The 57,468-nt window shown below is 48.9% G+C and carries 59 protein-coding genes and 2 tRNA genes (1 of these 61 only partly in view); 28 read left to right on the top strand and 33 right to left on the bottom strand.

All coding sequences use genetic code 11. From position 1 onward, the window contains the following. The 3 genes from CDA54_RS14345 to CDA54_RS14335 all read left to right on the top strand — a co-directional run. On the top strand, window positions 1-607 hold the 3' portion of the coding sequence (locus CDA54_RS14345; protein WP_099035715.1) for a TorF family putative porin. It extends 71 nt beyond the left edge of the window; 607 of the gene's 678 nt are visible here — the last part of the coding sequence; the start codon falls outside the window, past its left edge; its stop codon occupies window positions 605-607. Between the two features lie 247 nt (window positions 608-854). Further along, window positions 855-1,157 carry a hypothetical protein gene (locus CDA54_RS14340; RefSeq protein ID WP_099035714.1) on the top strand — a complete coding sequence of 101 codons (303 nt, stop codon included), beginning with the start codon at window positions 855-857 and terminating at the stop codon, window positions 1,155-1,157. Continuing rightward, window positions 1,157-1,363, top strand: a complete 207-nt coding sequence (locus tag CDA54_RS14335; RefSeq protein ID WP_099035713.1) for a DUF2970 domain-containing protein — start codon at window positions 1,157-1,159, stop codon at window positions 1,361-1,363. The genes CDA54_RS14340 and CDA54_RS14335 overlap by 1 nt, the downstream gene beginning before the upstream one ends. A 29-nt stretch (window positions 1,364-1,392) precedes the next feature. On the opposite strand, the gene CDA54_RS14330 is transcribed toward CDA54_RS14335, so the two are convergent. Next, entirely contained in the window at window positions 1,393-2,619 is a 1,227-nt protein-coding gene (locus CDA54_RS14330; protein ID WP_099035712.1) for a hypothetical protein, read from the bottom strand. A gap of 109 nt (window positions 2,620-2,728) precedes the next feature. Between CDA54_RS14330 and CDA54_RS14325 the strand changes: the two genes are divergently transcribed. After that, entirely contained in the window at window positions 2,729-2,923 is a 195-nt protein-coding gene (locus tag CDA54_RS14325) for a hypothetical protein (RefSeq protein WP_099035711.1), read from the top strand. 148 nt (window positions 2,924-3,071) lie between these two features. Here CDA54_RS14325 and CDA54_RS14320 read toward each other — a convergent pair whose 3' ends face one another. The 3 genes from CDA54_RS14320 to CDA54_RS14310 all read right to left on the bottom strand — a co-directional run bounded on the left by CDA54_RS14320 (window position 3,072) and on the right by CDA54_RS14310 (window position 5,731). Continuing rightward, window positions 3,072-3,614, bottom strand: coding sequence for a hypothetical protein (locus tag CDA54_RS14320; protein WP_099035710.1), 543 nt, complete (start codon window positions 3,612-3,614; stop codon window positions 3,072-3,074). Window positions 3,615-3,735: 121 nt separating this feature from the next. Continuing rightward, on the bottom strand, window positions 3,736-4,341 hold the full coding sequence (locus CDA54_RS14315) for a hypothetical protein (RefSeq protein ID WP_143452302.1): 606 nt from the start codon (window positions 4,339-4,341) through the stop codon (window positions 3,736-3,738). Between the two features lie 271 nt (window positions 4,342-4,612). Continuing rightward, window positions 4,613-5,731 carry a hypothetical protein gene (locus CDA54_RS14310; protein ID WP_099035708.1) on the bottom strand — a complete coding sequence of 373 codons (1,119 nt, stop codon included), beginning with the start codon at window positions 5,729-5,731 and terminating at the stop codon, window positions 4,613-4,615. Window positions 5,732-6,180: 449 nt separating this feature from the next. On the opposite strand from CDA54_RS14310, the gene CDA54_RS14305 reads away from it, so the two are divergent. The 5 genes from CDA54_RS14305 (at window position 6,181) to CDA54_RS14285 (ending at window position 11,035) form a co-directional block, all read left to right on the top strand. Next, the gene (locus CDA54_RS14305) at window positions 6,181-8,853 is read left to right on the top strand and encodes a DUF2339 domain-containing protein (protein WP_099035707.1); all 2,673 of its coding nucleotides are present in this window, start codon (window positions 6,181-6,183) and stop codon (window positions 8,851-8,853) included. Between the two features lie 150 nt (window positions 8,854-9,003). Next, entirely contained in the window at window positions 9,004-9,228 is a 225-nt protein-coding gene (locus CDA54_RS14300; RefSeq protein WP_099035706.1) for a hypothetical protein, read from the top strand. 5 nt (window positions 9,229-9,233) lie between these two features. After that, the gene (locus CDA54_RS14295; RefSeq protein ID WP_099035705.1) at window positions 9,234-10,379 is read left to right on the top strand and encodes a DUF6161 domain-containing protein; all 1,146 of its coding nucleotides are present in this window, start codon (window positions 9,234-9,236) and stop codon (window positions 10,377-10,379) included. Window positions 10,380-10,548: 169 nt separating this feature from the next. Continuing rightward, window positions 10,549-10,785: a type II toxin-antitoxin system RelB family antitoxin gene (gene relB, locus CDA54_RS14290; RefSeq protein WP_229748168.1), complete on the top strand. Its 237-nt coding sequence runs from the start codon at window positions 10,549-10,551 to the stop codon at window positions 10,783-10,785. Continuing rightward, window positions 10,769-11,035, top strand: a complete 267-nt coding sequence (locus tag CDA54_RS14285; protein WP_099035704.1) for a type II toxin-antitoxin system RelE family toxin — start codon at window positions 10,769-10,771, stop codon at window positions 11,033-11,035. The genes relB and CDA54_RS14285 overlap by 17 nt, the downstream gene beginning before the upstream one ends. 18 nt (window positions 11,036-11,053) lie before the next feature. On the opposite strand, the gene CDA54_RS14280 is transcribed toward CDA54_RS14285, so the two are convergent. From CDA54_RS14280 to pilM, 11 genes are all read right to left on the bottom strand, one after another. Then, window positions 11,054-11,365, bottom strand: coding sequence for a helix-turn-helix domain-containing protein (locus CDA54_RS14280; RefSeq protein WP_229748169.1), 312 nt, complete (start codon window positions 11,363-11,365; stop codon window positions 11,054-11,056). Window positions 11,366-11,590: 225 nt separating this feature from the next. Further along, window positions 11,591-12,274, bottom strand: coding sequence for a PAQR family membrane homeostasis protein TrhA (gene trhA, locus CDA54_RS14275; protein WP_099035703.1), 684 nt, complete (start codon window positions 12,272-12,274; stop codon window positions 11,591-11,593). 220 nt (window positions 12,275-12,494) lie between these two features. Next, window positions 12,495-13,316 (bottom strand): Dam family site-specific DNA-(adenine-N6)-methyltransferase, encoded by an 822-nt coding sequence (locus CDA54_RS14270; protein ID WP_099035702.1) that lies wholly within the window; start codon window positions 13,314-13,316, stop codon window positions 12,495-12,497. A gap of 44 nt (window positions 13,317-13,360) precedes the next feature. Then, window positions 13,361-14,761, bottom strand: coding sequence for an SPOR domain-containing protein (locus CDA54_RS14265; RefSeq protein ID WP_099035701.1), 1,401 nt, complete (start codon window positions 14,759-14,761; stop codon window positions 13,361-13,363). Between the two features lie 11 nt (window positions 14,762-14,772). Beyond that, the gene (gene aroB, locus CDA54_RS14260; protein ID WP_099035700.1) at window positions 14,773-15,846 is read right to left on the bottom strand and encodes a 3-dehydroquinate synthase; all 1,074 of its coding nucleotides are present in this window, start codon (window positions 15,844-15,846) and stop codon (window positions 14,773-14,775) included. A 30-nt stretch (window positions 15,847-15,876) separates the two neighbouring features. Beyond that, window positions 15,877-16,392: a shikimate kinase AroK gene (gene aroK / locus CDA54_RS14255; protein WP_099035699.1), complete on the bottom strand. Its 516-nt coding sequence runs from the start codon at window positions 16,390-16,392 to the stop codon at window positions 15,877-15,879. A gap of 168 nt (window positions 16,393-16,560) precedes the next feature. After that, a complete protein-coding gene (locus CDA54_RS14250; RefSeq protein WP_099035698.1) occupies window positions 16,561-18,321 on the bottom strand; it encodes a type IV pilus secretin PilQ in 1,761 nt (586 codons plus the stop codon). Next, window positions 18,314-18,847, bottom strand: coding sequence for a pilus assembly protein PilP (locus CDA54_RS14245; RefSeq protein WP_099035697.1), 534 nt, complete (start codon window positions 18,845-18,847; stop codon window positions 18,314-18,316). The genes CDA54_RS14250 and CDA54_RS14245 overlap by 8 nt, the downstream gene beginning before the upstream one ends. Then, a complete protein-coding gene (locus CDA54_RS14240) occupies window positions 18,844-19,455 on the bottom strand; it encodes a type IV pilus inner membrane component PilO (protein WP_099035696.1) in 612 nt (203 codons plus the stop codon). Before CDA54_RS14240 ends, CDA54_RS14245 begins: the two co-directional genes overlap by 4 nt. After that, window positions 19,452-20,030: a PilN domain-containing protein gene (locus tag CDA54_RS14235; protein WP_099035695.1), complete on the bottom strand. Its 579-nt coding sequence runs from the start codon at window positions 20,028-20,030 to the stop codon at window positions 19,452-19,454. Before CDA54_RS14235 ends, CDA54_RS14240 begins: the two co-directional genes overlap by 4 nt. Then, window positions 20,018-21,082: a type IV pilus assembly protein PilM gene (gene pilM / locus CDA54_RS14230; RefSeq protein ID WP_229748170.1), complete on the bottom strand. Its 1,065-nt coding sequence runs from the start codon at window positions 21,080-21,082 to the stop codon at window positions 20,018-20,020. Before pilM ends, CDA54_RS14235 begins: the two co-directional genes overlap by 13 nt. Before the next feature lie 404 nt (window positions 21,083-21,486). On the opposite strand from pilM, the gene CDA54_RS14225 reads away from it, so the two are divergent. Next, entirely contained in the window at window positions 21,487-24,099 is a 2,613-nt protein-coding gene (locus tag CDA54_RS14225; RefSeq protein WP_099035694.1) for a penicillin-binding protein 1A, read from the top strand. Between the two features lie 29 nt (window positions 24,100-24,128). Here the strand turns inward: CDA54_RS14225 and argA are convergent, their stop codons facing one another. The 6 genes from argA to argC are packed head-to-tail and all read right to left on the bottom strand — an operon-like array spanning window position 24,129 to window position 30,817. Continuing rightward, entirely contained in the window at window positions 24,129-25,439 is a 1,311-nt protein-coding gene (gene argA / locus CDA54_RS14220) for an amino-acid N-acetyltransferase (protein ID WP_099035693.1), read from the bottom strand. A gap of 8 nt (window positions 25,440-25,447) precedes the next feature. Next, window positions 25,448-26,836, bottom strand: a complete 1,389-nt coding sequence (gene argH, locus CDA54_RS14215; RefSeq protein WP_099035692.1) for an argininosuccinate lyase — start codon at window positions 26,834-26,836, stop codon at window positions 25,448-25,450. Then, window positions 26,836-28,050, bottom strand: coding sequence for an argininosuccinate synthase (locus tag CDA54_RS14210; protein ID WP_099035691.1), 1,215 nt, complete (start codon window positions 28,048-28,050; stop codon window positions 26,836-26,838). The genes argH and CDA54_RS14210 overlap by 1 nt, the downstream gene beginning before the upstream one ends. 21 nt (window positions 28,051-28,071) lie before the next feature. Continuing rightward, window positions 28,072-28,983 carry an ornithine carbamoyltransferase gene (locus CDA54_RS14205; protein ID WP_099035690.1) on the bottom strand — a complete coding sequence of 304 codons (912 nt, stop codon included), beginning with the start codon at window positions 28,981-28,983 and terminating at the stop codon, window positions 28,072-28,074. After that, window positions 28,980-29,795 (bottom strand): acetylglutamate kinase, encoded by an 816-nt coding sequence (gene argB, locus CDA54_RS14200; RefSeq protein ID WP_099035689.1) that lies wholly within the window; start codon window positions 29,793-29,795, stop codon window positions 28,980-28,982. The genes CDA54_RS14205 and argB overlap by 4 nt, the downstream gene beginning before the upstream one ends. Continuing rightward, window positions 29,783-30,817: an N-acetyl-gamma-glutamyl-phosphate reductase gene (gene argC, locus CDA54_RS14195; protein WP_099035688.1), complete on the bottom strand. Its 1,035-nt coding sequence runs from the start codon at window positions 30,815-30,817 to the stop codon at window positions 29,783-29,785. Before argC ends, argB begins: the two co-directional genes overlap by 13 nt. Window positions 30,818-31,128: 311 nt before the next feature. Here argC and argE point away from each other — a divergent pair, with 311 nt between their 5' ends. From argE to CDA54_RS14175, 4 genes are all read left to right on the top strand, one after another. Next, complete coding sequence (argE, locus tag CDA54_RS14190) at window positions 31,129-32,280, top strand: acetylornithine deacetylase (protein WP_373286102.1); 1,152 nt, start codon at window positions 31,129-31,131, stop codon at window positions 32,278-32,280. 140 nt (window positions 32,281-32,420) lie between these two features. Beyond that, window positions 32,421-33,101, top strand: a complete 681-nt coding sequence (hxpB, locus tag CDA54_RS14185; protein WP_099035687.1) for a hexitol phosphatase HxpB — start codon at window positions 32,421-32,423, stop codon at window positions 33,099-33,101. Window positions 33,102-33,114: 13 nt separating this feature from the next. After that, a complete protein-coding gene (locus CDA54_RS14180; RefSeq protein ID WP_099035686.1) occupies window positions 33,115-33,522 on the top strand; it encodes a methylglyoxal synthase in 408 nt (135 codons plus the stop codon). After that, window positions 33,522-34,508, top strand: coding sequence for an alpha/beta fold hydrolase (locus CDA54_RS14175; RefSeq protein WP_229748171.1), 987 nt, complete (start codon window positions 33,522-33,524; stop codon window positions 34,506-34,508). Before CDA54_RS14180 ends, CDA54_RS14175 begins: the two co-directional genes overlap by 1 nt. On the opposite strand, the gene CDA54_RS14170 is transcribed toward CDA54_RS14175, so the two are convergent. After that, complete coding sequence (locus CDA54_RS14170; protein ID WP_099035684.1) at window positions 34,462-35,349, bottom strand: cation diffusion facilitator family transporter; 888 nt, start codon at window positions 35,347-35,349, stop codon at window positions 34,462-34,464. The genes CDA54_RS14175 and CDA54_RS14170 overlap by 47 nt on opposite strands. Before the next feature lie 86 nt (window positions 35,350-35,435). Between CDA54_RS14170 and trmL the strand changes: the two genes are divergently transcribed. Further along, entirely contained in the window at window positions 35,436-35,900 is a 465-nt protein-coding gene (trmL, locus tag CDA54_RS14165) for a tRNA (uridine(34)/cytosine(34)/5-carboxymethylaminomethyluridine(34)-2'-O)-methyltransferase TrmL (RefSeq protein ID WP_099035683.1), read from the top strand. A 79-nt stretch (window positions 35,901-35,979) separates the two neighbouring features. On the opposite strand, the gene gpsA is transcribed toward trmL, so the two are convergent. From gpsA to CDA54_RS14145, 4 genes are read right to left on the bottom strand one after another with little or no spacing between them, the layout of a single operon-like run. Further along, window positions 35,980-36,984, bottom strand: a complete 1,005-nt coding sequence (gpsA, locus tag CDA54_RS14160; RefSeq protein ID WP_099035682.1) for an NAD(P)H-dependent glycerol-3-phosphate dehydrogenase — start codon at window positions 36,982-36,984, stop codon at window positions 35,980-35,982. Continuing rightward, a complete protein-coding gene (gene secB, locus CDA54_RS14155) occupies window positions 36,984-37,505 on the bottom strand; it encodes a protein-export chaperone SecB (protein WP_099035681.1) in 522 nt (173 codons plus the stop codon). The genes gpsA and secB overlap by 1 nt, the downstream gene beginning before the upstream one ends. A 25-nt stretch (window positions 37,506-37,530) precedes the next feature. After that, the gene (grxC, locus tag CDA54_RS14150; protein ID WP_099035680.1) at window positions 37,531-37,788 is read right to left on the bottom strand and encodes a glutaredoxin 3; all 258 of its coding nucleotides are present in this window, start codon (window positions 37,786-37,788) and stop codon (window positions 37,531-37,533) included. A 43-nt stretch (window positions 37,789-37,831) separates the two neighbouring features. Continuing rightward, entirely contained in the window at window positions 37,832-38,257 is a 426-nt protein-coding gene (locus tag CDA54_RS14145) for a rhodanese-like domain-containing protein (RefSeq protein ID WP_099035679.1), read from the bottom strand. A 398-nt stretch (window positions 38,258-38,655) separates the two neighbouring features. On the opposite strand from CDA54_RS14145, the gene gpmM reads away from it, so the two are divergent. The 4 genes from gpmM to CDA54_RS14125 all read left to right on the top strand — a co-directional run bounded on the left by gpmM (window position 38,656) and on the right by CDA54_RS14125 (window position 42,726). Further along, window positions 38,656-40,191 (top strand): 2,3-bisphosphoglycerate-independent phosphoglycerate mutase, encoded by a 1,536-nt coding sequence (gene gpmM, locus CDA54_RS14140; protein WP_099035678.1) that lies wholly within the window; start codon window positions 38,656-38,658, stop codon window positions 40,189-40,191. A gap of 8 nt (window positions 40,192-40,199) precedes the next feature. Then, window positions 40,200-41,348 (top strand): murein hydrolase activator EnvC family protein, encoded by a 1,149-nt coding sequence (locus tag CDA54_RS14135; RefSeq protein WP_229748172.1) that lies wholly within the window; start codon window positions 40,200-40,202, stop codon window positions 41,346-41,348. Between the two features lie 77 nt (window positions 41,349-41,425). Further along, a complete protein-coding gene (locus CDA54_RS14130; RefSeq protein WP_229748173.1) occupies window positions 41,426-42,175 on the top strand; it encodes a divergent polysaccharide deacetylase family protein in 750 nt (249 codons plus the stop codon). Window positions 42,176-42,336: 161 nt separating this feature from the next. After that, window positions 42,337-42,726, top strand: a complete 390-nt coding sequence (locus CDA54_RS14125; protein WP_099035676.1) for a MerC domain-containing protein — start codon at window positions 42,337-42,339, stop codon at window positions 42,724-42,726. Here the strand turns inward: CDA54_RS14125 and CDA54_RS14120 are convergent, their stop codons facing one another. The 4 genes from CDA54_RS14120 to rsgA form a co-directional block, all read right to left on the bottom strand. Beyond that, entirely contained in the window at window positions 42,727-43,473 is a 747-nt protein-coding gene (locus tag CDA54_RS14120; RefSeq protein ID WP_099035675.1) for a glycerophosphodiester phosphodiesterase, read from the bottom strand. A 12-nt stretch (window positions 43,474-43,485) separates the two neighbouring features. Beyond that, complete coding sequence (locus tag CDA54_RS14115; RefSeq protein WP_099035674.1) at window positions 43,486-44,358, bottom strand: DMT family transporter; 873 nt, start codon at window positions 44,356-44,358, stop codon at window positions 43,486-43,488. A 1-nt stretch (window position 44,359) separates the two neighbouring features. Beyond that, complete coding sequence (gene asd, locus CDA54_RS14110) at window positions 44,360-45,220, bottom strand: archaetidylserine decarboxylase (protein WP_099035673.1); 861 nt, start codon at window positions 45,218-45,220, stop codon at window positions 44,360-44,362. An 804-nt stretch (window positions 45,221-46,024) separates the two neighbouring features. Then, window positions 46,025-47,059 carry a small ribosomal subunit biogenesis GTPase RsgA gene (gene rsgA / locus CDA54_RS14105; RefSeq protein WP_099035672.1) on the bottom strand — a complete coding sequence of 345 codons (1,035 nt, stop codon included), beginning with the start codon at window positions 47,057-47,059 and terminating at the stop codon, window positions 46,025-46,027. 87 nt (window positions 47,060-47,146) lie between these two features. Between rsgA and orn the strand changes: the two genes are divergently transcribed. From orn to CDA54_RS14085, 4 genes are all read left to right on the top strand, one after another. Continuing rightward, window positions 47,147-47,692 carry an oligoribonuclease gene (gene orn / locus CDA54_RS14100; protein WP_099035671.1) on the top strand — a complete coding sequence of 182 codons (546 nt, stop codon included), beginning with the start codon at window positions 47,147-47,149 and terminating at the stop codon, window positions 47,690-47,692. A 112-nt stretch (window positions 47,693-47,804) separates the two neighbouring features. Continuing rightward, a tRNA-Gly gene (locus tag CDA54_RS14095) sits at window positions 47,805-47,880 on the top strand. Window positions 47,881-47,910: 30 nt separating this feature from the next. Continuing rightward, window positions 47,911-47,986, top strand: a tRNA-Gly gene (locus CDA54_RS14090). Window positions 47,987-48,075: 89 nt separating this feature from the next. Further along, window positions 48,076-48,777: a transposase gene (locus tag CDA54_RS14085; RefSeq protein ID WP_099035670.1), complete on the top strand. Its 702-nt coding sequence runs from the start codon at window positions 48,076-48,078 to the stop codon at window positions 48,775-48,777. Window positions 48,778-48,811: 34 nt separating this feature from the next. On the opposite strand, the gene CDA54_RS14080 is transcribed toward CDA54_RS14085, so the two are convergent. Next, window positions 48,812-49,423, bottom strand: a complete 612-nt coding sequence (locus CDA54_RS14080) for an acyltransferase (protein ID WP_099035669.1) — start codon at window positions 49,421-49,423, stop codon at window positions 48,812-48,814. A gap of 140 nt (window positions 49,424-49,563) precedes the next feature. Between CDA54_RS14080 and CDA54_RS14075 the strand changes: the two genes are divergently transcribed. The 5 genes from CDA54_RS14075 to CDA54_RS14055 all read left to right on the top strand — a co-directional run bounded on the left by CDA54_RS14075 (window position 49,564) and on the right by CDA54_RS14055 (window position 53,722). Beyond that, a complete protein-coding gene (locus CDA54_RS14075) occupies window positions 49,564-50,604 on the top strand; it encodes an acyltransferase (RefSeq protein ID WP_180237229.1) in 1,041 nt (346 codons plus the stop codon). Between the two features lie 245 nt (window positions 50,605-50,849). Continuing rightward, window positions 50,850-51,929 carry an OmpA family protein gene (locus CDA54_RS14070; protein WP_099035667.1) on the top strand — a complete coding sequence of 360 codons (1,080 nt, stop codon included), beginning with the start codon at window positions 50,850-50,852 and terminating at the stop codon, window positions 51,927-51,929. Between the two features lie 186 nt (window positions 51,930-52,115). Continuing rightward, entirely contained in the window at window positions 52,116-52,550 is a 435-nt protein-coding gene (locus CDA54_RS14065) for a type II toxin-antitoxin system Phd/YefM family antitoxin (protein ID WP_099035666.1), read from the top strand. Between the two features lie 2 nt (window positions 52,551-52,552). Further along, window positions 52,553-53,389: a hypothetical protein gene (locus CDA54_RS14060; protein ID WP_099035665.1), complete on the top strand. Its 837-nt coding sequence runs from the start codon at window positions 52,553-52,555 to the stop codon at window positions 53,387-53,389. A gap of 33 nt (window positions 53,390-53,422) precedes the next feature. Beyond that, window positions 53,423-53,722 (top strand): hypothetical protein, encoded by a 300-nt coding sequence (locus CDA54_RS14055; protein WP_143452301.1) that lies wholly within the window; start codon window positions 53,423-53,425, stop codon window positions 53,720-53,722. 78 nt (window positions 53,723-53,800) lie between these two features. Here CDA54_RS14055 and CDA54_RS14050 read toward each other — a convergent pair whose 3' ends face one another. Then, entirely contained in the window at window positions 53,801-55,954 is a 2,154-nt protein-coding gene (locus CDA54_RS14050; RefSeq protein ID WP_099035663.1) for a polysaccharide lyase family 8 super-sandwich domain-containing protein, read from the bottom strand. 4 nt (window positions 55,955-55,958) lie between these two features. Then, complete coding sequence (gene tviB / locus CDA54_RS14045) at window positions 55,959-57,218, bottom strand: Vi polysaccharide biosynthesis UDP-N-acetylglucosamine C-6 dehydrogenase TviB (RefSeq protein WP_099035662.1); 1,260 nt, start codon at window positions 57,216-57,218, stop codon at window positions 55,959-55,961. Window positions 57,219-57,468: the final 250 nt, after the last annotated feature.

Below are 57,468 nucleotides of genomic sequence, written 5' to 3'. Positions count from 1 at the left end.
CGAAGTCAGCGCCAACATTGGCGTAACCAGCAACTACCTGTGGCGTGGTGTCACGCAAAGCGCCGATGGCCCCTCTGTTTCCGGTGGCCTGGATTATGAACATGAGAGTGGCCTCTATGCCGGCACCTGGATTGGCTCCGTTGACTGGGGTAACGGCGATGGTGCGGAAACAAACTGGTACTTTGGCTATGCCGGTGAGGCCGGTGACTTTGGCTATGACGTAGGTTATGTATATTACGCCTACCCTGAAGAAGAATACGACGAATCCAACTTTGGTGAAGCCTATGCTAACGGTAGCTTCGGTGGTTTCGGCTTTGGCCTGGCCTACACCCTGAATGCCGATGCTGATGATGACGCACCGTTCGGCCAGGGCGACATCTATTACCATGTCAGTTACGGCTTTGACCTGCCCCAGGAGTACTCACTGGGCCTGACCTACGGCTACTATGATTTTGATATCGACGAGAGTGTCTGGGGTGACTGGAATTACAGCCATGTTCAGGCCGATTTAAGCAAGGGTGATTTTACCTTCAGCATTTCAAAAGCGCAGGAAGAATCCGGCGATGACGACACCAAGTTTGTTGTCAGCTGGGGTACCTCTTTCTGATCCGGATATCAGTATATGATTTGATCACCGCTCTGGTGCTCAAACCCTTTCACGGGCCACCGATTCGGCGTGGCCCGTAATACCAATCCGAATAGATAATTTCACTCTCAGAGTGAGTCAGAAGGGCTTATCTATGCAGATAGGTATTACTCTTGCGATAAAGCCAGCTATTTTACCGACCAGCCCCGTTGTTCAATTATTAATCTTGCGTATAATACCAGTGGTTTAGTAACTATCTGGTGTTCATATGACGGGTAAAATCAGGATGATTGCAGGCATCGCGCTGGCCCTTTCTCTTGTTGTGGGGTGGTCCGCCTATTGCGATAAAAGTGAGTACGGCATTGACTGTGGGAACAGTACTGCCCAGGTAGACACCAGCCTGCCCGTAAGCCATCCGCAGAATCGCTGCGCGAAGGGCGCCCAGCAGGATGTTAGCTGGGCTTCATGGCTTTCCGGCAGCCAGCAAGGTATTCAGTTCCATTTTCTGGATTTGCTCGAATTGCTTTCCAGAAGCTCTGACAGCAACACCGATCATATCCCGGCCAACTGATGTCTGAAGCCAATAGCAAAATGTCCTGGTGGGAAGTGATAAAAAGCGTAGCGGCCAGCATGTTTGGCGTACAGAGCGAGAAAAAGCGCCAGGCAGATTTTTCCTCACATCAGTCCATTTTACCCTTTCTGATCGTGGGCGTAGTTTTCGTCGCCCTGTTTGTGATCAGCCTGATTATATTCGTTAAGTGGCTGATTCCAAGCTGAAAAATAGCGCTTTAACAACACCAGTCCTGCTATAGGAAGCGGTTAATAAAGCGCATAAAAGATTTAGACTTTTTAGCCAGAAATATCAGAAACAAAGGTAGTAATACAATAATTACAGAGAATGAAATCACCCAATGAATATGCTTGTAAGGTTCATCATTTAATATCTGCACTAAATCGAAAAACGCAAAAACCCCGAGTACACCAACCAGCAAAGAGATGGTGTCCATAAAGGACTGAAACTTTCCTTTCGACATTTCGGTTGTCAGATCTACGAAATCTCTCAGCTTGTTGTGCGTTTCTTCAAACTCCCGTTCCAGCCCCCATCCACCAGACGATCTGATATGCCAGGAGAACTCCAGAATGCTCTCGTTATGCCAGATATTCATGTTATTGAATTCATCATAATTCACCGTCAATTCTCTTTGCAACGTGGTGCTTTTATCCAGCAACCCGGGGTAGTCACTTTTGGACGCGGAGCCGATGTCATCAAGCATCAGAGATATTTCACTGCCAATTCTGTTTTTTAAATGCTTAAGCAGATTAAAGAAGGCTAACTGATAGCAATAGTCCTGACTCTGTGCATGCGTGATAAAGTAAGCATAATTGCGATGCACTTCGACCTTGATACCACAACTTAACCGTTGCCCCTGTGAGCTAGCCAGCGAGCGCCAATCCTCATCTTCGAGCAAAAATGTTGTTCCATACATGGAAGGAATAAAGAAGTAGTCTTTAGATAATTTAAAATGACTGTAAACCTTCTCTACTGTTCCAATATCCGGATCATTATATTTACCGGAATCAAGCTCTTTCAATTCAAAGAAGTCGTCAACTGACACCTCTTGTTCTTTTACTTTTGCAAAGAAAAGAAAAAAGCCCAGATTTAAAACGTGGCGGATATTGATGCCTTTCCCCTTTAAAGAGAAAATCTCTTCTCTGGGGATCCAGTTTGTTCTGATTTTCTCAATATCTTTCCCGGTTAAGGGGTCTTTTGCTGCGCATTGGGCGATGATCACCAGATTGTCAGAAGAATGTATCATCACCTGATAGGCCACATCGACGGAGGTTTCACCGAACTCCAGGGCGATTGTGCCTAACGAAAAGGTGAATATACGATTTCGTTTCAGATAACGGTTGTGATCAAAAAGCCCGTCAAGCCGTTCCACTTCATTCAACGTTTTTAGCTGGTCGAGGTGCTTACTGAAGAAGTATTTTGGTAGTGAAAAGGCTCTGGATGAATAAAAGTGTTTGATCATAATCTTTGTGGCCCTGAATAGGAGCTTACTTTTTGAACCTGGCGGAGTTTGATCGGCCCGATCCTGACAATAACAATTTCCTGAAAGTTAATGTACCACTCATAAATTCATGGCAACAGAGGGAGACGCTGAACTGGCATCGCAAAAAGAAAACTTTATGGGCATCCGGGAAAACAAACAGGTCATGCCCGACTTTTATGACGCCGGTGGTTTGGGCGATGACACGGTCGCAGGATGGTCCGACAGAATATTCAAAGGTGCCGTTTATCAGAATGCCTTGCCGTGTTCTGTAATGTTCTCGTGAATATTGGCTGAGACATCAACTGGCCTAATTCTGCGTTGCGCTATTTGTTGTGAGCCTGGCGTTGCGGATTAAGTGGATTGTTGCCTTCTGACCACAATAATACAGTCAGAGATGATTATCTCTGACTGCCCCAGTAATTCACCCACCATCAGCCAACTTTAATAACGAACACACTGACTCTGTAGGCGCTATCGTTAACGACATCGATGATTTCCTGTTCGTACTCAAGGCCGGAGTGCGATAACCATTGTGAGATAGCGCTGGTTAATTCCTCTGACCAGGCTAGCGCAACAACGCAGGCATCTGCCGCGGCATACGTTGCATTTCTGTCTTCAGATAGTTTTCGCACATCGTCCTGTACTTTTTTCCAGCCCCCGTGCGGTATTGTTACATGACCGTCACCCGAGCTTTGAAACAAAGACTCAACCTTTAGCTCTATACACATTACGCCATCAGCATTAGTAATCAGAAAGTCTACAGATAAGTTTCGATCAGTATAGATAGCCTGCTCACGCTGCACCGCCGGGTTACCAGGCAAGGTCTTGTAGACCGCGTCCAGCTCCACCTGAACCCAGCCCTCGGCGCCGCCTTTGGTCAGGCAGGCGGATATAAATTTGTTTGTCGTTCCATGCTGTGAATTAAGGATCAGACTTTGTGTCCAGCCCATGATTTGTTTCGCGGTAATATGCATAACGGTTCCTTTTAAATAATAATAGTGTCAGCACAACAACTGATGTTCGCCAGAGCGTTATTCTCAAACATATCGGGCGTTACCATACGCTGGTTTGAACTTTAACCGGGATATATCAGCGCTACTCTGCGCCCCTATATTCACTGTTAAATAAATACGTATCCTTCTTATACTCGATTGTTTTTCTTGTCAGATCCCACCACTTCTTTTGCCTTTTTTGGGGAATACTGATGCAGTGCTCATGGCTTATATGGGTGAGAATCATAGTGATAAAGGGCACACCAACTAGGTTCTCACAGCATAATGTGAGATGCCCAAGCCGTTCACATTCAGCGTTGACACTTCCCCGCTTTCTGGCCAGACATGCGGTTGCATGCATGCTGGCGTATATCGCGTTCATCTTATGATGAATACCCGCATTGTGCTCACCTCCGAGCAGCACTGAACCCGATTTACGAATAAAGTCTTCATCGTGCTTCACCTCAAACTCTGTTACTTCCTGAGTTAACCACAAAAATTGGGGGTGCTTGGTCAGCATCTGCTCCAGCGCAGAATGATCGTAAATTGAAAAACTACGACCGGTGTCGGGATTCGTGGCGGTAGATATAGCCCGGGTGATCATACAAAGACTGGCCACAGCCTCTGAAAAAAACTTGCTGAGATGATCCGGCAAATGCCTGGATGGATCCTGACTGGTTTTGATCAGAACATTTCCCGTTTCATTCAAAACCACATAGCATCCTACATCCATGTAAGAGCGCTTTTTGTCCCCCACCCAGATAGCATTTAAGCGGGGTCTAAACACAACAATCAAAGCTAGTATTGCGATCACAAACGCGCACAACCAATACTCCTGAGCTGCAACTATCATAATTGAGATACTAATCCGTTAATGGCAGAGTCGCGCTTGGCGTATCTGCTTGAGAAAGCCTTTCTTGCGGGGCTGCCAGAAGCCTCCCCGCCTGAAACTGCCAGTTGATTAAACCATTAACATCGTTTTAGGTAGCAGCGACCACTTTGTATGAACCGTTTGATATCGCCACTGTTTTAGTAACAGTATCTTTGGTGACTACAACTTTTATTGCTGATTCGGTGTCCATCGCTGAGCTCACTGTGAACGTGATTTGATCGTTAGTGAAATCAGGATCTGCGCCGAACGTCGCCGTTGCATCAGTATTTGCCCACTCAAGCTTGACTTCCAGACTACCGTCCACCGGAACCGGCAAAAACTGCCCTTGCAGAACATAGGGGTGATTGGTTTTCAGCGATTGGCCGGATTCTACTGTCTTGTACCCATCGCCTTTGTCTGCCACATTGAAAATTTCAGGTGTTCTTAACAACAAACCGCTGAGCCAACTGATCATTTCCAGATACTTAGGATCGGAGTTAATGGAATCCAGATCCCCCGCATACTCGTGAATAAAGGTGGGTGTGACAAACATATAGGTGTCTTTATGCATATCCAGCGTGATGCTCTCAGAATGACCTTTAATACAAGGGCCGACCTGAAACGCCGTCTCATTTTTTGTCATGTCTGCATAAACTACAATGGCGCTGATTGACGGCATACCCAATAAGTACTCACAGACAAAAACAATGTTGCATACTTTACTGTCGGTATGATCATGTCTTGCCGAGATGGTCAGTCCCTCTTTACCAATTGACGAGATCATCGATGAGGCAAAAGCCAGTGCACCGGTTCCGGTGGCAAGACCAAGCAGAGACTCAATAAGATCTTTACTAAACGTTGCCCCACCGCTTTTGCTGGTATGGGTTACGTCTTCCTCTGTAACGTGTACAAATAACCCTGAACCCTTTATAACACTCTCTAAAGCAGCGTAATTATACAAAGAGTAGGGTTTACCCGTGGCGGGATTCATCGTGGTTGACATCGCCCGGGACATACCCGCGAAAAACACAGATACCTCAGCGAATATTTTCTGCACTTCCTCCGCGATGGGTGTGTTTGAGTCAACCGTTGAAGACATCATAATATTGCCGGTCTGGTTAAAGACATAATATTTAGTGGCTTCAATATTGTGGGGGTTTTTAGGAGGTGGCTGGACTTCAGTAGCTTTTATTTTCTCCGGCGTGGTCGCTTCGTCATTGTCGGACATTATTCTTTCCTTAAAAATGATTTTATAGACATAACAACTTATCCCGGGTCTTTAGAAAAAGACCCGGAAACAGGCTTGCGCGCGTATCGGGGGGCAATATCAAGTGATATCCATATGCAACAGCAAAAGACAGACAAATGGAGAACTTATGCTTTTATTTGCACTGTCAGGGGCAACATATTGTCATTCAGTGCCAACAAAATCCGTTTACGAATAGAGGTATAGTCAGCAAAATCAACAAACGCAAATGCGTTTCTCAGGAAAGATTAACAGCCCCCTGCCATGGCCTGTAATCTTTGCACAACCCGGATATTCTGAACCTTCTGTCACAGGCTGTTATCGGGGACCCTGGGTGATGCCATAGCGGGGCCTTGCGTTATTGACTAATGGATCTGAATACCGCATGTTTGCAGTCATAACAGCAGAGCGACAGGGAACAGGGAAATCTTATGGAGTGGGTATTGTTAGCGGTACTGGCCTGCCTTTTTGTGTTCGTCGGAGCCATTCTGTCTTTTCGGAATAAAGGGAAGATTGCCGATCTGCTCCGTGAGCTTGAACTATTAAGGCAGCAGGTGAATCTTCAGGGAAAACAACTTTCCCGTCTCAGGCAATTACTTTCTGACCACAGCGAATCTGAAATAGCCCCACATACAGACTCCGAATCTGCATCGCCCGGGTCGTCGTCAATGGCGCCAGCTGCCAGTCAGTCTCCTGAACCTTCCATTAAGCCAGCATCTGCCGCCACATCGCCGCGGACCGCTACTGAAGCGCAAACTGACAATGACAAAACACCAGCCAGACAACCAGGCGGGGGTTTTGACTTCGAGCGCTTTATCAAAGGCAACGGCCTGTTATGGCTGGGCGGAATGATACTGGCAATCGGCGGCATTTTTCTGGCCCGTTATGCTGCTGAAGCCGGTATGTTTCCGCCTGTAGTACGGGTCACTATGGGCGGGGTGTTTGGCGTTCTGTTGGTAATGGCCGCCGAGTATCTGTTTCGCAATGCTGAACGCTTCAACATTCACTCTGTTTATGTGTGTGCGGCGCTAGCAAGTGGCGGAGTGATCACCTGTTACGCCATTGTATTGGTGGCGTATGACTACTATGGCTTTATACCGGCACCTTTTGCGTTTGGCTTACTGGCAGCAGTGGCTTTAAGTGCCACTTCATTGTCGCTGAGATTCGGCCCTTTGCTGGCCTGGATTGGTATTGTCGGAGCCTATGCGGTACCGGTGCTGGTCTCTACTGACTCGAATAACGTCACCGCTTTACTGCTGTACACGGTGTTTATCTCTGCCTCTGCCGTGTGGGTCTCCCAGGCTGTAAATCAGCGTTGGCTTTGGTGGCTGAGTTTTGCGGGCCACTTTTTATGGATGTTCATCGGTCTGACCCTGGCCAATGACAGCCACTTTACCCTGTTGCTGGTATTCGGGTTATTGTCTGTGTACCTGTATGTGTTGTCAGATATTCTTGGCTGGGATCTGCGCGCAAAAATGGACAATGCGCTGCCCATCAAAGACCTGCTGATGCCCCGTAAAGAACACCTGGGCGTGATCTTGCCACTTCTGGGGATCAGTTTCTTTCTGGCAGCGTTCGGTTCTGCTCCTCAGGTGGTCATCGCCGCTATGGCGGTATCAGCGGTGCTGTGTTATTCACCTTACCGCCACAGCGCCTTTGACTCCTGGCCGTTTCTGGCACTGATCTTTTTGTTGTATGGTTTCACCCTGTTGCCTGCACCGCTAAGCTACACCGATAACCTGTTTCCTTTCCGTGGTGGCTATTTGTTTATTCAGATAGCGGCCCTGGCCGCTATTGCCTACAGCCTGCTGATGCTGCGTTATACACAGCGACCGGCCTGGCTGTTGCTGTTGGTGCTCGCTCCTGTGAGCTTATTCGGCATCAGTTATGCCTTATCTGCCGATCAGGCCAGCCAGTATCTGTATCCGGTCTGGGCGATGGAACTGGCGCTGCTTGCCATCGCCAGCTCTGTTGCCACAGTGCGTGCTGCCCCGGGGCTTTTTCGCATCACCCTCACCATACTGGCCAATGCCTGTATTACCTTGTGTATGACCATGTTGCTGGATGCCGCGACCTTATCGCTGGCTATCGCCATTCAGATCGCCAGCATGAGTTATTTAAGCCACAAATACCGGGTTGAACTGCCTGCGTGGTTATATAAAGCCGCTCTGACACTCGTTACAATCCGCCTGAGCTTTGCCCCCTGGCTGGATGATTATGCTGGCGAGCAGATTCTGGGCCTGCACTGGACCATCGTCATTTACCCTCTTGTACTGGCAACCCTCTGGTTTGCCCGCCATTACAATCCTTCAGCCTCGTTCAGAACCTGGCTGGAGGGCGCCTTTGTGCATGTACTGGCGCTGTTTGTTAGCACAGAAACCAGTTATCTGCTGGTGGGCCACTATCCGGTCTTTTTCGACTTAAGCTTTAAAGAGGCCGCACTGCTGGCCGTTAACTGGCTGGTGCTTGCTGGCGTTTACCTGCGGCGGGCCGGGAATGCCCTGCGCACAGCGCGTTTTTACCGCTTATTTGCCGGCCTGCTGCTTATTGGTGCCGGTGCATTGCACCTGGATATTTCATTGGCCAGCAACCCCTTTATTGAAGCGGTTCAGACCGGTGAAGGCGTATTTATAAACTGGTTACTGGTACTGTGGGCGTTACCCGCACTGATACTGCTCAGCATGGATCAGTTGGGCCTGACGGCGGCGCGTTTTAAAACTCTGCTTAGGCTGACAGCCGGGCTGTTCACCTTTATGTATATCAACGGCCTCATCCGCGGTGCCTGGCACGACGGCGCACTCAGATTAAATGGTGTGACCGAGCAGGCCGAACTCTATGCCTACTCCATCGTCTGGTTAATTATTGCCACCGCCATGATTTTTATGGGCCATTACTTCAACAAGGTTAAAGTCAGCCATCTGGGTTTTGGTATTCTGGCCATGGTACTGCTCAAAGCCTTTTTGATTGATATGGCGAACCTTGAAGGCTTGTATCGGGCCATATCCTTTATCGGCCTGGGTTTAAGCCTGGTCGCCATCGGCTGGCTGTTCCAGAAACTGAATTATGAAGATAAACAAATCAGGGCAGACAGTGAGACGTCATAAGTTACTACTGAATGGCGGCTTTGAGCTGGTTTCGGACCTTTGCCACCGCTCATAAAAATGAATACGGTTTACTCAATATCTGTGTTGTCGCTCAACTAGGAGAAGATACAGTGTCTATCAATAACAAAGTCTATGGTAAGGGAGAATAAGATGACTGATGAAAGTTTGGAGCCCGAAAGCCAATATATCGATAAGCCGATAGATTTCATTGAGTTACCGCTTCGGGATGGAGGTATGAAGTACCGCTTCAACTCAGCCGAAGAATTGAAATCTTTCATTCATCAGGAATACGAGTTTTGGAGTTGGCTTCAAACTGAAGGCCAACCGTTAGATGAATTTTGTAAACAGCTTTACGCGGGGTTGTCAACGTCGTAAAAAATATGTTCTCCACCATTGTCGCGCAATGGGAAGCCCAGAACCATGAAGCACTAAAACAATCAAAGGGAAATTTAGAAGGATTTTTAACGTTCATCGACTTCCCATTCTTATGCAAGATTACAGGAAAGGCGATTGAAGAAGAAGTGACTGAGTCACCCATGGTTGCAGCAAACATGTTATATCTATGTTGTGCTCCAAAAAAAGGACAATACAACCAAGATACGAATAATTTCGTTCAATGGTATCACGGAATTGGAATGCCGAACGCCAATGGCAGGTCGTCTCCACTATTTTCGGCCTTTCTAAGGTCGGAAGGATACAGGTTCAAAGCAAACCGGATACTGCAAAAGCTTGATCTGTTTGGTGTAGATGCCAACTTGCAGAGCTTGGGGAATAGTTTAGAGATTGCCACTGCTGAAATCCTGAAAGTAAAACATGAATGTGAAGAATCTGCGACGGATTTTGAGTTATGGAAACAATCTGAGAAATCAAAACATGAGCAGTGGAAAGACCAGCAATTACAGGACTTTGAATCATATAGCAGACAACTTCTCCGACGCTATGTGTCAGAAAAGACCAGATACATCAGGCGCACCAATGAAGTGCTACAAACAGGCGAAGAAACTGTTGAAAAAGCCAAAGATGTGTACTTGTCTCAGATAGAGTTGGATGCTTCGGTCACGTATTGGGAAAGCAAAAAAGATGTCCACAAAGGATCCAGGAAGATTTGGCTAATTGCGATGTTTGCACTGGTCGCATTGACTGCTTTTTCCCCATTATTGGTTTCGCTTTTACCGGTGCCGGATTTAACTGAAGACAAACTGCTGCTGAATGCTTTCAATCCGATGACATTGATCACATCTGTTCTCTTGATATCGCTTTTAAGCTTCTGCATTCGATTGTGTTCAAAGCAGTACTCCACCCAACAGCATTTATACCTGGAGGCAGAGGAACGCAAGACGATGCTAAAAACTTACTTAGCATTAATGAATGAAGGAAAATTGGTGGAGCAGGAAGACAGAAAAGTAGCCCTGGATACACTGTTCAGGGCTGCGCAAACAGGCATTGTGGCAGAGAACGGAAGTATCGTCCCATCAGAGACCATAATTAGAATCGTAGAAAAACAGACTGCAGCTACCAAACCTTGAGAAACAAGTAGACAGGTTAATTAGTTGTGTTCTGAATGTGCAACAGAATAAAAGTGTTATTAATCCGATCAAGAGGGTCAGATAAATTCGATAGGTGACTCCTTTTATTGTCTGATAAATACACAACTCTGCTATCGTAAAGGAATAAAATCCGGTATGCTGTACATGTATGACAAGTAATACAGGTGGCGAAATGTTATCCCTCAGACTCTCAAATGAGATAGAAAACCGGCTGGCGCAACTGGCTGAAAGTACCGGTCGCACCAAGTCGTTCTATGCCAAAGAAGCGATCGTGAAGTATCTGGATGAAATGGAAGATACCTACATCGCAATTAACCGGGTAGAGAAACCTGGCAAACGTGTGTCAATGGAAGACGTGGAGGCAGAGCTTGGGTTGGAAGATTGAGTGGGACGAACGCGCTGTAAAGGAGCTGAAGAAGCTCGATAAGCAAGCCCAGAAAGACATCATCCAGTACCTCAAAACCCGTATCGCCACAGAGGAATCCCCCCGTCGCTTCGGCAAAGCCTTGATTGGTGACAAAGCAGGACTGTGGCGCTATCGGGTGAAAGATTACCGCATTATCTGCAACATCGAAGATGACAACCTCGTGGTGCTGGTTGTGCGTACCAGCCATCGGAAAAATGTATATGACTGAATCAAAGGGTCTAGAGGGTCAGCCACGTGTTTTGTACCTCGACTGAGCAGCTATTGGCCCTAGTTTAAAGCCGCCGGGGGCGAAGAGTTTATTGACTACAGACAGCTGCGGGTCAGTATTACCTTTTTCGATATCGCGCAGGGTTTTATCTGAAATTCCCACAAATATTGCGTATTGGGTCTGTGTCATACCATACAATTTGGTGCGTATGCGCTTTATCACCTGCCCTGTGGTAAGAGTGTTTTCAGCCAGCTCTGTTTCTATCGCCTGCAAGATAGCCTTGCGTTCGCTAACAGACAGATTAACCATGGTAGACCCCATTTCAGACATCTTGCTTTTGGTCCTGTTGAAGCCGATAGTCGGAAATATTCTACCGAAGAATATCAAGAACATACTTAGATCAGGAAGCAAACTACCGCTTTATTCTTGTGCGTAGTGAATTTGCGGTAGTTTATTACCGAATAGGCGCAGTGTCCTTTGGGTCTGACCGTGGGGCTGATTTTTTGGAAATAGGGCTGCAGATTGGAAACCTTGTGACACAATGATTGCCCTGAGTTAACTCTGAACAGGGCCCTTGTTATTCGGCCATTGCAGCAGCATTGCCACAAATGCCCAGTGCCAGGCAATGCCTGCCAGCACCGCAATATGAAACAGTTCATGGGGCCCAAGCACGCCGGGGATCAGCACCGGTACGCGCAGGAAATCCAGCGTCGCACCCAGGGTGTAAGCAAGGGCCCCGAAAAACAGCGGCCTGATAACGGCGAAACCATGCATTCGATGGGTAAGATAGGCCGATGCAATGCCCATCCAGCCCAGACCAATATAGAACAGCAGCCCCAGCCATTCGGCAAAACCGGTAAAGTAGATGGTCTTCAGCGTCAGCCCGATAATAGCAAGGCCCCAGATCACGGTGAGAAAACCCCAGCGCCAGAAGCCACGGAACATAATGGCGTGGATAGGCGTGAAAGTGCCCGCAATCAGCAGAAAAATACCGGCATGATCGAGCCGTTTTAGTACCGCCCGCCCGGTTGTGCCGGGTTCCAGCATATGAAACACGCCACTCATCGACAGTAAAAACACCACTGAGAATACATAAATGCTCACTGTGGTTATTCGCACCGGCGACCCCACAGTTTTGCGGATCAGTGCTACCCCAAAAATCAGGGCGAGTACGGCGGCCAGTAAATGGCTGATGGAACTGAAGGGGTCGCTAAAGCCCGGGATGTTTATCACGTCCATAATGTTTCTCCAACGCTGTGATCAACGGGGCAGAATGAGCAACAGAACACTCTAAAGAAACCCTGCATTCGTAATGCCAGGTCAGTTCCGGTTGCACAAGTCCGGATATGATCTCTGGTTTGTGCCGGTCGACTGAAGTCGACCCTACAATAACCAACAGCATTCCGGCGATGTTCTGCTACCTGCCACACCTGACGCTGCTTTGCGGGCTGCGTAGCCACTAAGCCTGATACAGGGCCAGCAGTTCGTCCACCTTAGTGCGGGCATGGCTTTTCTGGCTGATATAACGACCTACTTTCAATTCTTTAAGACTGGCACCCTGGTAAATCTGCCGGGTCAGTTCCGTGTCATGGTTACTGATCAGCACCGGAATGCCTTGCTGCTGGGCGGTGCGGGCCGCACATTCTGCCAGCCTGCTCTGCTGTGCCAGACTAAAACCGTCAGTGGCATAGCCGGTGAAATTGGCGGTGGCACTTATCGGCGCATAAGGCGGATCGCAATAGATAATATCCCCTTTTTGAGCGAGGCTGAACATATCGGCAAAGGGCTTACAGACAAAGGTAGCGTGGCGGGCTTTTTCGGCGAAGTTGTAAAGTTCGGCTTCAGGGAAATAAGGCCGTTTATATCTGCCAAAGGGCACGTTGAACTTACCGGAAAGGTTATAGCGGCACAGGCCGTTGTAACCGAAGCGGTTCAGGTACAAAAACAGCACGGAGCGCTGATAGGTATCATCGCTGAGGTTAAACTCCTCACGCACCCCGTAGTAATGCTCAGGGTTATTATTGTCCGGGGTAAACAGGGTTCTGGCGTCAGCAATATAGTCTTCCGGCTTTTGCTGCAGTATCTGATACAGGTTAATCAGATCGGGGTTGATATCGTTGAGCAGGTAGTCTTTGTAGTCGGTATTGAGAAACACAGAACCGGCGCCAACAAAAGGCTCTATCAGCCTCTCGCCATCGGGAAGAAGGGAACGGATTTCACTGACCAGACTGTATTTGCCACCGGCCCACTTCAGAAACGCCCGGCTCTTGTTATTTTCCATCTTGCCACTGCTACAATCACAAAGTCAGGATTGTAACTGAATCCTTATTGCCATTGGGAACTAATTTCTTTACGAACCTGAGCCACGGTCTTGGCAAACGGCTCACCGTTTCGGATTGCGTCTGGTAATTCACTGGCTGCCGATCTTGCCTGTTCCAGGCTTCTGAAACTGCCCTGCATTAACAATACATGCCAGTTACCACCGTAGCGGCGGGTCTGATAACGCCAGTTTTCTCCGTTCAGGCCATGACGCTGAATAAAGTCATTCAGAACCCGGCTGTCACTGGCGGCAGAAAGCTGAAGAAGATACTCGGAATCAGGCAATGTCAGCAGGTATTGCTCATCCCAGGCATAGTCAGGCTGCGCCGCCACTGTTTCTGATTCGTCTTGCTCTGGTTGCACGCTGTGTATCTCAGCAGACGAATCTGGTGCTTCTTCGGTATCCGCAGAGGCGGGATCAGTCGCCTGTTGCTCAGCGATTTCCGGTTTATTAAGTTGCTTTATCGTTTCTGACCACTGGGCAACGGTTTGCGTTGTGCTTATTTGTGTAATGCTTTGTTCTGGCTCTGCCTGGTTTTCCCGGGGAACAGGCTTGTTCTTTTTTTCAGCTGGCTCTGCAATGGTTAAAGACTGAGGTTTCTGGTCTTCGATGTGCTGTGATAATTGTTTTGAGTTAACCGGGTCCGATTCCGGCACCGACTCTTCTGACAACGCGGGTAATTGCACCATTGCAATCGCATCAGCGGGCAATATCTCGCCAATCAAATCAGGATAAAACCAGTGCATAAGACCAACAAAACTGAGTAAGAACACACCAACAGCCGCGCCTCTGAACACCTTCGATGAAACGGGCCCTGAATGCTTTTCTGGAGGTTTTTCTTGCTGCGCCCGTTGCGCCATACGGGCATTGAAAGCCTGGCGTTTCTCAGCCAGAAGGCGATCCAGATCGGAAAGCGCCAGTTCAGTCGACTCAGAAAAATCATGTTGCAACAACACAGGACGTACATCACCCTTTAGTTGCTGTTTGGTGGTCAGGGCCCAGTCCGTATTCCCGGCCAGTAAAATACACAGTTTGTCACTGTGCAGACTCAGATCCCATAATTCATTGATCAGCATCGGAGGAAGCTGGCCAGCCTGGCTTACCGCAATAACGGTTCGCCCCTGTGTCCGTGTGTCAGCAGAAATGCTTTGTTGTAAAGGCCGGCGGGGATCGCACTGAACAACGCCATAGAGCTGGGTAAGAAGTTGCTGGCGAAACCCCTGCTCTTGCTGAATCTCTGCAGCATTGAGAAACGCAATATTAACAGACTCATCAAGATCACTGACAAACTCGCTGAGAAAGCTCTGTTGCTTTGATGCACCCTTACCGCCCAACAGCACAAGGCCTGAGCTGAAAGTCGTCAGATGTTGAAGTCGTTGTTGTAAGTCAATAAAGGCTGTTTGCACGTTGCCACCTGTCAGGAGGCATTAAGAGTCTCTTTCAGCAATGCCTCATCTACGTCGTCTGTTACTACAGCACTGCCTATGGCATCAGGGATCACAAAGCGGATACGATTAGCCTGAACCTTTTTGTCATGGCGCATATGTCGCATAAAACTGTCGAATCCCATCTTCTCAGGCGCTTTAACCGGCAGTTCGAAGGCCTTAAGTAAATCGACAATACGACAAACTTCTGACGCACTGAGCCAGTTTTTGTGCTGTGCAACTACAGAAGCAAGAACAATGCCTGTTGCGACAGCTTCGCCGTGCAGCCAGTTACCGTAGCCCTGTTCAGCCTCGATCGCATGACCAAATGTGTGGCCAAGATTGAGTAACGCCCGGCGTCCTCTCTCCTGCTCATCTTCGGCAACAATTTCAGCTTTAATCTGGCAACAACGACGCACGACTTCCTGCAACAAGGCCTGGTCCTTTTCACGCAGCCCTTGTTGATGCTGCTCCAGCCAGTCGAACAGTTGAGCATCATAAATGATGCCGTACTTGATCACTTCCGCCATCCCGGCCGCAAATTCGCGTCGGGGTAAACTGCATAGTGTCATGGTATCGATAATCACCGCTGCGGGCTGATAAAAAGCCCCGATCATATTTTTTCCCAGCGGGTGATTTACCGCCGTCTTACCGCCCACCGAAGAGTCTACCTGGGCAAGCAATGTAGTGGGTATCTGAATAAAGGGGATGCCGCGCTGGTAACAGGCAGCTGAAAAACCGGTTAAATCACCGATAACGCCGCCACCCAGGGCAATAAGAGTGGTGTCGCGGGCTGCATTATTTTCCAGCAGATAGGTCATAACGCGTTCGAAGCTGGCAAGGGATTTAAACTGTTCACCGTCAGGCAACACCAGCTTTTCAGCATCCAGCCCGGTGAGTAAATCCATTACTTGTGCACCGTAGAGCACATCGACAACATCGTTAGTCACAACGACGATTTTTTTGCTGTCTAAATGACCACGGATAAGTCCGGATTCTCTGAGAGTGTTGACGCCAATATAGATGGGGTAACTGCGCTCACCCAATTCAACATTCAGTGTATTCATCAGCGCAGAACCCCCACGTTATATTTCTGATTAGAGTCCGATCTTGTCGATAATCTGACTGGCCACAGCGCGGGCACTTTGATCGTCAGTTTGTACCACGTAGTCTGCCACTTCTTCGTAAAGCGGATTGCGCTCTTCGGCAAGGTTACGCAATACCGTTTCAGGATCATTGTTCTGCAATAAGGGGCGACGTTTATCCCTTTGCGTGCGGGCGACCTGCTTATCAATAGTGGTTTGCAGATACACCACAATGCCTCTGGCAGCGAGACGATTGCGTACAGTTTTACTAATCACTGAGCCTCCGCCAGTCGCCAGCACAATCCCCTGCTTCTCGGTCAGATCGTTGATCACGCCTTCTTCGCGAACGCGGAAACCTTCCTCTCCTTCCAGATCAAATACCCAGGCTATATCTGCGCCAGTGCGACGCTCAATTTCCTGATCTGAGTCGTAAAATTCTAAATGAAGTTCGTCTGCAAGGTGTTTACCAATAGTGCTTTTACCTGCACCCATTGGCCCTACCAAAAAGATATTTCGTTTTTCGGCCATGTTTGATTAATGTCACACAACTAACGGTTAAAAATGAATAAACTCAACCCCCGGTCGAATTTGAGAAGCGGGATTATCTCAGTTTAGTCTGTTGATATGCAAGTTCGATCTGCCCGGAGTTCGGGAAAAGAGCTGAAGGGGGCCACCAGCCCCCGTTTCTCATGATAATTAAAGCGCCTCATCAATGATTTTTGGGGTCACAAATATCAACAATTCACGCTTTTCAGTAAAATCCCGGGAATTCTTGAACAAATATCCCACCACAGGAAGATCACCGAACAATGGCACTTTCTCAATGGCATTGATCAGGTTCTGCTGAAAGATTCCCCCCAGAACCACTGTTTCACCATTTTCCACCAGCACCTGAGTGGAAATCTCCTGGGTGTCGATGGCCACTGCAGGACCTGTTGAGGTAGACACGGTATCACCGCGGGTATCTTGTGTGACAACAAGATCCAGGATAATGCGGTTATCCGGAGTAATGTGCGGAGTAACAGTCAGACTGAGTACGGCTTTCTTAAACTCTACTGAAGTTGCACCGCTTGACGTTGCCTGCACATAAGGGATCTCTGTACCCTGCTCTATGTAAGCTTCGCGTTGGTTGGCGACGGTAATACGTGGGCTGGCGATTATCTCACCCTTATTCTCACTCTCCAGTGCAGACAACTCCAGATCCAGAATGGTACCGTCTGCCAGCTTGGCTATCTGAAAACCGATACGGCCAGCGGCACCGGTGACAGGCAGATTCACATTTAATCTGTCAGCCAGAGCCGGTACCTGGCCTCCGGCGACACTCTCTGCCCCCTCCAGCGAACCCGACACGCCATCATCATCCTGACGGTCGCTGAACCCCCAACGCACGCCTAATTGCTCATCCACATTATCGCGAACTGTTACCATGCGGGATTCGATCAGTACCTGCTTTATCGGAATATCAAGTTCTTTGACCATACGCCGCGCTTCCTGAATGGATTCCTGCGTATCTCTGACCAACAATGCATTAGTGCGATTGTCCACCGTCACCGCACCGCGGGCGCTGAGTATACCTCCCTCACTGGATTTGAGAATGGTCGCCATATCAGACGCCTTGGCATAGTTAATTTGTATTGTTTCTGAACGCAGCGGTGCCAGCTCAGCGGCCTGCTGTTCTGATTGCAGTCGCTGTGTTTCTCTTGAAGAGAGTTCTTCTGCCGGTGCAATAAGCAGAATGTTACCTTCCATGCGCTTATCAAGACCTTTGATCTTCATAATCATATTCAGAGCCTGGTCCCAGGGAACATTGTCCAGACTCAGCGTTACGTTACCGGTGACCGTATCGGTGGTAACCAGATTAAAGCCACTGATTTGAGCAATAACCTGCAGCACCTGGCGCACAGGCACATCCTGAAAGTCCAGTGACACCGGAGCTCCGTCATATTCACTCTGCACACTTTGCTGGCTGCCCTTAGGGGCTGCGGTATCGATCTCTACAACCAGACGATCGCCAAGCTTTTGGTGCTGAAAACTGACTCCGGAAGAGGTTTTAAATACGATCACTGCGCCCTCATCCTGCTGAAAGGTTTCCAGCCAATCAACAGGTGTACCAAAATCCATCACATCCAAACGATACAACAATTCCTTTGACAGCCGGCTGCCGGGCAATTGCAACTCAACGCCTTCCGGTACCTCAACCAATGCCGAGTCAAATCCTTCCTGGTCCATTTGCATTTCAATGCGTGCACCACCGCCCTGATTACGTCGAAAATCAATTTCCTTAACCTCATAGGGCAATGCCTCTACCGGTTTCTCGTAGGGGTCCACCAGCTCTATATCCTGGGCCTGAGCCGACAGGCTTTTGATGCCAACCAGAATCAGAAATATCAAAGACATCCAGGGCCAGTGCCTGCTGCGTCTGTTTAGACTTTTATTAAAAATATAACGTTCAGACATTGTCGTTTTCTCCTGCCTTTGAGGACATCGTCAGGGTTGCTTGTTTTTCCTGCCAGCACCCTGTGCCGTCGGGCAGCATTTCAGTAATAGAAACCTTGCCGTTGGAAATATCAGTAATTCGCCCAAAGAATAAACCCAGACGGTCTCCCACACTGGCTTTGTGTAAACTGCCATCATTGGCCTGGATCATCGCCCAGATTTTACTGTTCCGGCTGAAAAAGCCTTTAATAGAAAGAGCATCGGTACCATAACGCTCCAGTGGTTGTTTAGTTCTGGAAAAGTCAGGCTGCATACAGTTCGCTTTCTGCGGCTGAACCCGTTCTGCAACCTGCCCGCGCGGCCGTTGAAACGGACTGCGTTTTTGATTCGCTTCATAGACAAACGCCGGTGTTTTACTGAATTCCGGATATGACTCGATACTCACACGAGTATTCTGTTCAACCTCACTGACAAAAGCCTTCAGGTCGTCAACGTTGGGCTGACACGCGGTGAGAAGGACGAATACAAAGAGACTCAAAATTCTCATTTCGCCTCCCCCTTCATCCCATTGGTAGACGACGTGCGGTAGGTTTTGGCCTGTAAGCTTAACCGTAAACCGCCACTTTCATTCACCATTTCGAAATCGTGCACAGTAACAATGCGGGGCAATCCGGCCACATCGGAAAGGAACTTGCCAAAATCGTGGTAATCACCGCGCACTTCCATCTGAATCGGTAGTTCTGTGTAGAATTCTTTAGGTATTTCCTGTTGCCAGTTCAGCAGTTTGAAATTCAGCCCCGCCGAGGTTCCTACAAATGTAATGTCGTCCAACAGCCCGGGAGTTTCATTGCTGGTTGGCAAAGACTTGAGCATCGAAGAGAAGTCCTGCTGAATCCTGGCTAACTGTTCTTCGTAAGCCTGAAGATTAATAGCGATACGATACTTGGCTTCATAGTTGTTCTTCAGTTCCACTTCCTTTGCTTCCGCCGTTTCCAGCAAGGGCAATTTGTCATTAACCAGTAAGTAAAACCCCAATACCCCAGTGAGAATAGCGATAACCAACCCCACCACAAATTTAACTTCAAACGGCCAGATCGCCAACTGTTCGAAGTCGAGATCATTCATCTCCCTGAGCTTTTTAAAATCAAACTTCATTTTTCTGCGCCCTCCGTCACCATCTGTGGTGCCACTACCGCACTGATATTGAAGGTCAGTTTGAATTCACTTACGGCGTCAGAGCTGCTTGTATCAGCCACAATGGATGATAGTTCGCCACGGTTAAATACTCTGGACAGCTCCAGTTGACGCATAAATTCCGACAGCCGGTTGTTGGACTCACTCACACCCAATACTTCCAGCTGATTTCCGCGACGTACCAGACTGCGGAAAGATACGCCTGGTGGCAGAATGCGGGCCAGTTCATCCAGCACCTGCGGCGCCACATTGCGGTTAGTCTGGAGTTGCTCAATCAGCGCCATACGCCGCTCCAGATCTTTTTTCTTGTCTTTAATGTCTCTGATCTTTGCTATCTGACTATCGAGTACATCGATACGTTGTTGCAGAAAGTTGTTTCTCTGCTGCTGATTAGAAATCATGGTGTCCACCATCGTTCCAATCAACCAGAATAATGCCAGCACGAATACCGCCAGCAGCGCCAACAACGTAATATATTCTTTTTTCTTTTTCTGACGATGCGCCTCGCGCCAGGGCAGAAGATTTATATGTGCCATGGACTAAAACTCCTGCTTGCCAACCCTGCGGCAATGGCTAACTGAGGTGCCAGTGAACCCAGACGCTGTTTGATTTCCGGTTTCATTTTCATGTTTGCAAAGGGATCAAACAGAGCCACTTCTATCGACAATTCCTTTTCCAGCTCCGCAGCCATTTCAGGCAACAATGCACCACCACCGCTAATCAGTATATGTTTGGGTTGCACCTTGTTCGTAGAGGCCACATACATTTGTAACGCGCGACTCAGCTGCTGTTGAAGGTTGGCCATAAATACCGGCCATTGTTGCTCTTTCCAGCTTTCTTGTAACAACCCTTCCGCCATCTGTTGTTCTGCATCCTGCCACTCCATGGCAAAAACCAGTGATATGTCTCTGATAAGATTATCAAAGCCAAAATTGTGCTCTTTACTGTAAATCACCCGATTACCCTGCACTGCGGTAACCAACAGCTGGCTTGCACCGAGATTGATGCAGCACACCGGTTGCTCGTCGCTCGACGGGCCGTATTCAATTAACGCACTACCCAGGGCATATCCCTCTACATCAATGACGATGGGCTCCAACTCTAATTCACGCAACAGCGTCACCCTGTTGTCAATCATGTCTTTGTGACCCGCACTAAGCAACACCTCTACCTTTGCAGTATGGCTCTGGCTTGGCCCAAGCTCTTCAAAATCCAGATAGACTTCATCCAGCGGATAAGGAATCAAACTGTCGGCTTCTATTTCAATCTGGGATTCCAGCTCGTGATCCGACTGTTCGGGATCCATATACACCACTTTCGTAATAATTGAAGCACCGGATACGGCTACGGCCGCACTCTTACACTTCACTTTGAGTGCATTTCTTACTTTGCGGATAGCATTGCTGACTGCATCAAAGTCTTTAATATCTCTGTCGGCAAAGGCATCACCGTTGATGGCCTCGCAAGCTACGGCCGCCACCTGTACGTCGGTACCGGATCCGGTAAGCAACACCGCTTTAACATAGCGGGTGCCAATATCCAGCCCAAGTACAGGTGATATTTTTTTGCTGAAAATTTTATTAAGCAAAGCGGCGTCCTGTTTTTTTCGTTAAACTACGAGTTAACCATTATTCACTAAATTTTTATACTTAATGGTTCCCGTAATGGTACATAGGTATAATACCAACTACATTAGGTAACTGTTCAGCTCAGAGCAAGCCAGAAGGGCTTAGGTCAAGGCGCCGCTTTGAAGGCATAGTGGTTCTATGTCAAGAAGCGGCAACACAGAGATAAGCCCTTCTGGTTGCTCCCTTCGGGCGAGGCTAAAATGCCCTCTGGCTGTGTTATGGTCCTTTGATTTAGAACCACTAGACCTTCAGGACCATGCCTTGCCAGCGGACATTTTAGCTCTCGCTGAGTGAGCATTTACCTAATGTAATTGGTATCAATATAAGCCATTTCCCTGAAATTGCTCTGATAAAATAGGTTTTTGTGAAGTACGTCAAACCTTTAGCTCTGACTTTTATTATTTGTTCATTCCTGAGCGTCATCGCTCTGGCGGCTCTGTATTTTTATATCCGTCCCGAGCTACCAAGTGTAGCTATGTTAAAAGATGTACGCCTGCAAACACCAATGAAAGTTTACTCCCGTGATGGCTTGCTGATTTCCCAGTTTGGGGTCAAGCGACGCATACCTTTGGAATTAAAAAACATACCTGAACCGATGCTCCAGGCATTTCTTGCAACGGAAGACAGTCGTTTCTATGACCACCCCGGTGTTGATATTATCGGCGTTGCCCGCGCATTTATGAATCTGGTGCTGACAGGAGAGAAGGGACAGGGTGCCAGTACTATTACCATGCAGTTAGCCCGGAATTTCTTCCTGACCCGGGAAAAAGCCTGGATGCGCAAAATAAAAGAAACCTTTATTGCGTTGCATATTGAGCAGTTACTCAGCAAAGATGAGATCCTCGAACTGTATCTGAATAAAATTGAGCTTGGCCACAGAGCCTTTGGCGTCGGTGCGGCGGCGCAGGTTTATTTTGGCAAGACGGCCACAGAGTTAAATCTTGCTGAAATGGCCACTATCGCGGGACTCCCCAAGGCCCCTTCTAACCTGAATCCCATTAGTAATCCACAGGCGTCAAAAGAAAGACGCCGGGTTGTGTTAGCGCGGATGTTGGATGAAGGCTATATCAACAGAGATGAGTTTCTTCAGGCTGCAGAGGCTGACTTTACAGGGGAGAAACATGGCGCGGAAATACAATTACATGCCCCTTACCTTGCCGACATGATTTATATGGAAATGATCAATCGTTACGGCAAGGAAGAAGCTGAAACCGCTGGTTACCAGGTTTACGCCACTGTGCCGTCGACTCTGCAAACGGCTGCCCAGCAAGCGGTCAAAAGGAATCTGCATGATTACGACGAACGACACGGTTATCGAGGCCCTCTGGCGCAGTTATGGGAAGCGCCACCCGCGATACAGAAAGACGACGAGAAAAACGATCAGAGCCTTGTTGAAGTACCCCGGCCGGAGGATGAGCAATACGGCTGGACTGAACAACAGATGAAAGATTTTCTGGCTGAGCAGCAGAGCTTTGCACCTTTACTTCCCGCCATAGTGACTGAAGTAAAAGACAAGCAAATCAGCGTTTTCGCCCTTGACCAGGGCTATATTGATATCAACTGGGACGGACTGGCGTGGGCCCGCCCTTTCATTACAGATAGCAAGCAGGGCAGCGAACCGCAAGAAGCGAAAGACATTGTCAGTCCGGGCGCCCATATCATGATCCGCTTCAATACAGAATCAGAACAATGGCAGTTATCTCAGTTTCCTGATGCCAGTGGTGCTCTGGTGTCACTGGATCCGCAAAATGGTGCAGTCAGGGCCATAGTCGGCGGCTACAGTTTTTATCAAAGCCAGTTTAACCGGGCCACACAAGCCAAGCGTCAGGTAGGCTCAAACATTAAGCCTTTTATTTACTCAGCGGCAATTAATAAGGGTTACAGCCTGGCAACGATCATTAACGATGCCCCTATTAATCAGTGGGATCGTAGCTCTGGCATAGCCTGGCGACCTAAGAATTCCCCGGAGATTTATGATGGCCCGATTCGTATGCGGGTGGCTCTTGGACGCTCCAAGAACGTGGTGTCGGTCCGGCTGCTGCGCAGCGTCGGGCTGGACGATATTGTCGCCCATTTAGCAAATTTTGGTTTCAATCCCCATGAATTACCCAGAGACGAGTCTCTGGCATTGGGGTCGGCATCGCTGACACCACTTGAAGTCGCCCGTGGAATAACCATTATCGGTAATGGTGGCTATGCCGTAGAACCCTATTTTATCGAGCGTGTAGACAATGAAATGGGGGAAACACTGTGGCAGGCGAACCCAGCGGTGGCGGCCCCTGCATTTGCATCTCAACAGGAAAATAACGAACTGGATCTGTTGGCAATCAGCGATGGCCGGAAATTTTCATTACCCCCACTCTATGCACCACAGGTGATCTCCAGGCAGAATGCCTTTCTGACCCGGGAAATGATGCGTACCGCAATATATAGCGGCGGTAGCTGGTCCAAGAATACCTATTGGCAGGGCACGGGCTGGCGGGCCAATAATCTGATGTCACGGGACGACCTGGCCGGTAAAACCGGTACCACCAATGACGCTAAAGACACCTGGTTCAGTGGCATGGGGGGTAACCTGGTGACGACCACCTGGGTAGGGTTTGATGATATGAACCGATCACTGGGCCGTACCAGCCGTAACCAATATCTGATCAACAAAAACCCACAACAGTTTAATTGGATGGGAAATGCCATGGTGGGTGCAGAAGATGGTGCCAGAGTGGCGCAACCAGCCTGGATTCGCTTTATGCGGCAGGCCCTTGAAGGTGTGCCGGAGCAATACCCCACGGTGCCCGAAGATATTGTTACAGTCAGAATCGACCGTACCACAGGCAAACTGACACAACGTACGGATCACACCTCAAAGTTTGAGTATTTTATCCGCGGTACCGAACCTACCCAGTATGTGGATGACAGTGAATTTGTTGATCCCTTTGATCAGGGTCAGCCAGTGATTCAGAATGAGGATATTTTTTAAATAACCCGGCAATCGCAAGCCGGGCACGATCAAAGGGTCAGTATCAGAACCCTGGAGTTACGCTGAAAATTATACAGCTGCTTTTTGCCATCTGGCAGGGCCTCAACATCTGCAGGGATAAACCCCTGCTCGCGAAACCAATGCCCCGTCACCGTAGTGAGGACAAAAATGGCGCGCAAACCCGCACGACGTCCTTGTTCTATCACAGCCTGCATCAGACGCTCCCCGCGATTGGAGCCACGATAGTCCGGATGGGTAGCCACACAAGCCAGCTCGCCCATATCCTGATCAGGATAAGGATAAAGAGCCGCACAGGCGATAATAGTGCCATCCCGCTCAATTACAGTGAACTGCTCAATTTCACTTTCTAATAATTCACGGGAACGTTTGACCAATATGCCTTTTTCTTCCAGCGGCTTTATCAGCTTAAGGATGCCGCCCACATCTTCAATACTGGCCTGGCGCAATTGTTCATAATAGGTCTGGGAAATCAGAGTGCCCGCGCCGTCGCGAGTGAACAGCTCCTGTAACAATGCGCCGTCCTGATGGTAGCTGATATAATGACAACGGCTAATGCCCGCATCCAGGCTTTCAGCCACTGCACTGAGCAAGCTATGGCCTTGATGATCATCAGCGCTGTTGGTGAGCAAACCTTGTAGAAGATGCCGGTCCAGGTTGCGAATAAGGCCTCCGTCGGCATTCATTAAGCCATCGGATTCACTGAAGATCACCAGCTTATCAGCCTTAAGAGCAATAGCAGCCTGCGTGGCCACCTGCTCATGAGCCAGATTAAACACTTCTCCGGTGGATGAATAACCAACAGGTCCTAACAGCACAATAGAACCATCGTTAAGATGATCATTGATGCCATCCACATCCACCCGCCTTACCAGTCCGGTCAGTTCAAAATCCACTCCATCGCGCACCCCCATCGGCATGGCCACCACCAAATTGCCGGAACAAACCCGAATCTGACTACCATGCATGGGCGAATTCGCTAACCCCATCGTCAACAGCGCTTCTACCTGAGCGCGCACCGAACCCGCAGCGTCTTTTACCGATTCAATGGTTTCTTTATCGGTAATTCGAATCCCCTGAGAAAAGCGCAGCGGCTTACCTCTTAATGCAACCCGCTGATCGATTTGCGGTCTGGCACCATGCACCAGCACCAGCCGCACACCAAGACTGTTCAGCAAAGCAATATCATGGATAATATTGGCGAAATTGGCATGTTCCAGAGCCTCACCGCCGAACATGAGTACAAAGGTTTTACCCCGATGCGCGTTAATATAAGGCGCAGAATGACGAAATATCCGAATGCTGTCACAGGATGAAAGCATAGCCTCTGTTACTCCTGAGCGTGCTGGCTTAACCAGCTTTTGGCTGCGTCCAGAGCTTTGTTTACAGGTTTGGCACCGGTTCCACCCAGGATATGGCGCTTATCCACCAGGTATTCCAGTTGCAACACTGGATACACATCTTCTTCAATCAGCTCACTGTAACCTTTAAGCGTCTCAAGCGGCAGCTGTTCTATGGCCTTGCCCTGATCCAGGGCCGTTAACACTACCTGGCCGGCAATATCATGGGCACTTCTGAACGGCGTACCTTTACCCACCAGATAATCGGCCAGCTCGGTGGCATTGGCATAGCCCTCCCGTGCCGCCCTGGCACAACGTTCTGCATCCAGTTTGATACTATCGATGACTTCCACACTGATTAACAAACAGCAATGCCACTGATTAACCGCATCAAACACCCCTTCCTTGTCTTCCTGCATATCTTTGTTGTATGCCAGGGGCAGTCCCTTCATGGTCACCAACAGCGCCTGCAAGTGGCCAAATACGCGGCCACATTTTCCGCGTAACAGCTCCAGCGCATCAGGGTTTTTCTTTTGCGGCATCAGGGATGAACCAGACGTTACCTGATCTCCCAGGCGAATAAACCCGGCCTCGCCGGAGTTAAAGAAAATTAAGTCTTCCGCCATTCTCGACAGATGCATCATGCTGGTACTCGCGCAAAACAGCAGTTCGAGAACATAGTCACGATCAGACACGGCGTCCAGGCTGTTTAAACAGGGGCTGTCAAAACCAAGCTCCGTCGCAATTTCCTGTCTGTCGATATCATACGTCGTACCCGCCAATGCGCCGCAACCCAACGGGCATTGGTTCATACGCTTAGTCAGGTCGCTCAAACGACCCAGATCCCGCTTGAGCATTTCCACATAGGCCAGCGCCCAATGAGCGTAGCGTACCGGCTGCGCGCGTTGCAAATGGGTGTAGCCGGGCATAATCACCTGCTGGTTGGTCTCAGCCGAGCTGACCAGGCTGGCAATCACCCTGGTTAAGTCCTGATTTAGATGCTCACAGTGCTCCCGCACCCAAAGGCGTAAATCGGTTGCCACCTGATCGTTACGGCTGCGCCCCGTGTGCAGTTTGCGGCCCAGATCGCCCAGACGCTCTATCAGCGCCGCCTCCACAAAGCTGTGAATGTCCTCCTCAGTGCTGGCGGCAAAATCGAGCTTGCCCTCATTGGCCAGAGCAATCAGTTCATTGAGTGTCTGTTCCAGTTGAGACTGCTCTGCGGCACTAATCACTCCTGCACGGGCAATGGCCCGTGACCAGGCAATGGAGCCCTGAAGGTCCTGAACTGCCAGTACATTATCAAAAGGCAGAGAATCATTAACCTGCCGGAACATGGCACTGCTGCCACCCTGAAAACGTCCTCCCCATAACGCCATTAGCGGCTCCCCTCTTTCAGGGTCTTTATCCTGCTCGACAGACTGTAGAGACGGATAAAACCTTCCGCGTGACGCTGGTCATAAACATCATCGGCACCAAAGGTGGCGAAATCTTCAGAATACAGTGAATTAGGTGAGCGCCGCTGCACTACAGTCGCTTGTCCCTTATACAATTTAATCACCACTTCACCGGTAATGTCTTGGGCAAAGGACTTCGCCGCATCAATGATTGCGTCTTTAAGTGGGGTAAACCAGCGCCCGTCATACACCAGATGAGAAAACTCCAATGCTATCTGCTCCCTGAACTTAAGTGAGTCTTTACTTAGTACAAGATGCTCGAGAGCTTTGTAAGCTGCCATCATCACGTAGCCCCCCGGAGTCTCATAACATCCACGGGATTTCATTCCTACCAGCCGGTTTTCGACGATATCCAGTCGTCCAACACCATGAGCCGCAGCAAGCTGATTGAGTTTTACCAGCACCTGATAGGGACTCAGTGCATCACCATTAACACTCACTAACCGGCCCTTTTCAAAACCCAGCTGGATACGCTCTGGTTTATCCGGTGCCTGCTCAGGCGAAACAGTCATCGTCCAGACCTGCTCCGTAGGCTCACACCATGGATCTTCCAGCTCGCCACCCTCGTGAGAAATATGCCAGGCATTGGCATCGCGACTGTAGATTTTAGTCGCAGAGGCGGTAGTAGCAATATTACGCTCAGCCAGATAGGCGAGCAGATCTTCGCGGGATACCATATCCCACTCTCTCCATGGTGCAATCACGCGTAAATCCGGCGCCAGAGCGGAAAAAGCCCCCTCGAAGCGCACCTGATCATTGCCTTTGCCGGTACAACCGTGGCAGAGGGCATCGGCCCCGACTTTACGGGCCACTTCTACCTGAGCCTTAGCGATGATTGGCCGCGCCATGGACGTACCGAGCAGATACTGCCCCTCGTATACCGCTCCGGTCATCACCGTAGGATAAATATACTCACTGACAAAAGCCTCTTTCAAATCAACGATATGGCATTCGCTGGCACCTGACGCCAGTGCTTTTTGCTCCAGCCCGTCAAGCTCTTCGTCACCCTGCCCGACATCAGCAGCAAAGGCGACCACTTCGCAGTCATAGTTTTCTTTCAGCCAGGGGATAATGGCTGAGGTATCCAATCCACCCGAATAGGCCAGAACGACTTTTTTAACAGTTTGATCAGTCATGGTGTCTCCTTGGCTGCGAGGCTACTGGCCCAGCAGGCTAATTAAAATGGCATTCTGTGCATGCATTCTGTTTTCTGCCTGCAAGAATAGAAGTGAGTAATCGCTATCTACCAGTTCACTGGTAATTTCAAGATCCCGGTGTGCCGGCTGACAATGCATCACAACACTGGCGCCTGTCTGGCGAAGCAGCGACATGTTCAGCTGATAAGGCATAAATACCGCTTTAATTTGTTCCAGCGGCGTAGTATCCCCCATCGACAACCAGGTATCTGTGTATAAGGCCTTGCAGCCAGCGGCTGCGGCCAGATCATTGCTGATGGTGATACTGCCACCACTTTGTGCCGCCCGCTCGCGGGCCTTCTCCACCATTGCTGCATCCGGCTCATAGCCGGGTGGTGTAATGATGCGAACATCGGCGCCGAGTATAGCGCCCACCAGCATTAATGAATGGCTGACATTATTACCGTCACCAATATAACTGAGCGGCAATCCGGCAACACTGCCAAAGTGCTCGTGCAGACTGACATAATCGGCCAGCGCCTGACAGGGGTGATACAAATCACACAATGCGTTAACTACAGGCACTTTTGCCGCGCTGGCCAGATCCTCAAGGGTTTTATGACTGTATACCCGGGCAATGATGGCGTCGGCCCAGCAGGCCAGATTAGCGCCCATATCCAGTGTATCTTCACGCCCGGAAAGCTTACCTGCCTGGCTATCCAGATAGACCATGTGCCCACCGAGCTTGTTGATACCTATATCAAAGCTGACCCGGGTGCGCAGAGAAGGTTTTTCAAATAGCGCTACCAGACTCTTACCACTGAGCGTCTGTTGATAGTCTGCTGGTGAGGCTTTTACCTTAAGTGCCAGCTCCAGCAACGCCTCTAACTCCTGCGACGACCAATCTGCAAAGGTGAGTAAATCCTGTTTCATGGGTGCTCCTGATCCAATTTTGTTTCGTCAGCGATTTGAACGTCGGCCGGATAAATACGGGTTCCGGCAGAGTTACCAGCCAGCATCTGCAACAGGCTCTGCGGGTTCTTCCAGCTGGCGATCGTCACCGGCAGTCCGATGCTGTTTGCCGCATTAAGGGCCGCCTTTACCTTAACCAGCATACCGTCCCGAATTACCTTCTGCTCTGCCAGCAATTCGATTTGCCGGGGACTCAGCTGTGCCAGCAGACTCTGCTGTTTGTCCAGCACCCCAACCACATCCGACAGCATCACGAGTTCAGCTTTCAACAACTGTGCAACTGCTGTAGCCGCCTGATCGGCGTTAATATTCAGCAGCTGGCCCCCGTCGCTACAACTGATGGAGCTGATTATTGGTAAAAAGCCTTGCGCCAATAACGTATTGAGAAGCTTCGCATCCGCTGGCTCAACGTTTCCCACTGCACCGTACTTCGCCTGCATTTGGGTGCAATGCACCAGATGTGCATCCGCCAGTGAAAGACCCACCGGTTCAAGACCGCAGGCTCTGGCCTGTGCCACCAGTTGCGTATTTGCGGTACCGGCCAGCGCGCCTACTACATAAGGCATATGAACATCAGTGGTGACTCTTAATCCGTCTATTTTGGTGGATTTGAGATTTAACGCCTGCATCCACTGTTCCACGATAGGGCCGCCGCCATGTACCAATATCACTGGCCTGGTCTTTATCAGCTGTGCTATCACCGCGAACAACCCCCGGGCTGCGTCCTTATCACCAATAAAGGCCCCGCCCACTTTAATCACTAATGGTTGCATACTGACTCCTCTGTTAATGCCGTTTGCGGCTGAAAATCAAAACGCAGATTGGCACATTGCAACGCCTGCGCCGCCGCCCCCTTAAGCAGATTATCAATAGCGCTGACCACCACCAGATGCCCTGAGGCAGGGTCCAGCTTCCAGAACACATCGCAGTAACAACTACCAGCAACTTCATCAATTTTAGGCCAGGTCTGCCTCAATCTGACCAGAGGGTTATCGGCATAAGCCCGCAGATAAGCCTGATCGATTTGCTCAGGATCGATGCCAGGAGCTACTTTCACCGTAATAGTGGCAAGAATTCCCCGTTTAAAATTGCCCAGGTGAGGGGTAAATATTACCGGGGCGCCCAACTCAGCACTGATCTCCGGCTGATGCCTGTGGCCCAGTACACCATAGGGTTGCAAACTGACTTCGCAAAAACTACTGTTCAACGATGCCTTACGACCTGCGCCACTGACGCCGGATATGGCGTTGATTACCGGCCACTGCCCGGCATCCAGCAGTCCTGATTCCTGCAGGGGTTTAAGGGCCGTCAATGACGCAGTGGGGTAACATCCTGGCACCGCAATAAGCGCGGCTTTGGAAATCCCTTGTTGGTGCCAGTCAGCGAGACCATAAACGGCCTGATCGAGTAATTCACCGTGTTGATGGTCAAAGCCATAATATTCACTGAATACCTGCTTATCCTTGATCCGGAAAGCCCCGGAAAGATCGAAAATCACAGCGCGGCCACCGCTTAATTCAGGCATCCAGTCATGGCTGGCCTGATGAGGAGTGGCCAGAAAAATCGCATCGTACTGCCCGGACAATGCTTTGAGCGTATTGTCGTTAAGCGGCTGTAGCGGTAAGTCCACCTCTCCCTGTAACCGACCGTATAATTCACTCAGCTTTCTACCCGCATCCTGGCTGTGTGAGGACACAAAAAGATCACAGAGTTCAAAATCAGGATGGCGGGCCAGTAATCTGGCCAGTTCTGCACCGGTATAACCACTGGCGCCAACAATAGCGGTTTTCATCATAATATTAATGCAACGTATTAAGAGTTTTATAAAGGATAGAGGATTAAAAAAGACGGCTCCTGAAAGGAGCCGAAAAAAGCTGCTTGTTAAATCAGACTAAAATCGTCGTCTGAGCTGGGAGAAGCAGGGACTGGTTAATTTCGGTTGCATTGGCCTGATAAATTCATCTACTGTTTGCATGAAGGCTATAGTGCCAGTAAAAATATATTTATGCAATAATAATGCATAAATATATTTTTATTCTCTGCCCTGTCGTGAATTTCAGTTATCCTGTACGACAGTCTAAATCCACTTGCCAGAGTTGAAAGTTAATGATGAGAGTACCTGCGTTTATTGAGACCTATACCAGGATAATCGGTGCGCCCAGCATCAGCGCCTTTGATCCGGGTATTGATCAGACTAACCGTCAGATAATTGAATTACTGAGTAACTGGCTGGGGGATCTTGGATTTAACATAAGTATTCAGGCAGTGCCTGGTACCCGGGATAAATTCAACATGCTTGCCCGCCTTGGAGGAGGGGAAGGGGGATTATTGCTGGCTGGCCACTCAGACACCGTACCTTTCGATGAAGGGCGCTGGCAAAGCGACCCTTTTACCCTCAAACAAAAAGATAATCGTCTTTACGGTTTGGGAACCTGCGATATGAAAGGTTTTTTTGCCTTTATCCTTGAAGCTCTCAGCGCTTTGCCACTGAATAATCTGCAAAAGCCATTGTATATTCTCGCCACTGCCGACGAAGAAACGTCCATGGCGGGTGCACGCTTTTTTGCCCAACAGCAACTGATTAAGCCTGAGATGGCCATTATCGGTGAACCGACTGAACTTAAACCCATCTACAAACACAAGGGGCATATGGCACATACCTTGTCAGTAACAGGGCAGGCCGGACATTCCAGTGATCCGGACAAGGGTGTTAATGCCATTGAAATTATGGTCCAGGCCATTGGCGAGTTACTTAAACTGAAACAGACACTGGCCAGCCAATACCGTGATCAGGATTTTTCCGTACCCCAGACCACCATGAATCTTGGCCACATTCATGGCGGCGACGGCGAGAATCGTATTTGCGGCCATTGCCATCTGAACTTTGATTTACGTGCGGTACCACAGCTTTCAGACCAAGACGCCATCGCCCGGATTGACGAGGTACTAAAACCGCTCAGACAGGCGTATCCCGATCGCATCACGCGCCAGGCCATGTATGATACAGTGCCGGCATTTGGCAGTCTTCAGCAAACAACGCTACTGGAACTGGCTAAAGAGTTTACCGGCTTTGACCCCACCAGCGCCAACTACTGCACTGAAGCGCCCTTTATCAGCGAACTGGGCTGCGATACGCTGGTGCTGGGGCCTGGCAGCATAGAGCAGGCACACCAGCCTGATGAGTACATCTCACTGGACTACGTGCAACCGACGGTTAACCTGCTAAGAAACCTGATTACCAAAGTGTGTTTAGATTAATAAACAGCATAAAAAGTAAAAAGGGGTCGTAGTTAATTAATTCTCTGAAGCAGCAAGTTTGGATTACAAAGTAGATAATTAACTACGACCCCTTTTTACTCCTTTGTACTTTTATACCCGCTAGAGGAGCCAGACTTAACGTGAAAACCGAAGCAGTAATTTTTGATATGGATGGTTTACTCATCGACTCCGAACCCCTTTGGCGGATGGCGGAACAACAGGTTTTTGCCTCTGTGGATATTCAGTTAAATGAACAAATGTGCCTGCAGACTACAGGCCTCAGTACCGAAGAAGTAGTGCGTTACTGGTATCAGGCATTTGAGATTGAGCGCGATGATGTTGAACTCGTCGCCCGGCAACTTGAAGACTCAATGGTGAAGCTGATCCGGGAAGAGGGTGAACCCTTGCCGGGAGTGTATCCGCTGCTGGATCGGTGCCGCGAACTGGGACTGAAAATGGCAGTGGCCTCAGGCTCGGCTGACAGACTGATAGAGGCCGTCATGGAGCGACTCGCTCTGTACCCTTATTTTGAATTTTTTCAGTCTGCGGAACATGAGGCTGCCGGCAAGCCGGATCCTGCTGTCTACCTGAGCACCCTGAGGAAACTCGGCTTAAAAGCCGGCCAGTGTGTTGCCTTTGAAGATTCAGTCAGGGGTGTACAGGCGGCCAAAAAAGCCGGAATCTATACTATTGCCGTGCCCGAAACCGGCATGCCCAAAAGCCCTGACTTTGCGATTGCAGATAATATACTCGACAGCCTGGACCAGGCACTCAGGCTTGAGCCCTTTGCCCAAACCAGTACAACAGCCAATTTGAATTAACCGAGACAGACTGATGCAAAAAACCCTGGCGCTGGTCGCCCATGATCATAAAAAACCCGATTTAGTTCGCTGGGCGAAGGCTCATAAAGACATTCTTGCCAAACACCAGCTGGTGGCTACCGGCACCACCGGTGGATTGCTTGCAGATGCGCTTGATCTGCCCGTATTCCGTTATAAAAGTGGGCCGTTGGGGGGTGACCAACAAATTGGTGCGCTGATTGCGGAGGGCAAGCTGGATGCCCTGTTCTTCTTTTGGGATCCGTTAAACCCGGCGCCCCATGATCCCGATGTAAAAGCCCTTCTGCGTCTGTGTTCGGTGTGGAATATTCCTGTGGCCTGTAATGAAAGTTCAGCCGACCTTATTATCAGCTCTCCGCGCTTTGAAGACCCGCACTATCAGCGATCAATACCGGAGTATTGATGGACGTATACCTGAGCGAAGAGCACGAGCTTGCACAAAACTATGATACCCGGATTCAGGGTTTCTGGCATAACCAGGTGGTTACCGGCAGTTTAGAGGGAGTCGGCAATACAAAGATAGCCTACGCCTATGCCATACATCCTGAAGCCCGCGGTACGGTAGTGATCAGCAGCGGCAGAATAGAGGGCTACCTGAAGTACAAAGAACTCGTATTTGAACTGTACCAGAACCACTATTGTGTATTTATTCTGGATCACCGCGGCCAGGGCCTCTCCGACAGAATGACGTTGCGCCCTCATCAGGGATATGTGGAAGACTTTGCCGATTACGTCACGGATCTGAAAACGTTCTACGATAGCGTCGTGGTGCCCAACAGCACACATCAGCCAATGCTGCTGGGGCATTCAATGGGTGGCGCGATCGGTACACGGTATCTGGCAAGCTACCCAAAGGATTTTTGCAAAGCCGCGTTTACTGCGCCCATGTATGGCATCCGCATGCCGCTACCAACATGGCTGGTTAAGTCGCTACTTTACATGGGCATGACACTGAATCAGTGGCTTGGTAAAAACCCCTGGTACTTCCCTGGCCAGAGAGATTATCTGGCCATTCCCTTTGCGATTAACCCCCTGACCCACAGTAAAATTCGCTACCGCATTTTTCGCCAGGAATACGAACAGGAACCCGCGCTTCAGCTCGGAGGAATTACTTACCACTGGTTACGGGCGGCGATTGCAGTACTGGACACCCTTGAAAAGCACGCCAGTGATGTACAAACAGAAATTCTGGTGCTTCAGGCCGGCGGGGATCAGATTATCGACAACAAAGCGCAGGATCACCTTTGTGCCATGATGCCCCGGTGCCAGTTACAACCGGTGGCAGGTGCCAAACACGAACTGCTAATGGAAGCAGACAAGTATCGCCATCCAGCCATGCAGGCTATTCTGGCGTTTTTTGAGCTACAGAAACCGGGTCCTGATGAATAAGCACCTCGGCTTCCGGGATTTTCCGATTTACCGCCTCTTCAACTTTCACCGTAATATCATGCGCATCTACCAGTTTAAGATTGTCATCCAGTTCCAGATGGAACTGAATAAAGATATTGCGCCCTGACTGACGGGTACGGATATCATGTACACCGTGCACCATAGGATTCGATAACGCCGTCTCTTCAATAGTAGCGGTATATTCTTCCGGTAACTCTTTATCCATCAGTGCCGCGGCTGATTCCATGGCTATGGCTCTGGCTCCCCACATCAGATACAGGGCAATGCCTATGGCAAACCAGCCATCCATGGACAAAAAGCCCTGGGTGGTCAGCCACAATGCCACCAACACCGCCAGATTCATCAGTAAGTCAGATTGATAATGTAATGAGTCCGCTTTGATCGCCACAGAATTGGTTCGCCGGATCGCCATGCGCTGTACCGCAACCAGTATCAGTGTCATCACCACACTGAACAACGTCGCATACACCGCGAGAATAGGCTGATTGAGGGGGCCGGGATCTTTAAGTCTGTCGACGCTGTGAAATATCAGTAACATAGCCGAGCCAAAAATAAATGCTGACTGGGCCAGCCCGGCTAAAGATTCCGCTTTACCATGGCCAAACTTATGATCTTCATCGGCTGGCATCAATGCGTAACGAATAACAAAGAAATTGATAACCGACGCCGCCACATCGAAAACCGAATCGGTAAGTGAAGCCAGCATAGAGGCTGAATTGGTCACATACCAGGCCCAGATTTTCACCAGGATCATGGAGAACGCCGCAATCAGTGCAAACGTACTGGCGAGCTTGACCCAAAAAGCGTAGCTGTCCTTCATTCTATGACATTCCTGTTACCGCATAACTATATGGCGCTCTACTATACCTGTACAATAAAGCCAATATAAATACTATTACTGAGCCTATGCTTGATATTCTGCTTTACCAGCCAGAAATTCCACCTAATACAGGTAATATTATTCGCCTGTGTGCAAATACCGGTTTTCGCCTGCACCTGATTGGCCCCCTGGGTTTCAGCTGGGAGGATAAGAAGCTCAGAAGAGCGGGGCTGGATTACCACGAGTTTGCCGCAGTTGGTCAATACGCCAACCTGCAGGAATGTCTGGATAAACTAACACCTAAACGGCTATTTGCCTGTACCACTAAAGGTAAAAATTATTATACAGAAGTTGCGTTCACCCCGGGTGATGCGCTGCTCTTCGGGCCGGAAACCCGCGGGTTACCCGCAGAGATTATTGAATCTCTGCCTTCACAGCAACGTTTGCGCATTCCTATGCGGCCAGACAGCCGAAGCATGAATTTGTCCAATGCCGTTTCGGTAATGGTATTTGAAGCCTGGCGTCAGATGGGTTTTGACGGCGCGATATAAATATTACCGGCAAAACCACATTAAACCCAGAGCCTCAGCAGAGCAGTCTGTTAGCGGAGATTTGCCTGGCCGTGTAAACCTACTCGAACTTCTTCTCTCTGCCTAACAATGCCAATGCAGCCTCTTTTGGTGGTTTGCCCTGATACAGCACCTGATAGATCTGTTCGGCAATAGGCATTTCCACACCTTCACGCTGTGCCAGAAGATAGACTTCTTTGGTGTTGCGGTAGCCTTCCACCACCTGACCGATGCTTTCCATCGCTTCTTCTACCGACAGACCATGACCCAGTGCGAGACCGAAACGTCGATTGCGGGATTGGTCATCAGTACAGGTGAGCACCAGATCGCCCAGTCCGGCCATACCCATAAAGGTACTTGGCTGTGCCCCTAGCGCGACACCAAGGCGCGTTAGTTCGGCCAGACCACGAGTGATCAGTGCAGTTCTGGCATTGGCGCCAAAGCCTATACCGTCAGCTAATCCTGCACCGATTGCGATCACATTTTTGACCGCACCACCGAGCTGAATGCCGATAAAATCGGTATTCTTGTATACCCGCAGCGATTTACCACAATGCAGCATCTCGGCAATATCATCGACAAATTCATCATCCAGGGATGACAGTGAAATGGCCGTTGGCAACCCGGCCGCCATTTCTTTGGCAAACGTTGGTCCGGAGAGCACAGCCAGGGAAATATCCTGGCCCAGAATGCGTCGGGCCACTTCCTGCAACAAGCTGCCCGTTTCAGGTTCCAGCCCTTTGGTGGCCCATACCACTCTGTGTTGCTTATTAAGCATAGGTTTGATCTGCTCGAGCATGCCGGCAAAAGCATGACTGGGTACCACCACCAGTATGTTACGGCTGGCGGCAATGGCACTGGTCAGATCGGTTTCTGTCTGCAGGGCGTCGGGGAAAACAGCATCGGGAAGATAACGCTGGTTACAACGTTGCTGTTGCATCTGTTTCATCTGCCCCGCGTCACGGCCCCAGAGCACCGTCGGAATATCATTGCGGGCAAAGCAAAACGCCAGGGCGGTGCCATAAGACCCCGCGCCCAATACCGTTAAACCGGCTTTAGTAGTCATCAGGCCTGTGAACTTGGAGCCGCTTCCTGCTGTTGCCCCTGAGCTTCCTGAGCTCGTTTTTGCATATAAGCTGCAAAAATCGCGTCGAAGTTTACCGGCGCCAGATTCAACTGTGGGAACGTGCCCCGGTTAACCAGGTTGGATACGGTCTCACGCGCATAAGGAAACAATGTGGCAGGGCAGAACGAGCCCATAATATGCGCTTTTTGTTGGTCTTCCATTTCTGCGATGGTGAAGATACCTGCCTGTTGTACTTCCACTAAAAACGCGGTTTCTTCACCCGCTTTGGCAGTCACAGTGACTGACAGCACGACTTCATAGCTATTGTCATCGAGTTTGGTACTGCGGGTATCCAGATCCATCTTCACTTCCGGTTTCCATTCTTTCTGGAAAATGGCCGGACTGTTGGGGGATTCAAAAGACATATCCTTCACATAAATACGTTGGATCGCGAATTGCCCCTGGGCATTCGCCTGGCCATTGGCAGCTTCGGCGCCATTTGCTTTATTTTCGTCTGTCATCTTGGTTCCTGTATGTAGTATTGGTTTAAGCGGCCAGCAGTTTGTCGAGCGTACCCTGGGTCTCCAGCGCGATCATCTCGTCACAGCCACCGATATGTTGGTCGTTAATAAAAATTTGCGGCACCGTATAGCCGCCGTTAGCGCGCTCGATCATCGGGGCCCTGAGTTCGGGCTGCGAATCTATACGATACTCCTGATAATCGACGCCCTTTGCATCAAGCAATTGCTTGGCGCGGGTGCAGAAAGGACAGAAGCTTTTGGTGTAGATCTCCACACGACTCATAACTGGTCTCACCTTATTCCGGAAAAGAAGCTAATAAAGCCTGTTACTTGGCGACAGGCAAACTGGCACTGGTCCAGGCATTCATGCCGCCTTTAAGCACATAGACCTGACTGAAACCGGCTTTTAGCAACTGCGTGGCAGTACGCTTAGCCGATGCTCCCATGGCGCAAACCACAATAATGGGTTTGTCTTTGTACTTTTCAAGGTCAGAAAAGTCACCTTTAGACAGTTTCTCGGCCGGTATTTGTCTGGCACCGAGGATGTGGCCTTTGCGATAATCCGGTTGCGAACGGGTATCCAGTACCTGCGCATCCTGTTTATTCATCAGCATGGTCATTTCAAGCGTTCCCAGCTCTTTGACCGGCGACAGCTTGCTGCTTACCAGGCTATAAATAAACAGCAGCGCCAGGGCCACCCAGATACTGGAAAGAATATAATGATTACCGACAAATTCGATCAGCTGTTGCATGGAGTAAGTTGCCTCTGAAATGGAATTGCTGCGCAAAAATGAGTGCAAAGTATATAGAAAAAAGACACAGAAACCAGTCCGGTGCCCAGGGCCTGTTGATCTTTGCTGTATGTTTTTGCAGCGAGTTGTGCGGTATTTATACAATGAAGCACGATTGTAGTGTAGTTGCTCTACATGAAAGAGTGCTGAAGCAGTAGAAATGCCGCACAAACGCTGTCCTTCGGATTCATCTTAAACGCTTTTTAATTAGAACAAAATTCATACTGCAAAGATCAACAGGCCCTAAACAGAATACAATTCGATATAGCTGATTCGGATTAACTATTGGATTTGCAACGGACAGTCCCTTACCATCCGGTTAATGACCATCACATCGTTTATCTACAAGGAGCCACTTTATGAGCCAGCTTAAAGGTCCACTCGCGTTAATTATTCTCGACGGCTGGGGGCATCGCGAAGATCAGCAGGACAATGCCATCGCTGCTGCGAACACGCCAGCGCTGGACAGGTTAGCTCAGGAATATCCCCACACGCTGATTTCAGGTTCCGGCCTGGATGTAGGGTTACCCGAGGGACAAATGGGAAATTCAGAAGTGGGCCATGTAAATCTCGGTGCAGGACGGGTGGTGTATCAGGATTTCACCCGTATCACTAAAGATATCAGGGACGGTGAATTCGAGCATAACCCTGTGCTGGTCAAGCACCTTGATAAAGCCATTTCAAACAACAAAGCCGTACACATCATGGGACTGATGTCACCGGGTGGTGTGCATAGTCACGAAGATCATATCTTCGCCATGGTAAGAATGGCGGCCGATAAAGGCGCAGAGAAAATTTATCTGCACGCGTTTCTCGATGGCCGGGATACACCTCCTCGCAGCGCGCAAAACTCTCTTGAAAAAGCCGATGCGCTGTTCAGCAAACTGGGGAAAGGCAAAACAGCCAGTCTCGTGGGCCGCTATTACGCCATGGACAGAGACAATCGTTGGGATCGCGTCGAAGCAGCTTATAATCTGATCACCGGTGCACAGGCAGAGTATCAGGCAAATAGCGCTGTGGCAGGTCTGGAAGCGGCTTATCAGCGTGATGAGAATGATGAATTCGTTAAACCCACAGTGATTGGCGATAAAGTGACAGTAGAAGATGGCGATGCCATCTTCTTTATGAATTTCAGAGCGGATCGCGCGCGGGAAATCACACGCTGCTTTGTTGAAAAAGACTTCGATGGGTTTGACCGCAGACAAACACCTGAACTGAGTGGGTTTGTGATGCTCACACAATACGCCGCCGATATCGATACCGATTGTGCTTATCCGCCTGAAGCCCTGACGAACGTTATGGGAGAGTGGCTCGCCAAGCATAACAAAACACAGTTACGGATTTCCGAAACCGAGAAATATGCCCATGTAACCTTCTTTTACAGTGGTGGCCGCGAGCAGGAGTTTGAAGGCGAAAAGCGGATTCTGATCCCTTCACCTCAGGTTGCAACCTATGATCAGCAACCAGAAATGAGCTCCACTGAATTGACCGATAAACTGGTGGAAGCGATTGAATCCGGTGAATTTGACGCCATCGTTTGTAATTACCCCAATGGTGATATGGTCGGTCATACCGGCGACTTTGAGGCCGCTGTTAAAGCCTGTGAAGCTGTCGATCATTGTATTGGGCGGGTTGTCGAAGCACTGCAGAAGGTGGGCGGAGAATGCCTGATTACTGCCGATCACGGCAACGCCGAGCAGATGAAAGACACCAGCACCGGGCAGGCGCATACCGCACATACCAGTGAACTGGTGCCGTTTATTTATATGGGCCGAGACGCCATCGCCCGCGAAAAGGGAACCCTCAGCGATGTCGCGCCCACCATGCTGCATCTTATGGGCATGGAGCAACCACCGGAAATGACCGGCAAACCCATCGTCACACTCAAGTCGTAGTCACTGCGGTGTACGCAGGACATCTGAAAAGAATCGGCGCAGGGGCGAGGAAAATCGCCCTGTTGCTGATGCTGGCCAGTGTTTTCCCCCTGCAGGCAGACGATACCTCTGAGCAGCTTGAGGCACTAAGATCACAGATCGAAGAACGCCAGCAACAGCTTGATTACAGTATCGCCACAGCTAAAGAGCTGGAAAAAGCGCTACAGCAGGCGGAACAAAAGTTATCTGATTTATTCAGGGGCCTCAAGCAAACCCGTAATCAACTGGCAGATAACCGACAACAGCAAGCTCAGCTTGAACAACAGCAAAAGCAATTAATCAGTCAGATCGAGCAACAAAAAGCGGCGTTGAGCAGCCAGCTTCGCAGCGCCTATATGACTGGCCAGCATGACTTCACTAAAATGCTGTTAAATCAGGAAAATGCAGCCAAACTGGAGCGAATGCTCAGCTATTATAGCTACCTGAATCAGGCCCGTGTAGAGCAAATCGAAACCTTCACTAAACTGGCCCGCGATCTGCAAAAAGTAGAACGTGAATTGCAGATCAAAGCCGATGAATTGGCTGAGCTGGTAGCCGTTCAGGAGGCCCAGCGCAAACTGTTGGCGCGGGAGCAGGAGAACCGAGAGCAGACCCTGACAGCGCTGGAAAAACGCATTACCAGTGAAGCTGAGCAAATAGAGCAATTGCAGATTAACGAACAGAATCTGATTCAGGCGATTTCACGGGCTGAAGCCAGAGCCACCGCTTCAGATCAGATACTCGCAGGGCTTGAGGGGTTAAAAGGGCAATTGCTCAAACCCACCAGCGGCAACATGCGGAATCTTTTCTCGCGCAGACGCCAGGGCCAGATCCGCTGGAAAGGAGCCATGTTTGACGGCCCAGCAGGTGACAGTGTAAGAGCGGTGCATCACGGTCGCATCCTTTATGCAGACTGGCTCAGGGGCTTTGGTCTGGTCATGGTAGTGGACCATGGTAAAGGCTATATGAGTCTCTACGGCTATAATCAGGCACTGCTTAAAGATGTAGGTGACGCCGTGCAGGCCGGAGAAGAGATTGCCCTGGTCGGGCAAAGTGGTGGGCAGAGTAGCGCCGGCCTCTATTTCGAGCTTCGTTATAAAGGCAAAGCGGTAAATCCGGCTGGCTGGATACAACCATAGTAATTCGTCGCGAAGGCCTTATAATCAAATCAGCGCTAACAACAATAAAAAATAACGTGACCATAAGATTCTGCCTGTTGATAATCTGTTTGCTCAGCGTGCCCGCCTACGCCGGCAATATCGCGTTGATCATCGATGATATGGGTTATCGTAAACAAGATGCTGATGCCTTTATTCTGCCCGCAGAAATTACCTTTGCCATACTGCCTCATACACCCTATTCCACCGCCTATGCCCAACAGGCCGCTGCACAGAACAGAGACGTGATGCTGCATATGCCCATGGAGGCACTGGCGGGTAACAAACTCGGCCCCGGCGCATTAACGTCGGCCATGGACACCCATGCGATTAAGAAAAAGCTTGATGCAGCATTAATTTCTGTACCCCATGCCATCGGCCTGAATAATCATATGGGCAGCAAACTGACTCAGCTTACCCTGCCCATGCAGGCCACCATGGATTTTCTGCGTCAACAACAGCTGTTTTTTATCGACAGCCGTACAACCCGATACAGCAAGGCCAACAAAATCGCGACCCGGTTTGGTGTACCTAACACTCACCGACAGGTGTTTCTTGATCACTTCCAGAATGAAAAACATATACAGGCGCAGTTTGACCGCTTAATTCGCATCGCCCGCAAATATCGCAATGCAATTGGCATAGCGCACCCCTACCCCGAAACGCTGCGCTTTTTGCAACAAAACCTGCCTCAGTTGCAACAGATGGGAATCCGGCTCATTCCTATAAGTGCACTGATGCAGGAAAAAGCCCTGACTCTTCGTCAGTCAACGTCTGACGACAGCCCCAAAGTAGGCTCAGAGGAGTAAAAAGGGGTCGTAGTTAATTAATCACTCTGTCGATCAGGCCTTCACTGTCCCATTGGTAAATTAACTACGACCCCTTTTTACTTTTTCAGCGGCAGATACTTGCGAAAAACTTAAAATGTTATATTATAACGCTCTTCAAATTACTAAGGTCTGACTCACGTATGTCCGTCAATAGCAGTAACAATTTGCTCGACAGAATGGGAATATGGGCATCCAGCCTGTGCGCCCTGCACTGTCTGTTACTGCCCATACTGATTCCGTTAATTCCATATATTGGTGCCAGCTTTGTGGCTCAGGACTGGTTTGAGCGCAGTATTCTGACGACGTCCATGATCATTGGCTTCTGGGCACTGTTGTCAGGCTTTTATCGTTATCACAGACAAATTTATCCGCTGTATAGTCTGGTATTAGGGGGGCTGATTTACTGGAACAAGGATATGTTTGGTGAAGCCTACGAACCCTTTACCATTGCCGTGGGAGCCTTACTGATTATTGCCGCCCACATTATTAACTTTAAACTTTGCCGCAGTTGCCAGCAATGCGCACATTAATCAGTGCTGCGTATCCTCGTTAATTAATACCGGTGCGACCACATCGGTCAGGCGGGGGTTATCTCTGAAGTTCAACGCCCGGTCCGGAACATTGGTAAAGATCCCATCCACTCCCCAACTGGCCAGCATCTCCATATCAGGCAGTTCATCCACCGTGTACACATAGACCTGTAAGCCCTTTTCTTTAGCGTCAGCAACAAAAGGCGGATTCACAAAGTTCAGTTCAATATGCACCGAATACGCCTGCAATGCCAAAGCAAAAGCTGCATAATCCAGCGGGCAGGAGGCTGTCAGTGCGCCAACCTGTAATTCAGGACGGATCTGTTTAATCTCAAATAACAAATGGTGATTAAACGACGACAGCAAGAATTGATTGAGAGTAAACCCACGCTCGGCAACAGCTTTATCAATTAACGTGAGAATCGGGATGACATCGTTTATGCCTTTTAGCTCGATGTTGAGTGAGCAGCGGCCACTTACCAAAGAGATCACTTCCCATAAGGTGGGAATCTGCTGGCCCCGTCCTGCATCCAGTGCGCGCAGTTCAGCAAAACTCAAATCACTGATCCGCCCTTTACCATTTGTGGTGCGATGCAGCCAGCGGTCATGGATAACAATCACCTCGTCATCAACCCCGTGTACATCTATCTCAATACCATCAACCCCCATGTCGATAGCCTTTTCAATAGCCATCAGGGTATTTTCCGGCGCAATAGCACTGGCACCACGATGAGCAAGAACCAGCATACAGGCACTCCTTCAGACTTTCTTTGGATGTAATCTGTGAGCGTTTATTGTTTCGTAAATTGCTGCGCAAATCACTAAAATTCCACCCAACAAGGTTTGCCAGTTGGGTTCTTCATCCAGTACCAGTACTGCCAGGATCACACCATACAAAGGCTGCATACAAGCTACCAGGGAGAAGGTTTTAGCTCGCAGATGAATCAGAGTGTAAGCCACCAGCGCGTGGGGAGCGGCGGTGCACACCGTACCGAGCAGCAGCAGTAACAGATAAGTGTGTTCTGAGGCCTGATATAACTCCCCAGATCCAAACCAGCACAGGCAGAGCACAATCACCAGAGTCTGATAGGCCATGGCCTGAGCTCCGCCATAATGGGAGAAGTATTTGCGATGCACAAGATTACGCATGGCATACAGAAAAGCTGAGCAAACTCCCACCGCAATTCCTAATGTCACATCATTGCCCAGCGACACCTCAGGTACGATCAGCCAGATCCCACCCAATACCACCAGAGCGCTGACAATATCCTGCCAGACAAGGCGAATACCCTCGAAGAAGGGCTCAAGCAACACTGTGATCACCGGGAACGTAAACAGCGCAATCATTCCTACAGACACCGAGGAATATTGCATTGCAGCAAAATATGTCACCCAGTGCACCGCCATCAACGCACCGAGCAATAGCGCAATTAGTAGATCTTTTCTGCGTTGCAGCCGAAGACTGTTACCACTGAGCGTAACCAACACCGCCAGTACCACAAAAGCGACAACTGCCCTGCCCAACGTGATATCCAGGGCAGACAACGGAATAATGCGGGAGAACAGAGCGGTAGCCCCAAGCAGAATCACCGCCAGATGCAGCGACCACAAACTCTTTTTAACCGGATCCACGTCAGGACTTCAGTGTCGCTACAGGCATGCCCAGACGGGTGGCATCTCCACTTGCTACAGACTCAAACGCCTCCAGCATACCGGGTTCAAACAGGGCCACCACGGTTGAACCGAGCTTAAACAAACCCATTTCCTCACCCTTTTTAAGAAACACCGCATTATTGCCCTTATCAGGATACTGCCAGCGCATCACCTGCTTACCCGTTGGTGGCGTTACTGTGCCAGCCCAGGCAGTTTCGATGCTGGCAACAATCGTAGCCCCCACCAGCACTAATGCCATTTTGCCTTTAGGGGTATCAAATAACGTCACTACCCGCTCGTTGCGGGCAAACAACCCCGGTACATGGGTCGTGGTGAGAGGATTGACTGAAAACAGCTCACCGGGTACATAGATCATATCGGTAAGCTGACCATCAATCGGCATATGAATACGGTGGTAGTCTTTGGGAGACAAATAAATGGTGGCAAACTTGCCATTGACAAAGGGCTGGCAAAGTTCACTGTTTCCACCGAGCAGCGCAGTAAGACTGTAATCATGACCTTTGGCCTGGAAAACCTTTTCCTGCTCAATATCACCCAACTGGCTGACCGTGCCGTCAACAGGGCAAGCCAGCTTATTCTCATCCTTTACAATTTCTCGTACCCCGTCTTTCAGCGGGCGGGTAAAAAACTCGTTGAAGCTTTTATAAGCTCGCGGGTCGGATTGCCTGGCCTCCTCCATGTCTACCTTGAAATGGCGGATAAACAGCTTGATCAGCCAGGTACTGAGAAACCCCGCCTCAGCAGCGGCCAGTTTACCCGCAAGGCGGGAAACAGCGTGTTTGGGAAGAATATATTGGAAAATGACTTTAGCTGGCAACACCTTGTAAATCCTGTAAAAAAAACCACCTGAATTGTACCTGTGGGCCACAGGGAAAGGAAATAACAATAAACTACAGGCTAGAAGGAATAGTTTACAGCTTAAGTGACAGTGGCCCTGAAGTACGTCAGATATTCTTAGCTGAAGGTTGAGGTTTAAGGAGACATCGACCTCCCTGTCTTTTATGTCTCTCGTCCCTTCGAGCCAGTTACCTTTGTAAGGACACAAAGGTAACCGAAAAGTCCGTCGCTCAGGACAGCTTCTGATTCCGTTTCCGAAGCAGGCTTACTGAGCGCACCGGCCTTAGGTAACGTCCATGTAAGAATGGCGGCCTCTGGCGAACGTCCCTGTTCGCCAGTGCGGTAAGCCAGCTTCTGCAACGGGAAGCTGTATTCGCGGTTAAGGCGGCGAATCCCCCCTTAAAACGCCACGTCCGGACAGGGTGATGCGTAAAAGGCGGGTAAGTTTCACAGGATGAAAATTAAGCGGAGACTGAACTTCGGATGTGAATCTCCGCGACCAGCTTTCGCCATGACCGGACGTTGTGTGGCGTTAGGGGCGTGCTTTCTTTGGGTTACCTTGCTTTACACGAGTAAAGACAATTTGGTCGGGAACCAAATTGAACAGCTTTAGCTGGCCTACAAGGCATTGGGCAGGGATGCCTAATGCAAAGGTCACTGGCACACCATGGATGGTGTGTCATAACGGCAGGGAAAGCCAAGTTATCTGCTTTACTGAAGTGTTTGAAGAGGTATAAAAATTCCAGTCAGTTTAACTGGCAGGCATTAAGCAGTGACCCTATTTTAATTAGCGCGGCGGACGACTGTGAGCGGGACGTTGCTCATCCATACCCGCTAAGATTTTATGATAGCTGTTGAAACGCTGGCGGCTGATTTTGCCCTCCTCCACAGCCTGTCGCAGCAGACACCCCGGATCATTCTGATGTTTACAGTCGCGGAATTTGCACCCTCCCAGAAAATCCCGGAATTCACGAAATCCCCGGGTGAGTTTTTCCACCGGTAAGTGCCACAGCGAAAACTCCCGTACACCGGGCGAATCGATAAGATTCCCCCCTCCCGGGAAACGCAACAATTTGGCCGCTGTTGTGGTGTGCTGGCCCAGCCCGGAATTAGACGACACATCACCAATCGCTTCCTCCGCTTCGGGTAACAAACAGTTAATCAGGCTGGACTTACCCACTCCGGACTGGCCCACAAAGACACTGGTTTTATCCATAAACAGGTGGTTTAGTCCGGCTATCCCTTCGCCTGTTTTACAACTGGCATAGTGCACCTGATAGCCAATGTCGCGATAAAGCTTCAGCTGTGCCTCCACTTCCTGACGGGCGTCATCACTGAGCATGTCCACTTTATTCATCAGAATCAGCGGCTCAATGCCCACATCTTCAGAAGCGACCAGATAACGGTCAATAATATTCAGTGACAAGGCAGGTAATACAGAACTGACAATAATAATCTGGTCAATATTCGCCGCTACCGGCTTAATACCGTCGTAGAAATCCGGCCTGGTCAGTACTGTTTTACGTGGCTCAATCGCTTCTACCACACCACTGACATTCAGACTCTGATCTTTTCCGGGGCGAAACTGCACTCTGTCACCACAGACCACGGAGTCTATGGTGCGGCGAATGTTGCAACGATGTACTTTGCCTGCCTGGTCCTCTACATCTGCATGCTGACCGAAGCGCCCGATCACCAGACCTGGCTGCATGGCCTCCAACGTCTCATCAGCAATGCTGTCATCGGCACCGCTGAGACGCTTGTCCAGGTTACGGCTGACCTGCCGTCTTTGTCTTTGGGTAAGCTTGTTTCTTTTTGCCACTGAGGAGTCGAATGCTTTATATTGGAGGCTCAAGGCAGTGAGTGTAACCTTTGACTGCCGAAATACCAAAAAATTAAGGTGACTAAGATGGCGCAAAGTACAGATAATCTGGTGTGGATCGATATGGAAATGACCGGTCTGGACCCTGAACGTGAAAAAGTTCTGGAAATCGCTACGATCGTTACAGACGGCCAGCTCAATGTGCTGGCAGAGGGCCCGGTTATCGCCATTCACCAAAGTGATGAAATACTCAACGCCATGGATGACTGGTGCACAAAAACCCATGGTGAAAGCGGGCTGACTGAGCGCTGTCGCCAGAGTGATTTCAATGAGCAACAGGCCTGTGAAGAAACGCTCGCTTTCTTACATGGGTGGGTAAAAAAAGGGACTTCACCACTTTGTGGCAATAGCATTGGTCAGGACAGGCGCTTTATGGTGCGCCATATGCCAACACTGGAAGCCTACTTCCATTATCGCAATGTGGATGTGAGTACCATCAAGGAGCTGGTAAGGCGATGGAAGCCTGAGCTGTTGGATCAGTTTCACAAAAAAGGCACCCACCAGGCACTGGACGATATTCGCGAGTCGATTGCCGAACTGCAGTTTTACCGGCAGCATGTATTTAGCATATAAATTAACCAGACAAACGGCTTTAATAAAATTATTCCTTGCGTAAAACAGGAATTTTTGTAAAATGCGCCTCCGCTTTAGGTTGAAGCCACTTAACTTAAAGCCTTTGCAGAATGCGGGAATAGCTCAGCTGGTAGAGCACAACCTTGCCAAGGTTGGGGTCGCGAGTTCGAATCTCGTTTCCCGCTCCAATTCTGCAGCACCGTACCACCACCAGATACGCGGGAATAGCTCAGCTGGTAGAGCACAACCTTGCCAAGGTTGGGGTCGCGAGTTCGAATCTCGTTTCCCGCTCCAAATCCCTAAAAAGGGGTCGTAGTTAATTATCCCCCCATTTCTCTGAACTATAATACCCGATACAGTTCCCGTCAGAGGATGATCTCACCATGCCAAGGAAGGTTCGCTGTTACGCGCCCGGAATAACATGCCATATTGTTCAACGTGGTAATAATCGCCAGACCTGTTTCTTAAGTAACGATGACTTCGGCTTTTATATTCAAGTACTTAGTGAAGCACTTAAAAGATATAGAGTCGCTCTGCATGCTTTTGTACTGATGACCAATCACGTTCACCTTCTCATGACTCCGTCAGATAGCATTGGCATATCAAGGGTTATGCAACTAGTCGGAAGACGTTATGTGAGATACTTCAATTCACTCCATCAACGCACCGGCACGCTATGGGAAGGGCGCCACAGAGCAAGCCTGATTGATAGTGTCGAATATCTTCTGGTGTGTCAGAAGTATATCGAGATGAACCCCGTCAGAGCAGGCATGGCAGAACATCCAGGGCAATATCATTGGTCCAGCTATCGTGCCAACGCTCTCGGGCAGAAAATAGAATGTTTGACAGAGCATCCGGAGTTTACCAGGCTGGGCCAAAGCCCTGCACAGCGCCATTGCCGGTATCGCGAGCTATTTCTGTTGCCTGCTCTGAACAAAGATCTTCACAAGATAAGACAATGCCTGCAGCATAATTATCCGCTTGGCAATACAGCCTTCAGAGAACAGATTGAAACGCGTTTAAATGTACATTTTGGTGCGTTATTACCGGGAAGACCATGCACCTCGGAGACAGACCCGGCATAACTGACACAATTCATGCACACCGGGCGTTAATTAACTACGACCCCTTTTTAAGGGGGCGGGCGGGAACGCCAGCGGCTATTGTATTGGCGGGAATGTCTCCGGTGACTACCGAGTTGGCGGCAATAACCACATTGTCACCGATCTTTGCCCCTTTGAGTATGAGTGTGTTCATACCCAACCACACATCATTGCCGATGCTGACAGGTGCCGCTTCACCTGCTTCCCCGGCAGCCCGGCGCCTGGGGTCTAACGAATGCTGGTCGGCATCTGTAATAGTGACATTCGCACCACAGAGCACTCTGTCACCAAGGCTGATATGCTGATGACAGCTGATTACCGTGCCACTGAAGCCACATTGGCTGCCTATTTCCAGCCTGGCCCCGCGAAACACCGATAACATACATCGTTGTTGCAGCCCAATACGACTGCTGGAAGGGTGACTGCGAAATACCGTATCCGGGCCTAATATCAGTGTCGCGTCAGGGTGGCGCAGAACAGAGGTCAAACCAAAAAATCTGGCACGGTGCCCACCTTCTGCGCCCCAGCGAAAAAGTCGCCACTGCATGCAAAAGGTGCTTACCCAACTTAATAGCTGCTGCATTCCAATATGCAGGGCGTAACTCAAACTGGTAAGATATTGCTTCATTTTCGCCTTCCTTTGTTTTAACTGCAATTTACCCTATCAAGCAGCAAAACCCTATAGCGTGGCGGTGATTTACAACTTCAGAAGCGTAGGGCAGAATGCGCCGTGCAGAAGAGCAGTATACGACGCTTTGCAAGGAAGACATGAGCATATCCAGGTATTCTATTTGTGCAGATCAAATCCGGGTGTTTGCCACATTAGCGGTGGTAATGCTGCATGTGTCGGCCAATGGCCTCAATAGCTCACCGTTCGGCTCTGATTCCTGGTGGCTGGCCAACTTTTTTGATGCGGCCAGCAGATCGTCAATCCCTTTGTTTGTGATGCTTTCCGGCGCGTTATTGCTGAGCGCTCCAATCGGTGATCCCAGGCAGTTTTACCAGCGCCGTTTTAGCCGGGTATTGCTGCCTCTGGTTGTCTGGTCGATTTTTTATAGTGGCTGGACGATGCTCAAAGCACAGGTAAAGGGCCAACCGATAATGACTGAACAAGTCTGGTTAAACCTTGTGAGTGGAACCCCCTATTTTCACCTCTGGTACTTGTTTATGCTCGCGGGGTTATATGCGATTGCGCCAGTTTTAAGCCTGGCCCTGCACAGTGCCCAACAGCGCTTTAATCCGTCATCAAGCTGGTACCTGTTGCTGGCAGTGATCACATCGGCAATTTATACCCTGGGGTACTCCACCTTTGTTGATGACTGGCCATGGCCCTTTTGGTTTATTGGCTACATTCCATTAATGGTTCTGGGTGCCGTACTGTGGGGTAAGCAGAGCAGTGTCGGTGTCGTGGGGTTATTATGCTGCTACCTGGTTATGGCACTGATCATTGCCCGGCTATGTTACATTCAGCTGGCCCATTACCCTGAAGTTGCGGGTATCTACAGCTATCAATATCTGAGCTTGCCGGTTCTTGGAGCGAGTATAGCATGTTGGTACTTACTATCACGGCCTTATAGGATTTCAGCAGGCTGGTGTAAATTTATTGCACCATATTGCTTCGGCATTTATCTGCTCCACCCGGCTTTCCTTGATCTGAGCCAAATGCTATTCAGACCTCTAGCCTTGCCCACCGCTATAACAATGCTGGTGCAATTTCTATTCGTCTTCGCCCTCTCACTCGCATCCTGTATTGGCTATAGCAAACTACGACGCCGTGTTCCGATGAGTCTAAAAAGAGGGAGAGAGTAAAAAGGGGTCGTAGTTAATTATTCAGGCTGCTGTTGGATACCGCTCAGACCATTCAGATAATTAACTACGACCCCTTTTTACTCTTTTTAGCTCTTTTACATTCTGTTAACCGGATAGCAGTACAATAAAGCATTGAAAATTGGTAGAATTATGCTCAATTTCTGGTCGATGATTATTTGCCGCAAACCAACCTCCGAGTTTGAGGGTGGCGGCTGTTTTTTGTGCATATATTGAAAAGGGACATAATGAAACTCCACGCGATTTTTTCCGCCACCGCACTCTGCATATTACCCACTACATTGTTGTCAGCACAGGAACAACCTGTCTCCAGCGCCTGGATTGGTGGCTTTGGTGAATATTACAAAGTTGACAATGACAAACCGCAATCCATCGATAATTTTGAGGACGCCAGTGGCTTTGGTGCGGAGCTGGGATTTCGCTTTACGCCGGAATGGGGCGCACGTCTGGAGTGGTCAAGACTCAACTTTGACTCGGAATCGGGTCTGAACGATCGTACCGGCGAGAGAATAGGTATTGATGCCCTGCATTTTTTTGATCAGAAGCACAGTTACGTATTCGCAGGCTTTAAACATCAGAATCTGGGCACCAACTACCGCATGGCAAACGTTGGTATCGGCCGCCACTGGCAGCTAAGCCAAAACTGGAAAGTACAAACAGAAGCCGCTACGTATTACGACTTTGGACAAAACTTCCTCGATTTCGGCGTTAAACTGGGCCTGGTGTATAGCTTTGGCGGAAGTTTGTCACCCTCAGTTAGCAACCAGACACAAACTGGCCTGTCGTCGCGCACTGCTCAACCATCTCAACCACGAGCTGATGAATACCAGGGTCAGGCAACAGATTCAGACAATGACGGCGTAAATGATGGGCAAGATCGTTGCCCTGAGACTGCTGCCAGAGACAAAGTCGACGGGTTTGGCTGCACGATTTACGACAGCGAGACCGTATCTGCCTCTCTGCAAGTACTTTTTGCACATGACAGTTACACCGTTCTTAACCCTGATTCGCAACAGTTACATAACTTTGCCGAGTTTATGAGCAACTACTCCGATACTCAGGTAATACTGGAGGGCCATACCTCACTGGTAGGCGCACCAGATTACAACCAGATTCTGTCTGAGCAGCGTGCTGAAGCAGTAAAGGCTTTGCTGGTAGATAAAGGGCTAAGTGCTGACCGAATCGATACCGTTGGTTACGGCGAAAGCAGGCCACTGGACACCGCGAATACGGAACAGGCACACAGGATAAACCGCAGAGTTGAAGCCAAAGTCAGCAAAACAATCAAAGTTAAACTGACCCGCTAACGAAAAGAGGGGCGGTGTGAATTGACTGGTTTGCAGCAAAGCCATACTGCTGAGCCAGGGATAAATTAACACCGATCCTTTTTTGCTTTCACAACTACATTATGTACACAACTCAAATTGAGAATGGGTTTTATGTACATATTATGCTAAACTTCAAGTTGTGGTAATCGCAAATAGGGTTATTGAATGGCTGATTTAATACGCAAAGGGGTTGCTGAATTCCGCAGGTCACTTGGAACTCTGCTTAAAGGCGCTGGCCTTGAAGGCGAACGCGTGGTGGTAACCAATCATGGTAAAGACATTGCCGCGCTGATATCAATTGAAGAGCTGGAGCGTTTTAATCAACTCGAAACCTGGTTTGCACAACAGGAAGCCGACGGCGCGCCCTCTCCTGAAGGAGATGATGTTGGCGGCGATCACAATGCTATGTTTGCCGAAGAAGCTCCGAGGGACAATACAAGGGGTTTTGACGACCTGACCACCTATGACGAAACGGCAGAACTTCAGCAGGTTGCATGGCAGATCAAACAAACGCGAATGCAGATTAACGAGGACATTACAGAAATGGAAGCGCAGTTGGCGGCGGTGATCGCGAACAAAATAAACACTCAGGAAATGTAACAATGAATAAGCCAATGGACTGGTTGATTTATTCCATCACCGTTGCAGCAATAACCTGCGCTGCGTTTTTCTTAGCCGCACAAGATACCGTATTTTCCAGCCTGGGCTGGCTGGTATTTGTTGGGGTTTTTCTCTATTTAATCCTGCATAACCCTGCCACATTCTTCCGCAGGGGCCTGGTAACAGTTATCAGTCTTGGATTGACCAATACACTTGTGCTCAGGCTGTTGCTGGATTTTCTCAACCTGACACCGCAAAACACCGGTAAAGGCTTACAGCAAGTTCTGGATTACCTCTCGCCTTTTACTCAAAGTCCGGCGTTTTTCTATATTTTTACCTTCTTTGGCATTGCGGCCCTGCTTGAAATGTTTGTCAATCACAACCCGCTGATGGACAGGCTATTTGGCCGTCAGCTACCGCTCGAATGCAGTGCTACTCAAACCAGCGACTGGGCGCTGGACAAAGTGCTGGACAACACCTCTGTGGAGTATTTCAGAGTAACGGGGTACATTGAAATCCGAAATAACACGGCAAAGACGGTAAACCTTGACCACACTAATGTGTCGCTAAGCCTTCCTTTAGTTCATATATGGAGCTGGCAACTTAAGCAGCCACAATGTTTTGATACACAAACAGACCAGGTGTATGACCCCAGCATCCCCATAGAGGGGCATAAAACAACGTCTGTGCAACTGCACTACAAGTTCAGGTCAAAGCGGGTGAAGCTGTTGGTGCTACTTCCCTTTATTAATCGCCTCAGAACCACGCTCTGCTTTAACCAGGGTGTATCGCAGCCATATCATGTCACTGGACAAGCCCGAATAATTCGTCAACAATGATTACGCACTTTTTGACCACATGGACCCGGAACATTGGTACGCCTAGCCCCTCACAAACAATTCGAACGCCAGACCAGGGCGTTTTTCAGGAAACTAAACAAACAACACAGTAACGAAGTGATTAAAGACAAACTTGAGCATCTTAGTAGTTGCATTGCGAGTGAGTTTACCTTTAATCCGCCTTTCGTGCGCGTTGCACCAAGGTCTGACGCTAAACACCTGACTGACTATAAGGCGCAATTTCTTAAACAGTATATCTGGTTGCTGTACAACAGCTCTGAAGGCATCATTTATTACTTCTATAAGCCGATTGTGATTGCCAAGTCCGGCTGATGTCACAGCGCATTGATAACCACTGAACGGCGAATGCTAAAAGCCCTGGGAGAATTAACTACGACCCCTTTTTCGCGGTCAATCTCGCAAACTGAAAGAAAAAGTCACACTCTGCCCACTCAGCCCAGAAGTATCAATAGTTAAGAGGCTTCCTTCTACATGAATCCTATCTCCAAATGAACTTACATCAACTATCTTTTTACGAAACAGTAGTTCGATTTTCTTACTATCTCTGGGGGGCTCAGAAAGACTAACTAAGACTCTTTCACCCTCGAACTTAACTATCAAGCTTGCTGCTCCTGTTACAGTAAGCCAATCTGTGATTCGCTTTGGCTTGCTATTAAAACTATTTACGAGCAGCGTCTTATGACTCCTAAACCAACACGCATGAAGATCGGGAGCAATGCTCAGAATATCTACATCTGGATTGGCAGCAAAATGCTTAGTTTCAGAGAGAGTTTGATTGGGCAGTAATACATAAGCGTAGGTGTTTTTTTCTACATTATGCAACAAATCAAATTTTGCTCTAGAAGACTCGATCTTACTATCAGACATATGTAGCGGCGTCTGTTCATTAATATCTTTCCAATCCCCTTCTTCATTGCTCAACTGGAAAACAGAATGCTGCTCGAATGGTAGAAAGACACCTATACTAGTTTTACGGTCTAGGTCACGTAACCAATATGCTCGGTTTCGAATCAACTCTTCCCAAAGGAAATTTTCGGAAAATCTCTGAAAAACATTTGTCAGTTTCGCTCCATTAATATCTGACCCCAAAGATAAAACAAGATCAGGCACATAGAACCAAGATTTCTTTGCCTTCACTTTTCCACCAAAGCTTTCATAGTCCATACCAACTGAAGCGATATCCTCTAATACAGTTCCTCCTACCCAACTTTGTGACTTCAGAGGTCTATGATAATAATTACTTTGAGCATCACATAATCCTTCATCTTGCGCATTTGTGGTGGTTCCAGGAGGAGAACTGAAGTCGACCAAGGGCCAAGAATCAATGTAGTCTTTCTTATGAAGCTGAAGATAGTGCATTCCATCACCAGTATACCATCCTTTCCTATTCTCCCCGTTCGTGCACTCATAGTTACCAATGCGTGAAGAATGCATTGAAATAGCCGATGTATACTTAGGAGCTCGATACAGAAAACGATCTATAGAGTTAAAAATGAACGCACGGTATTGGTCATCCTTTTTCACCAATCGCTCTTCTAATAGTTCCGCTCTTCTAGCGACATTTGGTGAGCTTAGTTCCTGAAAAGTGTTCAATAACGAATGCACTCTACGTCCACGCCAATCACCCTGCGCCCAGCCACGGCTTGCACCTCTTCCACTAACGAGATCAAGCAAAACTCCGTCAACCACAAAAGGCAATAAATGAGATTCATAGCGATCGAGAATTCTATGATAAAGATAATCATTTGGCTGCCAATTGGTTCCTTTTAATATTGTCAGAATCTGATTCAATCCTTCAAATAGAACCAATCCATAAGTGCCTATATACGGAATATCCTTATGCTGAATAAATCCACCATCACGATAGAACCCATCTCCTGATTCAACATATGCAATGACTTCCCAAAGCTTATCCAATGTCGCTTTGAAGACAGTCTCATCACCTTCCAAAATGGCTCGCTGTAATACGATGAGTACAGTATCTACCCTGTTTGCACCCGAATTACTAAAGCCAGTACCTGTAGACGCCAAACCATAGTTTTGAAAACCAGCTATCGGAAGAAAATGGTGGCTGGCGGCTAGAAGCCCCTCGTAGATATCACTATCCAACCAGTACTTGGAACGCAATAAAACCTGATTGATCTGCTTAGGTGTGCCTATCTCCCAATGCCACCAATTTCCGACTTTTTCTGCATCAACATGGTATAAATTAAGGATTTTTCGTAAAGCACGCGATATAACTTCTCGATCTTTTTGACTTAAATCACTGGTTACAGCTTTTTTTATACGAACCAGGCTATGAGTAAGAGCACTTTCCTTTACATTACCCGCTTCATCTACAAGAGGGAGGTCAGCTAGTATATGACCCCCCTCTGCAAGTGATTTCTTAAGTCTAGCAAGTTCCTTAACGTCAAATTTGTCTTTCGTGTTACTTAACTGTACCCAGTTTTTTCTTGCTACTTGTAGATCATTTGTGATGCCGTAAGCGGAATCACAAATAAAAAAAATAAAAAAAATAAAAAAAAGGTATAGACAAATTTTCACTTTCCTACAGCCTAAGGTCCGTTATTTCCTTCGGGAGAATATATTTCAAGTCATATATTATCCCCTTCTCTGTAAGTAGTTTCCTGTATTCAGCCTCCGTTTTATCTCTAAACTCACTGTGAGCCACACACAGAATGACCGAATCATAATGTCCGGCTTTAGGATTTGAGATAGGGCGTATTTGATATTCTTTCATAGCTTCCTCTGGATCAACCCAGGGGTCATAAACATCTGCCTGAACGTCGTATTCCTTCAACTCAGTCAGAATATCTACAACCTTGGTATTTCTGAGGTCGGGGCAGTTCTCTTTGAAGGTCAAGCCCATAACTAAAACCTTTGCTCCACTGACCTGGATACGTTTTTTCAGCATGGCCTTGACCAGTTCACTGACCACATAACGCCCCATGCCGTCATTGATACGGCGCCCTGCCAGTATGACTTCCGGGTGATATCCAATAGCCTGGGCTTTGTGAGTTAAATAATAAGGGTCGACACCTATACAATGGCCACCCACCAGGCCTGGTCGGAATGGCAGGAAATTCCATTTAGTGCCGGCAGCCAACAGAACCTCTTCGGTATCAATACCGAGCTTATTGAAGATAACCGCCAACTCGTTAATCAGAGCAATATTCAGATCTCGCTGTGTGTTTTCAATAACCTTAGCCGCCTCAGCCACCTTTATACTACTGGCCTTATGTGTGCCAGCGGTAATAATGCTGCGATATAGCGCGTCAACCTGCTCCGCAATTTCCGGTGTTGAGCCTGACGTTACTTTCTTTATGGTGGTTACCCTGTGCTCTTTATCACCCGGATTAATGCGCTCCGGGCTGTATCCAGCGAAGAAATCGTGATTAAACTTAAGGCCTGACACTTTCTCCAGTACGGGAACACAATCTTCCTCGGTTGCCCCCGGATAGACGGTTGACTCATAAATAACAATATCGCCCTTTTTTAGCACCTTACCTATGGTTTCACTGGCCCTTATCAGCGGAGTCAAATCAGGTTGACGCTGTTTATCAATAGGGGTGGGTACCGTTACGATAAAGATATTGGCCTCGCGAAGACGCTCTATCTCACTTTCATACTCAAGATACTTAGCCTGAGCCAGTTCTTCAGCGTCAACTTCCAGGGTCTGGTCTAAACCATCACGAAGCTGCTGAACACGGTGATGATTAATATCAAAGCCAATTACCTGTTGCTGTTTGCCAAACTCAACTGCCAAAGGCAAACCAACATAACCCAGTCCAATTACTGCCAACTTCAAACTATTCTCCTTTCAAAAACTTAAAGCATTACCCACTTCAAAGAAATCTTTGAAGGAATCTTTTGGACAATGTTACTGCTTTAATCCTTCCGCCGACTAACAACGTAAATCCGTCTGTGAAAAATCTATTCCAGCTAATCTTATCGCTATAAGCGCACCAAATATTGTATTCAACATATCTAAAATCAGCGGCGCCTAAACAAGCCTTCATCTTTGCCATCCATACATTCAGGGTCAGATCCTACTTTTT

The sequence above is a fragment of the Lacimicrobium alkaliphilum genome, assembly GCF_002591895.1.
Lineage (GTDB): Bacteria > Pseudomonadota > Gammaproteobacteria > Enterobacterales > Alteromonadaceae > Lacimicrobium > Lacimicrobium alkaliphilum.
The sequence above is the reverse complement of the archived record's forward strand: the minus strand, read 5'-3'. Positions and strand labels throughout refer to the sequence as shown.

Coding starts and splice junctions, on each gene's coding strand:
- CDA54_RS14340 (WP_099035714.1), top strand. CDS start 855: ATGACGGGTAAAATCAGGATGATTGCAGGCATCGCGCTGGCCCTTTCT.
- CDA54_RS14335 (WP_099035713.1), top strand. CDS start 1,157: ATGTCTGAAGCCAATAGCAAAATGTCCTGGTGGGAAGTGATAAAAAGC.
- CDA54_RS14330 (WP_099035712.1), bottom strand. CDS start 2,619: ATGATCAAACACTTTTATTCATCCAGAGCCTTTTCACTACCAAAATAC.
- CDA54_RS14325 (WP_099035711.1), top strand. CDS start 2,729: ATGGCAACAGAGGGAGACGCTGAACTGGCATCGCAAAAAGAAAACTTT.
- CDA54_RS14320 (WP_099035710.1), bottom strand. CDS start 3,614: ATGCATATTACCGCGAAACAAATCATGGGCTGGACACAAAGTCTGATC.
- CDA54_RS14310 (WP_099035708.1), bottom strand. CDS start 5,731: ATGTCCGACAATGACGAAGCGACCACGCCGGAGAAAATAAAAGCTACT.
- CDA54_RS14305 (WP_099035707.1), top strand. CDS start 6,181: ATGGAGTGGGTATTGTTAGCGGTACTGGCCTGCCTTTTTGTGTTCGTC.
- CDA54_RS14300 (WP_099035706.1), top strand. CDS start 9,004: ATGACTGATGAAAGTTTGGAGCCCGAAAGCCAATATATCGATAAGCCG.
- CDA54_RS14295 (WP_099035705.1), top strand. CDS start 9,234: ATGTTCTCCACCATTGTCGCGCAATGGGAAGCCCAGAACCATGAAGCA.
- relB (WP_229748168.1), top strand. CDS start 10,549: ATGACAAGTAATACAGGTGGCGAAATGTTATCCCTCAGACTCTCAAAT.
- CDA54_RS14280 (WP_229748169.1), bottom strand. CDS start 11,365: ATGTCTGAAATGGGGTCTACCATGGTTAATCTGTCTGTTAGCGAACGC.
- trhA (WP_099035703.1), bottom strand. CDS start 12,274: ATGGACGTGATAAACATCCCGGGCTTTAGCGACCCCTTCAGTTCCATC.
- CDA54_RS14270 (WP_099035702.1), bottom strand. CDS start 13,316: ATGGAAAATAACAAGAGCCGGGCGTTTCTGAAGTGGGCCGGTGGCAAA.
- aroB (WP_099035700.1), bottom strand. CDS start 15,846: ATGAATACACTGAATGTTGAATTGGGTGAGCGCAGTTACCCCATCTAT.
- aroK (WP_099035699.1), bottom strand. CDS start 16,392: ATGGCCGAAAAACGAAATATCTTTTTGGTAGGGCCAATGGGTGCAGGT.
- CDA54_RS14250 (WP_099035698.1), bottom strand. CDS start 18,321: ATGTCTGAACGTTATATTTTTAATAAAAGTCTAAACAGACGCAGCAGG.
- CDA54_RS14245 (WP_099035697.1), bottom strand. CDS start 18,847: ATGAGAATTTTGAGTCTCTTTGTATTCGTCCTTCTCACCGCGTGTCAG.
- CDA54_RS14240 (WP_099035696.1), bottom strand. CDS start 19,455: ATGAAGTTTGATTTTAAAAAGCTCAGGGAGATGAATGATCTCGACTTC.
- CDA54_RS14235 (WP_099035695.1), bottom strand. CDS start 20,030: ATGGCACATATAAATCTTCTGCCCTGGCGCGAGGCGCATCGTCAGAAA.
- argA (WP_099035693.1), bottom strand. CDS start 25,439: ATGCTTTCATCCTGTGACAGCATTCGGATATTTCGTCATTCTGCGCCT.
- argH (WP_099035692.1), bottom strand. CDS start 26,836: ATGGCGTTATGGGGAGGACGTTTTCAGGGTGGCAGCAGTGCCATGTTC.
- CDA54_RS14210 (WP_099035691.1), bottom strand. CDS start 28,050: ATGACTGATCAAACTGTTAAAAAAGTCGTTCTGGCCTATTCGGGTGGA.
- CDA54_RS14205 (WP_099035690.1), bottom strand. CDS start 28,983: ATGAAACAGGATTTACTCACCTTTGCAGATTGGTCGTCGCAGGAGTTA.
- argB (WP_099035689.1), bottom strand. CDS start 29,795: ATGCAACCATTAGTGATTAAAGTGGGCGGGGCCTTTATTGGTGATAAG.
- argC (WP_099035688.1), bottom strand. CDS start 30,817: ATGATGAAAACCGCTATTGTTGGCGCCAGTGGTTATACCGGTGCAGAA.
- argE (WP_373286102.1), top strand. CDS start 31,129: ATGATGAGAGTACCTGCGTTTATTGAGACCTATACCAGGATAATCGGT.
- CDA54_RS14180 (WP_099035686.1), top strand. CDS start 33,115: ATGCAAAAAACCCTGGCGCTGGTCGCCCATGATCATAAAAAACCCGAT.
- CDA54_RS14175 (WP_229748171.1), top strand. CDS start 33,522: ATGGACGTATACCTGAGCGAAGAGCACGAGCTTGCACAAAACTATGAT.
- CDA54_RS14170 (WP_099035684.1), bottom strand. CDS start 35,349: ATGAAGGACAGCTACGCTTTTTGGGTCAAGCTCGCCAGTACGTTTGCA.
- trmL (WP_099035683.1), top strand. CDS start 35,436: ATGCTTGATATTCTGCTTTACCAGCCAGAAATTCCACCTAATACAGGT.
- gpsA (WP_099035682.1), bottom strand. CDS start 36,984: ATGACTACTAAAGCCGGTTTAACGGTATTGGGCGCGGGGTCTTATGGC.
- secB (WP_099035681.1), bottom strand. CDS start 37,505: ATGACAGACGAAAATAAAGCAAATGGCGCCGAAGCTGCCAATGGCCAG.
- grxC (WP_099035680.1), bottom strand. CDS start 37,788: ATGAGTCGTGTGGAGATCTACACCAAAAGCTTCTGTCCTTTCTGCACC.
- CDA54_RS14145 (WP_099035679.1), bottom strand. CDS start 38,257: ATGCAACAGCTGATCGAATTTGTCGGTAATCATTATATTCTTTCCAGT.
- gpmM (WP_099035678.1), top strand. CDS start 38,656: ATGAGCCAGCTTAAAGGTCCACTCGCGTTAATTATTCTCGACGGCTGG.
- CDA54_RS14125 (WP_099035676.1), top strand. CDS start 42,337: ATGTCCGTCAATAGCAGTAACAATTTGCTCGACAGAATGGGAATATGG.
- CDA54_RS14120 (WP_099035675.1), bottom strand. CDS start 43,473: ATGCTGGTTCTTGCTCATCGTGGTGCCAGTGCTATTGCGCCGGAAAAT.
- orn (WP_099035671.1), top strand. CDS start 47,147: ATGGCGCAAAGTACAGATAATCTGGTGTGGATCGATATGGAAATGACC.
- CDA54_RS14085 (WP_099035670.1), top strand. CDS start 48,076: ATGCCAAGGAAGGTTCGCTGTTACGCGCCCGGAATAACATGCCATATT.
- CDA54_RS14080 (WP_099035669.1), bottom strand. CDS start 49,423: ATGAAGCAATATCTTACCAGTTTGAGTTACGCCCTGCATATTGGAATG.
- CDA54_RS14075 (WP_180237229.1), top strand. CDS start 49,564: ATGAGCATATCCAGGTATTCTATTTGTGCAGATCAAATCCGGGTGTTT.
- CDA54_RS14070 (WP_099035667.1), top strand. CDS start 50,850: ATGAAACTCCACGCGATTTTTTCCGCCACCGCACTCTGCATATTACCC.
- CDA54_RS14065 (WP_099035666.1), top strand. CDS start 52,116: ATGGCTGATTTAATACGCAAAGGGGTTGCTGAATTCCGCAGGTCACTT.
- CDA54_RS14060 (WP_099035665.1), top strand. CDS start 52,553: ATGAATAAGCCAATGGACTGGTTGATTTATTCCATCACCGTTGCAGCA.